This is a genomic window from Asaia prunellae JCM 25354, from assembly GCF_000613885.1.
GTDB classification, from domain to species: Bacteria; Pseudomonadota; Alphaproteobacteria; order Acetobacterales; family Acetobacteraceae; genus Asaia; species Asaia prunellae.
Genome location: NZ_BAJV01000009.1, coordinates 57,672 through 114,861, shown reverse-complemented (window position 1 = coordinate 114,861; position 57,190 = coordinate 57,672). Strand labels below are relative to the sequence as shown.

Sequence of the window (57,190 nt, the reverse complement as noted above, 5' to 3'; positions counted from 1 at the left end):
CATCGCGAGTATCTCTCGCAATGGTTGCAGGCCGGTCTGGCCATGGGACTTTGCGACGCGGACATTGAGACCGAAGGACGCGACGACACGGTGACCCATATCCTTATCTGGGTACGGGAAAATGCCGACCCAGCCTATATGATCAAGCCACGGGGCATGCGCTGGGTGCTGATCGATCATATTCGGGAACATGAGCTAGGCGTCTATGCCAGCCTTGAACGCGCCCTGCACACGGTACGTCCGGTCCTGCCACTGAAATCCATCGCAGCGGCCTGAATACTCCTGCCATCCCGATCGCCCTCCCCTTATCAGGGGCGATCAGGGCAAGAACTCCCGGGCTACCTTTTATGGTGTTGCCCGTGCCAGTCTCCGTGGGGCTGCGGAGGCCATTTTCACGCCGCCTCCGGGCAGGATTTCGAATACTGCCAGTCCACGCGCAACGCTTCCGTTGGGCTGGAGTACAAAGGTACCATCAGACCCGGCAAAGCCGTCCGGCCGGAGCAGAGATTTCTGCGAGAAACCGTCAGGCTGCTGGCTCAGCACAGCGGCCATTGTTGCCGTGTCATACGCGACATTTGCGAGCACGGAAGGCGCATAACCGTAACGGCTACGATAACGCTGAACAAAGTCCGTGCGTGCTATCGGATCCGGTGCAGCGAACCAGGCGCCCTGCAGTGCGCCCAGCTTCGCTGCGAAGGCGTTCCATAACGCCGGACCCAGGATACGCGTCTGATGCGAATCGATGGATGCCTGTTTCAGCCCATTGATTACCGTTGCAAGCTGCAAGCCTGTATCACCAAGCAGCAGGGCATCGAATGGTGGTGGCGGCAAGGCAATCGGTCCTGTCGCAGCCTGAGCCGGCGCGCCGCCCGGTGTTGCCGGGGGCGTTGCTGGCCGTGCGGATGCCGTGGGATCAGATGTCTCGGCGCCAAGGGGATTGACCGCATCAGGTTCAGAGGGCTTGGCCGCTTCGGTTTGCTGTGCCACCTGTCCCTGTCGGAATTGCAGATTGGCGAGGGTCTTGAGCCCACCGGTGATCGACTCGGGAGCCTCTGTATGAAAGACGATCTGGGGTGCTGTCAGCCCCTTGTCGGAACAGGCTTTGTTAAGCGCATCACCGAAGGCTCGGCCAAGAGCATTGTCAGGCAGGAAAGCAGCAAAGGTTTTGCGTCCCTCCTGCGTGGCGGCATCGACAAGACGTGTAATCTGCTGTTCGACCGTCACGCCCATGACCCATACGCCGGGTTGGGCCTGAGCCTGATCACTGGTGTAGGCAAATTCGGGTATATTCGCCGGTTGTGTCACAGAAGCAACCGAGGCCGTCTGGGCTGCTGTCAGCGGTCCCAGGATGACGATATCACCCTGTTCAAGAGCCGCACGGGCTGCGCCATCCGCCGATTGACCCTGAGCGTCAGTATCGCGGATATCGAGAGTAACGCCATGACCCTCGGGGACTGCAATATGGGCAGCATTCGCCATCTGCTGACCCAGCTTGCTGAAACGGCCGGTCAAGGGCAGGAGCATGCCGATTTTCTTGGTTGTATCCTGCTGGGCATTTCCTCTACCGGGCTGGCCGATTGGGGGGGGAGTTTCCGGCCCACTACAGGCATTCAGAACGAGCAGAGCGACACCGGCAAGTGCGGAAACCTTGCATGCAGAGGCCGTCCTGAGCGATGTGAAGGAAACCACGCGCTGACGGGGACCGAATGTCCGACTTACCATCTTGCACCCATACTCCTGTTGACGATTCGACCCTTGAGGGTTCGGACCATGCTTATGACACTTCCGGCGGTTCTGCGACCCTCTCCTCAGGTAGCCTGACTCTGGTCGCAACACCCATCGGCAATCTGGGAGATATCAGTGTTCGCGCCATAGAAACGCTCAAAGCTGCCGAACTCATCCTCTGCGAGGATACACGGGTAACAGCAAAATTGCTCAAGGCCTATAACATTTCCACACCGACATTAATTCTGCATGACCATAATGAAGAAGGACGCATTCCCGGTCTCCTGAACCGTTTGAAAGGCGGAGCAAGACTGGCCCTCGTTTCCGATGCCGGAACGCCTCTGGTCTCTGACCCCGGGTTTCGTCTGGCACGTGCAGCCATTGCAGAAGATGTAAGTATCGGAGCCATACCCGGACCCAATGCCGCAACGCTCGCACTTACGTTGTCGGGCCTCCCTCCGCATCCCTATCTCTTCAACGGTTTTGCCGCCCCTCGTTCAGCGGCGCGACGCAGCCAGTTTTCCATTCTGCGCGCTGCTGAACAGGCCGGGCTCAGCGCTACGCTGATCTGGTACGAGGCCCCTCATCGTTTGCTGGATATGATCGAAGATCTGATTGCCGTATTCGGCGCTGATCGTCAGGGCGCCGTCGCACGAGAGCTCACCAAGCGCTTTGAAGAGATCAGACGAGGCACACTGGCAGAATTGCAAACCCATTTTACCCAGACTGCGCCACGTGGCGAAATTACCATTCTCATTGGCCCATCAGGAGACAGTGACAAACCATCCGGGGATGATCTCGATTCCCGTCTCCTTGCCGCCCTTCAGACCCATTCAGTCAAGGACGCAGCTGCGCTTGTTGCCGGAGCGGTCAATCTGCCCAAACGCGTGGTCTATGCACGCGCTCTGGAGCTGGGCAAGGCATGATATCTGTCCGTCGATTGCCTAGTCCTGTTCCTTGGGCAGGGTGAAAAGTGTCTCTGCCAGAGCCGGATCTGGCGATACATCGAACAGATCGATCTGTGTCTCCCTTCTCTGGGCGTCTTTCACGACCCATGAACGCAGTGTCAGGGGTGAATCCGCAAAGATAAGAGTAAGACTACCTTCCGCAGGGCTTGCCGTACGTACAAGCGTGACTTGCACAAGCCCGCGGTCGTGCTGAAATCCCGTCACAGTCACATCACCAGAGAGACGCAGATCAGGGCGTAGCAACAACCCAAGAGGCGTACGATCCAGAGGCAAGGTCGTCACCTGTCCCAGCTCGCGATCCTGATAGACAATCTGTCCTTGATTGGCGACAAGCAGCAACGGGCTGGGTTTGTCATAATCGAAACGCATACGTCCAGGGCGATCAAGCCATGCCGTACCGGTCGAACGACCACCATCGGGGGCAATCTGCTGAAAGCGAGCCTTGATGGCATGGATGTTATTCAGGGCATCCTGCACCCGGGCGATCCAGCCAGCATCGGCTGGCCGCATTGCGACGGGTCTAGCCTGGGCCATAACGGGCATCGGTGCAAGAGAGAAGCCGATCAGACCGGCAAGCAGACAGACAGGGCGCAATGTCATGGCAGATCCGTCAGATAGCCGCTTCGTTGAAAATAAACGCACGTCACCCTGCCAGTCTCCATGATAGCGCTCAAGCCAGTGCTCGGCCTGCGTCTTTGCGCCGTCGGCAATGGCCATCAATGGCGCCAGATATTTTTCCTCACCAAGATCGCGCGCACGCAGCCCTTGTTCCGCCAGAGCGATCACGCGTTTTGCCAAAGCGCGTAATCCTCCCGGAAAATCTGCATTCATGCCTTTTTCAGGGACATCTCCTCGCAGGGCTCGATAACTTGCCCAATCCTGCTCACGCACGAGCGCTTCCGCCGCAACAAGGGTTGCCGGATCATATAGCAGGCCGACCCAGAGTGCGGATTGTGCCAGCATCATCGCCGGACTGCCTGCATCGGCACCACGCATTTCCAGAAACTGCTTGAGCCTGACATCAGGAAAAGCCGTCGTCAGATGGTCTTCGAAATCACCCATGGTCGGCGTGAGTCCAGCAAGGGCGGCTTGCGGCTTGCCGGCCATCCAGTCACGGAAAGATGCTCCCGCCACATCACGTATCTCACCATCACGCATGACAAAATACATAGGCACATCAAGCACCCAGTCGATGTAATGTTCGAAACCGAAATCTTCTTCAAAGCAGCATTCAGGCATTCCGGAACGTGCATTATCGGTATCGGTCCAGACATGGGCGCGATTGGACAAAAGCCCGTTGGGTCTACCCTCATAGAACGGTGAATTGGCAAAAAGAGCTGTCGCGAGCGGTTGCAGAGCCAGTGAGACACGCATCTTGCGCGCCATATCCTCTTCAGAACCGAAATCAAGATTGACCTGAACCGTACAGGTGCGGGTCATCATATCAAGGCCGAGCGCCCCGACCTTGGGCATATAGCGACGCATAATGGCGTAGCGACTTTTGGGCATGATGGGCATGGCATCACGCGGCCACAAAGGCTGAAAACCCAATGGAGCAAAACCCAGACCGAGCGACCGGGCTGGTGCACGCAGGTCTGCGAAATGCCCGTCCATCTCTGCTCTGGTTTCATGCAGATCGGCTACGGGTCGACCCGAAAGCTCGAACTGGCCCGCCGGTTCAAGCGAGACTGATTCTCCCTTGTGAGCACCCTGCCCCTTCAATCCGATCAGGTTACCCCGGTCCTCGATCGCCCCCCAGTCGCTTCCATCGCCCTTGAGTGCCTGCAACAGGGCCTCAATTCCCTCTGGCGTATAGGCGGGCGGGCTGTAGGCGATACGTCCGGATCGATCTTCAGGCAGAACGAAGCCGAATTTCTCATGCTCAGTGCCGATACGCCAGGAAGCTTGCGGCTTCGCACCATCGGCAAGAAGCGTGACGAGCTGGGCCTTGCTTTCGACTGGCGTGTCGTTCAGGTCACCTGGATTGGACATGGGCGTTACTGGAACCTCAGGAGATTTCTGGAAAACGAAACTGTATAGTTTCGTTCTATATGGACTGCGAAACGTAAAACGCCAACCGGGCAAGTCCTGCAACAACCGCAGTATCAGCACGAAGAATGCGTTTTCCGAGTGAAATCGGAATAATTGCTTTCTGTGCGCTCAAAAGACGACGCTCAGACTCTGAGAACCCTCCCTCTGGCCCAACAAGAAGCGCATGATTGCCCACAACGCGTGCAACGTCTGGGCATTCCTGTCGTTCCAGAGCGGCAAAAAGCGGGATCTGGTCATCCCACTCGTCCAGTAGCTGTGTCAGAGATCTCAGAGGATCAATGTGCGGTATATCGAGCCGTTCGCACTGTTCCGCCGCTTCAATCGCGATAGCACGAAAACGATCAGCGTTGATCCTGTGGGTATTGGTTCGTTCCGTTATGACGGGACAGAATCGCGTAACACCCATCTCTGTACCCATGCGAAGGACGAGATCTGTCGCGTCACGTTTGAGGGGTGCAAAAACAAGAACTGGCCCACTTGTTTCTTCTGGTGGCCTGACCCGGGTGCGTAACACGGCCTGCCCCCGATCCTTGCGATGGATCTCCAGCTGCGCTTCCCATTCTCCGGCTTCTTCATTGAATACATGCAGGATATCGCCATTCTGGAGGCGAAGCACTGTTGCCAGATACCGCATCTGATCAGCATTGAGCACAACACCTTCGCCCTCGGGCGAAAGCGGCAGATCGAGATAAAGCCGGGGCGCGTCCTGCATGAAACCCTCTGGATGCGTGATTGACGTTCGCTACTCATAGACGCAATGAACCGTCATGACGACACGGAGACCTTGATGATGCGCCAGACCGCAGCCCATACTGATATACGCGCTCATGGCTGGGTTGCCCGTCTGCCGGAAGGGCTGCGGCCATATGTGCTGCTCGCACGCCTGGACCGTCCGGTCGGAACCTGGCTGCTTCTCCTGCCCGGTATCTGGGGAATTGAACTGGCTCAGGGTGCCACACCGACGCATAGGGCCTGGTTGATCGCACTTTTCGCGATCGGGTCTCTGGCAATGCGCTCTGCCGGTTGCGTCGTCAATGATATCTGGGACCGCAAGATAGATGCGCAGGTAGCTCGTACTGCAGGGCGTCCCCTCGCCAGCGGCCGTCTGTCGGTAAACCAGGCCCTTGTCGTTCTCGCCGCATTACTGGCAATCGGTGCATTTGTGCTATTTCAGTTGCCCCTTGTCTGCTGGCTACTTGCCCCTCTGGCCCTGCTGCTCGTCGGCCTCTACCCGGCAGCCAAGCGCGTAACCTGGTGGCCGCAGCTCGTCATGGGTTTTACCTTCGGCTTTGGCGCGCCCATGGGTTATGCGGCGAGCGCGGGTCGCGTCGACTGGATTTGTGCCCTGCTCTATGCAGGCACCATCTGTGGCAGCTTGGCTTTGATACAATCTACGGGTTTCAGGATATGGATGACGATGCCCGTATCGGCGTGCGCTCCACGTCCCGCCTCTGGGCCTCAAAGGCACGGGGGTTCATCGCAAGCTGTTACGGTGCGGCAGTCCTGCTTTTTGCCTTCGCCATGGCGTTCGGTCATCTGCACTGGAGTGCCTGGCCCGTCGCAATTATCGCTTCTCTTCTGCTGATGACACAGATCACACGTCTGGACATTCACAATCCGGCACTTTGTCTCAGACTGTTCCGGCAGAATGTGCCTTTCGGCCTGGTCCTTGCTCTTGCGTTCATCCTTGGACGCGGCCTGTCATGAAAAATCCTGCCTGTTTCATAGCCAGTCAGACCATTATCGAAACAGCACCTCTGGTACCGGAGCTACGTCTCTATCTTGCCACCGAAATCACCCCTATCTGGCAAGCGACCGAAACGCACCTTGCTGAACTCAATATCGAACCACCGTTCTGGGCCTTCGCATGGCCTGGCAGTCAGCTTCTGGCTCGATGGATACTCGACCATCCTGAAACGGTTCGCGGCAAACGCGTACTGGATTTCGCCTGTGGTGGCGGTCTCGCCGGATTAGCCTGCGCACAGGCAGGCGCAAGCGAAGTACTCATCAATGACATTGATCAGCTCGCGCTGGAAGCCGCTCAACTCAATGCCTCTCTGAATGACCTGACCCTTGTACCAATCGAGGCGACCGGATCGGCTCGGAACCGGACGTCGATCTGCTGCTTTGTGGCGATGTCTGTTACAATCAGCAGATGGCAGACCGCATTATTCCATGGTTACGCAAATGCGCAGAGAAAATGGAAGTCTGGATGGCCGATCCCGGTCGCCCCTATGCTCCCAAAGAGGGTATTGAGATCCTTGCCTGCGCAACACTGCCGACCACCATGGAACTGGAAGGCAAGACTGCAAGAGAAACCCGTCTCTATCGGGTCCTGCCTTTGTGACGGTGAATACCTCTCACATCAGGAAGTTATATCCCAGAGGACATCACTCTGCTTCCTGAACAGTCTCCTCCATGACGCAGCCACCCGGCATTATCCATCCGGGCCCCTGTCCCGCCCTCCCTCATAATCGAGTCAACACGTGGTTGTTAAAAGTGCATGATGCATTGTGCGCGTGTCACGATGCTGGGCTTGTCTGTTCCTGGCGGATTCGAACCGCTCCAGCCGCCCCGCGGCCGACCTGAAATTCCGGCATTGCCCCACCGGAGAGGGGTGTGTTCGCTCTCGATTACCTGGTACCAGCTGCGTCACGCACTCACTTTTATGCTCCAGTTATGTTTCTGTATCCTGACCTCCAGCAACCGAAGTTGTCTGGAATAATCATCAACCCGTTTCTGTATTTCTGACACTGAAATGGTGGAGCAGAAACGGACTTCAGACCTCGTGGTCCGCGATAACGTAATCGTAGCCTCCTTGGCCAGATCGCGATAAGTAGCGATGCGCAAACGCAATATATCCCGTTCGGCAAGAGCCTGTGTCATGGTTACACCATCATCGATACAGGCTGATGCATTGGTCATATTGATACGCGTGATCAACGACTGCAGCTCAGCGGCGCTACGATCGTATTCTTCCAGCATCTGCACTGGATCTTCAGAAGGCGTATCCCCTTCCTGAACCTTGGCATTCCTGGTCAGACGCAATTTTAGTTGTTCCAGCCTTTTGGCCAGATCGGAGCGCATCGTCAGGGCTTCCGCAAGGAGCATTTTATCTTCCCTTTCCGATCGGGAGCTACAGACTGCTCGTTTCATACATGCAAACAAGTAGTTCAGCGATAAACATTTCCTTGATTAAACAGTATAATTCCATAAATCCTTGCAATTATTACATGGAATCAGTTTTGAGTCAGCATAACAAGTCATGAACGTGATTTTTCCCAAGTCTCGAGAAGCCCGATCAACTCATGCCGAATTTTTCTATCGCCCTTCTCCAGGAATGGCAGGAGCTGTTTCACCTCGCGCAGGAACACCCTGGCAAAGCCCTTGTCATGACGAATGATCGAACGTGCGTTATCCAGAAGATCTGCCAGTTTGATCGTCTGACCTTCGGCGCTGGCACGCGCCGAATGGGCGCGGTCAATCGCTTTACGGGCAGCCCGGTTTCCATCTTCATGACAACTGACATCGGTTAGCATCTCAACCAGAGATGCGACCTCGGTTCCGAATTCTGCCTCGATCTCACTCAGGGTGACGGGAGTGTCTTCCACGACATCGTGAAGCCATGCCGCTGCCACAGCCTCAGGCCTGCCTCCTGTATTCATAACGCTCGACGCAACAGCTTCAGGATGAACGATATACTCCTGACCGTCATATTTTCGTTTCTGTCCGATGGCACCATGAGCTCTTGTTGCAAATACCCTGGCGCGACAAACCAGATCGTCCATAACCCGTAAACTTCTCCTTCTACAGTCGGAATCCCCCGATCTTACCAAGGCAATAAACCTGTATCGGGAAAATCGGACGTCTCTCAGCCATGCAAACCGGATCTGTGCCTGCGGCGGAAACTTCGCCCAAGGCTCAGTCCGGCTCCAAGCCAGGCAATGATCATGGCGCAAAGCAGACAGAGCGTAGAGGCATGTGTACTGAACCGGAAAACGCTGGCCACCAAAAGCGCACCCAATGTCTGTCCACCCAGACGGGCCACCGAAACAAGACCACTTGCGCTCCCTTCCCTGCCACGGGGTGCAGCGAGCATCATGACGCGGTTATTGGGTGGCTGGAACATGCCAAAGCCGGAACCGGCAAGCCAGGTACGCCAGATGATATCAAAATTGCTTGCGTCGCTCGGCAACATCCAGAGCAAGGCAAATCCGCACCCGGTAACTGCAAGGCCAAGACTGGAAAGCAACGCTGCCGGGATCCGGTCGGTCCAGCGACCGATGAGAAAAGACATGATTGCCACACCCACAGCCCAGGGCGTGATCAGAAATCCCGTCACGGTAACCGGCCGATGAAATACCGTTTCGAGAGTGAACGGCATGGCAATGATGAAGAAGTTGGACGCGACGAAACCGGTCATCCCCACGATGAACGCGATGAGAAAAGAGGGCACACCCAGCAGATCGACCGGCACAACGGGCTCACTGCTGTCACGCTGATGACGCAGCAACGCGATCCAGCACACAACACCAATGGCTGAAAGCGCAACGGCACTTACCAGACCGCCATGCACGAAATCATCAATACCGATCACTGTGAAAGTGAAAGCAGCAACTGTCAGGCAGATTGCGGCCAGATCGACCGATCGCTCGGAACGCGGTGTAACCGGCAATGCCAGGCTTGCCATGACAAGCGCAACAGCACCAAGAGGAACATTGATCCAGAAAATCCATGGCCAGTTCGCCACTGACATAACCAGTGATCCAACCGTAGGACCAAGCGCCACGCCCATACCGATGATCAATCCGTTGAGGGCAAGCCCCTTCCCCAGAATTTCCCTGGGATAGATGAAACGTATGAGCGCGATCGCCACGCTCATGATGCTCGCCCCCCCGATACCCTGCAAGCGCGAGCCAGAGCCAGTTCAAGCAGACTGGTAGACAGGGCGCAGAGCACCGACGCTATCAGAAAGATTGCGATACCCAAGCGGCACATACGCGCAAAGCCGATGCGCGCACCGATTGAGGCAAGTGGCAACAGCATGGATAGCGAGGCAAGCTGATAGGCGTTGATGACCCAGATTGACTGGGAGGACGCAACATGCAGATCATGGGCAATGCTGGGCAAAGCCACATTGGCAACAGCGTAATCAAGTACCGAGAGCAGCACAGCCAGCGCCACCGCAAGCATTGCCTTGGCACGCTCCCAGCCATAGAGACCTTCTCCATGCTGCACGGTACTCATCTTCAGGGTTGGGCCATGAAAACGCGCTGGAAAAGCGTATTGGTCCAGTTCATGCCCTGCAGGAACAATGCGGCGTCGAAACGGGGGGCACCATCACGCAGAAAGGCATGCTGGCCGTCAACTTCGTGCCATTCAAGCGCCACCGCAGCCTCCTCGAGAGTATCCCGTATCTGACGACGCCCTTCATAAGGTACGTGTGGATCATGGCGGCCCCAGACCATCATGACCTCGCCACGTATTTCTTCAGCACGAGACAATGTACCGTCATGGCGTTCACCGCCCAGCGTTCCCGTGTGCAGATCGGTCGCATAGAAGCAGGCGGTAGCCTCGACCGCCGGATTGAGCGCGGCACGGAAGGCCAGATGTCCTCCAAGGCAGACACCAAAGGCGCCAAAACGGCCGCTACATGCCTCGTGCCCTCTCAACCAGTCGATCAGTGCTACATTGTCGCTGTCAAACTGGCCTACAGGCTTGGTATATTTGAGCTCGTTTCCCCGATCCGTACCCGGCTTGTCATAGGCCAGCACACAACCGGCTGCCTCATATTCGTGATAGACTTCAGGCACAGCGACCAGATAGCCCTGACCGGCAATCATCGCAGCAAGGCGCTCTATTGGTGCCGTCACCTGATAGATTTCCGAAAAAAGCAGAATGGCAGGAAAGCGCCCTGCTCTTGCAGGACGAAAGAGATTAACACGCATCTTTCCGGTTGGTGTGTCGATATCCGCCTTCTCATCGGTACGAATCAGCATGTCAGATCTCCCTGAGCGGCTCCGACGCTGTCAACCCGTCACCGAGGTGACAGAATCGCCTGATCGGATAGAGGATGATCGGGCGTCAGAAGCGAAATGAACCTCGTGCATAATCCGGTTCACGCCCGGACGCCATGCCTGCACGATACAGCGACTCGCATTACCCTTCATGAAGGAGCTGGATCGATCCATATTCCCGAAAGCGATAATCGAGGTCTGACGCGGCTTGTAAGAATACTGGTCAATATGTGAACATCGGAACCGTCGCAATACGTTGACAGAAATTCGTTTCCGGTTCCGAGATCACGCCATGTCCGCGCTATTTGCCATTTCCCTCGCTACCGCCGCGATCCTCGCGATCGTTATCCTTATCGCCTATTTCAGGCTTAACCCCTTTATCGTCCTCTTCACGACATCGCTTGGTCTGGCGCTCGCGGCCGGAATGCCTGCTGACAAGGTCGTCAAATCCTTCGAAGAGGGCGCCGGTCATGTTCTGGGCCATGTTGGCACTGTGATCGCGCTTGGCACCATGCTGGGCAAGATGCTGGCAGAGTCAGGAGGTGCAGACAGGATCGCCCTGACCATTTCAGGCTGGGCAGGACGTTCGCGTATCGACTGGGCCATGATGGTCATCGGTCTTCTGATTGGTCTGCCCGTCTTTTTCGAGGTCGGCTTCGTCCTGCTGATCCCGCTGGCTTTTGTTCTTGCGGCTCGCACCGAGACCCCGCTTCTGCGCGTTGCCTTGCCAATGGGAGCCGCATTATCGGTCACCCATGCAATGATCCCGCCTCATCCGGCGACGCTGCTGGCGCTCTCCGCCTATCATGCCAACACAGGTCATACGATCTTTCTGGGTATCCTGATCGGCACACCTATCGCCATCATAGCAGGCCCTCTTTATGCCCGTTTCATTGCTCCCCGCGTTCCACTGACCGAAGCCAATCCGCTCGCAGAACAATTCGTCAACCGTGAACCACCCAAAAACATGCCAGGGTTTGGCATCACCGTGTTCACCATTCTTTCGCCCGTATTCCTGATGCTGGTCGCTTCTGTTGCTGATCGCGTCTCTCCCCCCGGAACAAAACTCAATTCCGCGCTCCATTTCATTGGCAATACGGATATCGCTCTCGTTCTGGCGGTTATTCTGTCCTTCTACGTGCTGGGTCTTGCACGTGGCTTCTCACGTGACACGATCCTCAAATTCACCAATGAGTGCCTTGGACCAACCGCGCTCATCATGCTTCTTGTAGGCGCAGGCGGCGGTTTCGGACGCGAGCTGGTCGATAGCGGCGTGTCAAAGGTCATCACAGACACTGCGCTCAACTTCAACGTACCCATCCTCGTACTCGGATGGCTCCTTGCCGTGATCGTCCGTGTTGCCTGCGGCTCTGCCACGGTCGCCATGAGCACGGCCTCGAGTATTGCCGGACCAATTCTTCTCCGTAGTCATGGCGTCTCGCCGGAACTCATGGTCCTGGTGACCGGCGCCGGCTCTGTTGCTTTCGGCCCGATGAACGATGCAGGTTTCTGGCAGATCAAGGAGTATCTGGGTCTCACCGTGCCACAGACAATCAAGACCTGGTGCGTCATCGAAACACTGATCGCATTTCTAGGCCTTGGCTTCTGCCTTCTGGCATCAATATTCATCTGAACATTCTCGTATGATGGCATGCACTACACTTTGTTAGCGCATGCCAAATCCTGTATGAGTATTTATCTTACAAGCTCAAAGCTCTGGTCTATAAGTTGAAATATGTCTTCTTGTGATACCGCACCGTTAAGCAGAACTGTTATCCAATGCTCCTTGTTCATATGATAGGCGGGTTTGTATCCTGGTAACCGCAAGAGGTCATGCCGTTGGGCGGGCGGACATTTGACATCAATCACATCAATTTCCTTCCCGCCCTCAAGGCCAAGTTTCGTACCGTCAACATTCATGACGAGACAAAACCATTTTTCATTTTCACATTGACGGAGAACTGCATAATTCGGATACTTTTCGAATGGATAATCTGGATCTATGCCATATCTCTTCTTAGCATAAGAAAATATATCTGATCTCTTTGTCACTTCAGAGTCCTTATTATATTGTAATATTGTGTTTATTATAATTTTGTTTATCAGTAAATATTTTTATTAATTCAAGTCGTTGAAATTATTTTCCAATTCCTGAAAATATCTTTTCTATTCTACCAGACGACCCTCTCGAAGTACTGATTGTGCAAAATGATCAAGACAGACCGAACGCCAGGCTTCACCCGCCGGAGACAGCACACGATCTCGACGTGTTGCCAGCGCCAGCTCGAAACCAATGGTCGGGGAGAGGAGATGGAGTACATTAAGACCTTTCATCCATTCCCCACGCATAATGCTGACGGAGCAATACCCAACCCTATCCCGGCACGCACCATAGCCATTAAAAGGTAAATATCTCCCGTTCGTCCTGCAGCTTTCGGAACGGCACCATGCTCGGCATAAGCCTGCAAAACGAAGCTGTTGATCTTGAAATCTTCTTTCAGCAGCACAACACGCTCTTGAAGAATATCAGCAAGACAACAGCTCTTCTGGGCACCAAGACGATGCTGATCAGGTACAACGAGGCAGAGGTGATCGCGACCGAGGGGATAAAGCTGCAGATCTCTCTCACTTATGGGCAGGATCAGTGCAGCAATTTCTGTCTGACCTCCACGCAGTCTCGGTATCAGCCTGTCTGACGGGCATTCATCAATTTCCAGCATCACGGCGGGATACTGGCTGCAGAAACTTTCAATAATCGCAGGAAAGCAGATCGAGGAGATCGCGGGTGGCACAGTCACACGCAAAGGACCTTCCAGGGTCTTTTTCTCTGCAGACAGCATCTCACGCAGGGCAAGCTCTTCACGCAAGGTACGTTCGGCATAGCGCCGCAGAATTTCACCTTTCTCCGTCAGCATGACCGCTTTCTTGCTGCGTATGATCAGTGTTGTTCCGAGCTTGGCTTCAAGCGCCTGAATACTCTGACTGATCGAAGGCTGGCTGATATTGAGCGCCTCGCTTGCCTTGATGAACCCTCCCTGACAGATGACGGTCAGAAAATGGGTGAGTTCGCGAAAGGTAATTTGCGGTGGCATCATAATCTTTCACCTATCTTGTGCATCACAAGATCATATTATCTTATGATGCCAAACGGGAATACAAAACGGCCATCCGAACGATGGAAGGTTCCTGAAATGAGTGCGACCGTCATTGAGCATCTCCTGGATCAAATCGCTGCCCTCGGCATACGCCATATCTTTGGCGTCGCGGGCGATTATGCTTTCCCGGTTGAAGATGCGGTCTGTGCGCGCAACGATATGACGTGGGTCGGCAGCTGTAACGAACTCAACGCTGCATATAGCGCAGATGGCTATGCCCGCATAAAAGGCATAGCAGCGCTCAGTACCACTTATGGTGTTGGTGAGCTCAGTGCCATCAATGGAATTGCCGGGGCTTTCGCCGAGCATCTGCCGATTATCCATATCGTCGGTATGCCAGCCTCGACAGTTATGAAGTCGAACCGCCTCGTGCATCACTCGCTTGGCAACGGGTCATTCATGGCCTTTTATGATGCCTGTGCCGCCTTCACGTGCGCCAGAACAATTCTCACCCCTGAAAATTGTGTCGACGAAGTTCAAAAAGCTTTATCAGCGTTAAAATCGCACCGTCGCCCGATTTATTTCGGTGTGCCATCGGACCATGCAAATGCTCCCGTTCACGCGACGTCTACCGCTCCCGACCCGGCATCGGCATCCGACACCGCCGGAATTGATGATGTCGTAGCCCGGATTATAGAGAAACTGCGCATGAGCGCCCAGAGTTGTGTGCTGCCTGGCATTCTGTGCGACCGCTTTGGCGTACTCGACAAAGCGCGTGAATTCATTGCGAGATCCGGTCTGCCGCATGCAACGATGTTTGCCGACAAGGGAATGGCCCTGGAATCCTCATCGCGCTATCTGGGTCTTTACTATGGCCATTTACTGCATGAAAACGTCGCAGCCTTCGTTGAAGCCAGCGATGTAATCCTTGGCATCGGAGTCCAGTTTTCTGACTTCAATACAGGCGCTTTTACAGCTCGTATTGCAGAAGAGCGACTGATTACCATTATGCCGGATTATGTCACGATCGGGAGTGAACGGATCGATAACGTATCTATATCCGCGATCCTTAATGGTCTTGTTGGCGCTTGCACAAGTCTGCCCTTTTTTGAGGGGAAAATTCCAAAACAGACACCTGCTCACGCCTCAGAAGATGCTGCTCTTTCTTCCAAGACACTCTACCAGGATATTCAGACGATACTCCGGCCCAGCGATATCGTCGCCGCCGAGACAGGCAATGCCTCAATGGGGCTGGCAGAAATTCGCCTGCCCGATGGCTGTGCCTATCATAATCAGACGCTGTGGGGCTCGATAGGCTGGGCGACGCCTGCCGCTTTTGGCATGGCCATGGCTCAGCCGGAGAGACGCGTCGTACTTGTTACCGGTGAAGGCTCACATCAGCTGACAACGCAGGAACTGAGCCAGTTCGCCCGCTTCGAGTGCAAGCCGGTTGTCATAATCATCAATAATGGCGGCTATCTGATCGAACGCCTGCTCTGCAAGGATGGGGAAACCTATTACAACGACCTGGCACAATGGCGGTACGCCCTGCTCCCTGAGGCATTTGGTTGTGACGACTGGGCTGTCAGCTCTGTCAGGACACGCGATGAACTTCTTGCTGCTTTGTCAGCCTGCAATACAGAGACTGACAGGGCGCATTTCATCGAAGTCAAAATGGGACGCTATGATGCGGCACCGGTCGCAATGGCGCTCCACGGCGCGATAAACACACTTTATGACAGCTGACTGCTTCCCCGTCTCCTGATCGGGTTCCTGCCACGGACATTACCCCCTCGAACCCCGGCCCTGTAGTGCACCAAGCCACTTAACACTCGCCTATGCTAGCAGGGCCATGTAAGGCAGGGCCGATACCAGGACGGACCGTCATCTATCCGTTCAGCAGGCTTGTTGTATCCCCACCGAGCGTTTCATTTCGAACAATACTACCAACATCTCTCACCCGGACAGCACTCAACATGACTCCCACCTGCGCGGTATTCACAGGTTCTGGAACAGCAACAAACAGCATTTCCGCTGATCAGGAAGCAACCATCAAAACTCAAGACGCAGAAACACCTTACGCGCCGGGGCTGCGCCATAGTATCGCTGAAGACGTATATGCCTTTCTGATTGGCTGCTCGCTGATCGTCATGGGGCTGGTCTGCCTGCACAAGGCTGGTTTGGTGACGGGCGGGATGGCCGGTATTGCGCTCTTGCTGTCCTACCTTGTCCCGGTTGGCCCCGGTATACTGTTTACACTCATCAATATCCCTTTTCTGGCTTTTGCCCTGCGGGCCATGAGCCCTGCTTTTGCCATCAAGACGATGATTGCAAGTTGCGGGGTCACGTTTTTTGCCGGGCTGATGCCGCGCGTTATCACGGTATCGCAGATCGATCCGCTTTTCGCTTCACTGTTCGCCGGAACGATTATCGGACTGGGAATCCTGTGTCTGGCCCGACATCAAGCTGGAGTTGGTGGCACAGGAATTGTGACATTGTGGCTACAGAAAACACGCGGCATCAACGCTGGACATGTCCAGATCTCGATCGATATCGTGATCATGGCAGTTTCAGCCCTGTTTTTACCTGCACATAAAATCATGCTCTCGCTTCTGAGCGCTGCGGCTACCAGTGGAATCCTGATCGCCTATCATCGTCCCGGGCGTTATATCGGACATTGAATTCTGGAGAGGAGTTACCGCCCTCTCCATATCACTGCTCACAGAAGACTGTCGAGGAAAGCGCGAGACGTCACCGGATGCGAAAACATCGGGTATGTGAAAGCAATGGCCGCTTCATGCTGAGCCTGAGAGAGTGTCGCCGTGCAATCAGTGAGGGTCTGCACGATATAGCCACGCTCATAGGCGCTGCGCATAGTGGACTCCACACAGCAATCAGTCAGAAGTCCACCAAGCGCGATACGTGAAATGCCGTTTTGCCTGAGTACAAAATCCAGATTGGTGCTGGCAAAACCGCAAAGCCCCCGCTTGCCTGCAATCACGATATCACTTTCATGCGGCGCAAGGCTGTCAACGATCTGTGCACCCCAGCTTCCGATCCGGAACGCATTGGTCGCTTTCACACCGGCCAGAATACCATAGGATTCTGTGGCCAGTTCGGGATAACCCGGCGCAAATTCGATGGGCACCCAAACGATCCTGACCCCTTTCTTGCGTGCCTCGGCCACAAGATCCTTGGTATGCGCAAGCATGTTCGTGCGCGTCAGCTCGGCGCGCACACCCTCATGCAGGGCACCCCCTTCGGAGAGAAAATCGTTCTGGTACTCGATCAGGACAAGCGCCGTCTGACTCATGATTTATTCTCGGCGTAAGGATTTTTGGTACCACGCAGCTGCAAACGGATAGGCGTGCCTGGCAAATGGAACGTCTCCCGCAATCCGTTTACCAGATACCGTTTATAGGCATCCGGCAGCATTTCGGCACGCGTACCAAACAGAATGAAGGTGGGCGGGCGCGACTTGGCCTGTGTCATATATCGCAGCTTGAGACGACGACCATCAACCAGTGGCGGCTGATGACGTTCGAGAGCGCCCTCGAACCAGCGATTGAGCTCACCTGTCGTTACGCGACTGTTCCATACCTCGTGCGCACGACGTACGGCAGGAAGCAGCTTGTTAACCCCTGCCCCAGTCAGTGCCGAGAAGGTCACGACCGGAATACCGCGCATCTGAGCGAGCGATGTCTCGATGCGATCGGCAATAGCCTGACGGGTAACAGCACGGTCCTCGACCGCGTCCCATTTATTCAACGCCAGAACACAGGCGCGACCTTCACGTTCGATCAGCCGGGCGATCTGAAGATCCTGCTCGTGCACACCAAGCGTCGCATCAAGCGTCAGAACGACCACTTCGGCCATTTTCAGCGCTCGATAGAAGCCGAGACCGACATCCGTTCGAGGTCCTGCTCGATACGGGCCTTGCGTCGCAAACCCGCCGTATCGACAAGCTGAATGGGGCCAACTTCATCGTGAAGGGAGACCGAAATCGAATCACGCGTCAAGCCGGGCTCTGGCCCTGTAATCATACGCTCTTCGCCAAGCAGACAATTGAGAAGCGTGGATTTTCCTGCGTTCGGCCGGCGACAATAGCAAGACGCAGCGGCCCGGCAGGGCGCTCTTCCAGCTCTTCACTCTCTTCGTCTGCAGGTTTCGAGCGTGAGCGGGTCTTGATGCGTACGCGCTCACCCTCGGGAAGACGATCTGCAATCTCGCCCATAAGATGGGCAATGCCCTCTCCGTGTTCTGCTGAGAGCGCGAGAGGAGTACCAAGACCAAGAGAATAGGCCTCGATCACCTCATTGGTAGCCGCTGTACCTTCTGCCTTGTTGGCCAGAAGCAGCACCGGCTTGTTCTGCTTGCGCAGCCAAGCAGCAAAATGCTTGTCAGCCGGCGTCACGCCTGCACGCGCATCGATACAGAACAGCACAAGATCCGCCTGCGCTACAGCTGATTCAGATGAGGCGCGCATACGTCCGTAGAGGGTGTCTGGCGCCGCTTCTTCAAGACCCGCCGTATCGATCAGCCGGACCTTGCGCCCGCGTAGAAGCGCTTCCCCCTCCTTCCGATCGCGCGTTACGCCCGGCATGTCAGACACAATGGCCTGACGACGCCCTACCAGCCGGTTGAAGAGAGTCGATTTACCGACATTGGGACGCCCGGCAATAACGACGAGCGGAAGAGAGAGAGAGTCAGTCACAGATTAGCCATATGCGTTCAGATTGCCATCTGTGGACAGCACAAGAACCTTGCCGTCACAGATGATGGGTTCAACCAGAGTTGGTGTCTTTGTCTTTAGCGGATTTTGAGCCTTGCCGGTCACGGCATCCACCACCTGCAGGCCCGTCTCTTCAAGTGAGGAAACGCATACCAGCTTGCCATCGCCCATGACCGGACCAAGCCAGGTTACTGCATATTTCTGCTTGGTCTCGTTCTTGAAGCGACGCAGATTGTGAATCCAGCGCACATGGCCCGAGAGACGATCCAGACAGGCAAGCTGCTGGTCAGATGAAATCACGTAGAGCCAGTCACCAACAATCAGAGGCATGTTCTGCCCGCTGGCTTCACGCTCCCAGAGACGGCGACCGGAACGCATGTCTATGGCAACCAGCACCTTGGACAGAGAGACAGCATAAGCTGTGCCATCCTTGATGACAGGGGCTCCACGCACACAGGCGAGATCAAGCATCGCACCACGACCATTGGAGCCGCCCAGAGAGTCACTCCAGACCAGTTCACCCGATTCGGCACGCAATGCCACGAGGTCACCACTGCCAAACCCGGCTACAACCACACCATTGGCCACAGCAGGTGCAGCCTGGCCGAATATGACCGTATCGGCTTCTGTCGCCTGATACGTCCATATCTGTTCACCGGTCTCCGCATTGAGCGCGATAAGGCGTTCGTCGATCGTACCAAAAAACACGCGTCCATCGACGATGGTCGGTGCGGATCGTCCGGGAACAACCGTCTCGGCACGCCATTTGACCTTGCCGGTTTCACTCGCGACGGCAATCACCTGCCCGACACCATCGACAATATACAGCGTCTCTCCGGATACACCGAGACCACCGCCAATATCGCTGGACCGCGACTTGCTTCCCTTGGGAATGAATGTCCAGAGCGGCTTCATGTCCGGCCAGGTCCAGGCACGGACCGTACCGACACCGTCACGGGTGTAAATGCGTCCCGCATCGATCACGGGAGGGGACTGGATGGCACCGCGCCCATTCGGACCAAGCGCTGCAAAATGGAGAAAAGCCGGTTCGGAGATGCCATGGCCAATCGAGCGTGACCAGGCAAGATTGGGTCCGGCCCAGTTCGTGTTGACCCCGATATGATCAGGTACACGACCGACCACAGGATAGCTGGGCGTGGCCTGTGCGGGGGGAAGAACGATCGGGGTATGATCTTCTTCATCGATCACCAGACCGGCACCGGTAGAGAGGACATCATAGCGCTTGCCCGCCAGAACGGGCTTCGGATCATCCTTGAAGATTCCGCACCCCGAGAGCAGAGCCGTACCGGCCAGTGCGGAACCGAGAAAAAAGCGGCGCCCCGGCTCACGCAACACGTTCTTGTTTTCGATAGGCATCAGCCGGCTCCGCCGAAAGTTTGAAGAAGGATGGAAGCGCGCTGCCTGACACCATCAGGCGCATCGGGTGACTGGGCCAGACCCAGCAGGAGGCTATGAGCCTCATCATGCTGCTTGGGGGATGCATCGGCACGCAGATCAAGCGCCACAAGACTCTCCTGGGCAAAGGCACGCCATGGCCCGGAACTGGCCGCCAGAAGCTCCAGCTGCTTGCGGGTCTCGGTTACATCAGCGTCGTTGATATGACTGTTCAGGAGCAGAAGACGCGCCAGCGCCTTGAGAGACGGGTTCACATCCGCGGTGTCAATCACGCCCTGCCAGGCTTTTCTTGCGCCTGCCATGTCACCTTTCTGGGCCATAAGCTGCGCAAGCCTGATGGCCGAGAAACTGCGCGTTGCCCCCGGTGCCGTTGAGGCAAGATCAGCCAGCACGGCCTGATTCTCTTTTTCGGATTGTGCTCTCAGTGCTGCATCGGGCTGCGGAGCCTGAAGGGCCTCCATCGCCCTATAATAGCGCCCTGAAGCTTCGGCCTGCGCCTGATGATGACGATGGATCTGCCATTGCCATCCACCAACGCCAATCAAGGCGATCACGGCCACACCGATCGCCACACCTCCGAAACGCCGGGCAGTTGCACGCAGCTCTGCTGCACGCATTTCCGCCTGGGCCTGACTGAAAAACTCGTCTGCCACCGTGATCCTCTTGCGACACTATCCCTGCAAGCATACAGACGCTGCGACAATGCGGCAAATCGCTTTGTCATTTTGATGCCGCATCGGTCAAATTTCGGCCACAACCCGGCGTCACAGAGAACTTTTTCTGCCGGAGAAATCCATTCAATGCGACGAGACCCGATATGTTGATGGCAAGAAGACGCTTTCTCGTCAGCCTGCCCCTGATCGGGATTGCCACGTGCCCGTCATATGCGGCAGAGCTGGCAACAGCGCAGACCAGCAGTCAGGATACCCTTGCAGAGATTGCGCGTCATTACGAACAGAAATCGGGTGGACGTATCGGCGTCCATCTTTTCTGCCCGGAAACCGGCAGTGCCCTGTCATGGCGTGGCAAAGAACGGTTTCTGATGTGCAGCAGCTTCAAGGCTTCACTTGCCGCCTGCGTGCTTGCCCGCTGTGATGGAGATGATGACGATCTTACACATCGCCTGCCTTTCATCGACTCCGATTTCAGGACAGAATGGGCACCGGTCGCGCAGAAAAATCGTGATGCCGGCAGCCTGAGCCTGGCTGCGCTCTGCGCTGCCGCCGTCACCATGAGCGATAACGTCTGCACCAATATGCTGCTACGCCATATCGGCGGTCCCTCTACCCTGACCAAGTTCTGGCGTGAGAGCGGCGATGACGTGACCCGGCTGGATGCCTATGAGCCCGAGCTCAACCGCCCTTCTGCCGATCCTCAGGCGAATACCACCTCGCCCGTCGCCATGGCGCGTACGCTGCACCGTCTGATCCACGGCACGTTGCTACACCCCAACTCAGCGGCCCTCCTGCGGGGATGGATGACCAAATGCACAACCGGGACGCATCGCCTTCGCGCCGGCTTCCCTTCCGATTGGGTCGTCGGAGACAAAACAGGCAGTAACGGCAAGGATATTGCCGCTGATATCGCCTTTGCGTCGCCAGAAGCGTCAAGCAGCAAATCAGTTATTATCGCCGCCTACACTTCGGGAGGCAGACCGAATGAAACACAGTTCCGCAAGATATTCAGGGACATCGGTGCGCTTGCACCACTGCTGGTTGCCTGAACAGAAAAAGGGTGGGGTAACCCCCACCCCCTTAGTCAGAAACGGCTCCCCGGAAATCAGTCAGTGCTTGGCAAGTTTCTTGCCTGCTGCCGTCAGTTCAGCCGACATGTGACTAAAATTCGCGGCAATACGCTGCTGAACCCCGGTGCTTACCGCGTGTATCTTGGCAATACGATCGCGAGCTTCCTCACTGATTGCCTGCTCTTCTTTCTGTGCTGCCGAAGCGACACAGCTGTTATAGTTTCGGGCGGCTTTTTCATAAGCCTGAAACTTGTCGACGCTCGCATTGTAATGCGCCGTATCTGACGCGCTGACAGCAGGAGCCGAAGGCTCCTGCCCGCATTTGGCACGTGGATCGGCAAAGGCCACAGGCGCCGTCAGACAGGCACTGGCAAGCGTGGTGGAAAAGAACAGAAAGACAAAGCGTTTCATGATCGGACGAACTGCCGGTTACGGGTGAAAGACAGAGCCGGAATATGCGTCATGATTACGGCGCAAATCGGGCCAGACGCCCGATCGGTCCCGAAACGATCTCGTCATCACGCATAACGACAGTGCCCCGCACGATTGTCCCGACTGGCCAGCCTGTGACACCTTTACCGTCGAAGGGCGTCCAGCCAACCGGACTTGCAATCCAGTCATTGCGGATCTCGCGCTGCATACGCAGATCGACAAGCGTGAGATCTGCGTCAAAACCAACAGCAAGACGCCCTTTTGTCTGCAATCCGTAAATACGTGCCGGCCCTGCTGCCATCAGATCAACCAGACGGGTCAGGCTCAGGCGCCCGGCATTCACATGATCGAGCATAACAGGCAGAATCGTCTGCACCCCTGTCAGACCGGCGGGGCATAAAGGCCACGGCTTTTCCTTGGCTTCGCGTGGATGGGGCGCATGGTCTGAGGACACCACATCAACACGCCCGTCACGGATTGCAGCCCAGCAGGCATCGTAATGACGCTGGTCCCGAATGGGTGGATTCATGACCGCATAGGCGCCGAGTGTTTCGTAGCATTCGGGTCCGACCTGCGTGAGATGGTTGACGAGCACCTCAACGCTGACATGAGAGCGGTGCGCGGCCAGCCAGTCGAGTTCCTCCGCCGTGGAGGTATGCAGGATGTGAACGGGGCGGCCTGTCTTTCTGGCCAGCGCCGTGATGCGTCTCGTGCCGAGAAACGCGCATTCCTCATCACGCCAGATCATGTGATTCACATGCGGCATACCGGTTTCGAAAAGCGGCTTGCGCGCCTGAAGACGATATTCGTCCTCCGAATGGAACGCCACGCGACGATGCCCGCTACGCAGTACGGCTTCGATGCCCTCATCATCCTCGATCATCAGATCTCCGGTAGACGATCCGGCAAAGACCTTGATAGCGCAGATGCCTTCTTCCTGTTCCAGCTGTGCCAGCTCAGGCGTATTGGCGCGGGTGGCACCCACATAAAGCCCCATATCGATCAGGGCATTTTCAGCCACCGTGCGGCGCTTGTCGGCAATGGTCTGTGCCGAGGTAATGGAGGGCGAGGTGTTTGGCATATCAAACACCATCGTAATGCCTCCAAGCGCAGCCGCCCTTGTACCGGTCGCAATGGATTCGATAGCGGCATTGCCGGGATCGCGCAGATGCACATGCGAATCAATCATGCCGGGGAGGACATGCAGCCCCTGGGCGTTGATTTCCTGAATGGCACTGTCCTGCGTGGTCACGTCCAGGCTTGCAATGCGCCCGTCTTTCACACCGAGATCAGCCTTGGTTTCCCCCCAGGGAAAAACGCAGGTCCCACCTCTGATGATCAGATCATAATGCATGGTTTTCTCCTCGGTTCGAAGCTAAGGTCGTGCAGCAAGGGTTTCGAATACGTCACCTTCGAAAGACCCGGTCTCGATATGAATGCGGTACCACAAGGCATAGAACAGCAGTGCCCAGGCGGCATGTCGCTCTCGCCTTCCAGCGGCTCGGGTAAAGAGTGCAAGAATCGTCCCGGGTGCAATCACGCCCTTGAAAGCCATGCTCCGGGCGACAAGCGGGCCAAGCCGGTCGCCCTGCGCCGCGATCCACTCACCAACCGGTACGGTAAACCCCTGCTTTGGCGCGAAAGGCATCGCGTCGGGTACGTTCTTCTCAACCCAGCGGCGCAGCAGGTATTTGCCTTGCCCGCCCCGGATCTTGAGTGAATCCGGCAATGACCATGCAAGGGCGCTCAGAGCAGGGTCAAGAAGTGGAGTGCGTCCCTCGATCGCATGCGCCATGAGACAACGATCCAGCTTGATCAGAAGGTCATTGGGGAGCCATTCTGCCAGATCAAGCCTCTGCACCGCCTTCAGACGGGTCTCCCCGGTCGGGGGCACAAAGTTCTGGCGCCATTTCCGGCCATTCGGAAGCCTGCAAACCCCGTCCATCATCCCCCGGCGCCAGGGGAGCCGACCTCCACACCACCAGGGGCGCATGGCCCGGCGATAACGGCCATAGCCACCGAACAGCTCATCGCCCCCCTCACCACTCAGGATGACCGTCACATCCTTCCGGGCGTCACGCGCCAGAAACCAGCTCGGGATAACGGCATAATCGGCCACCGGATCATCCAGGCAAGCCACGATCTCGGGCAGATGCCGCCAGACCATCGCCTCTGACACGGTTAGAATCCGATGCTGCGCCCCAAGCGATCGGGCAAGCCCGGCCGCCTGTGCACTCTCATCAACGCCCCCGGTATCAAACCGCGCCGTCCAGGCCAGAGGCGCGCCATTACCCAGACGCGTCATGGCGGCCAGAACCGCGCTGCTATCAATGCCACCGGAGAGGAACATGCCGAAAGGCACGTCTGCGCGCTCATGTGCCTGAACACTATCCATGAGTGCAGCATCAAGGCGGGCGAGTGCCGTCTCCTCCGTCAGGGATTTTTCGATCGCACCATGAACAGCTGGCTGCTTTTTGGCATATTCCAGTACGCCATCGACAAAACGCAGGGTCTCCCCCGGCAGGACGCGCATGATCCCGGGATAGATCGTCTCCCGTCCGGCCACGAACTGCACCTGTAAAAGCTGATCGCGGGCTTCCGGCCTGATTGTGCGCGGCACCAGACCGGTCGCCAGAAGCGCCTGAGGCTCCGACGCAAAAAGAATACCGCTCTGAATTTGCGCGTAATAGAGTGGTTTGATTCCGAATGGGTCACGACTCAGCGCAAGAACCGTCTGCGGGCCGCTCTCATCAAGCAAGGCAATCGCATACATGCCGCGCAGCTCGAACGTGTAACCCGCATCGAGTTGTGGCCAGAGAAACAGGGGGGATTCGCAATCGCTCCCCGTTCTGAAAGGAGCGTCGGCCAGAACATGACGCAAGGCGGGGTCATTATAGATCTCGCCATTGGCCACCAGCGCTACAGCACCATGGACCAGCGGCTGGGCGCCTCCCTCGAGGTCAACGATCGAAAGCCGTCGATGCACAAGGGCAGCTGTATCAGTCCTGTGAAGTCCCCCACCATCTGGTCCACGATGGCGCAGAGCCTGTGCCATACGATCGAGGATCTCCGGATCAGGCCGATACCCGGGCAGACACGCCATGCCAGCAATGCCACACATGACCTAGCTGGCTCCGGTCTGGCGAGACGCCATGGCATGCAGGAAAGCATCCCAGCGCGCGAGCACGGTCGGAGCCGAGAATTCCCGCTCGAAACGCGCCCGGCCATTAACAGCAAGAGTGACTGCGCGTTCAGGAGAGTCCAGAACACTGCCAATCCCCGCTGCCAGAGCCTCCGGATCCTCCACGGGCACCAGAAGCCCGTCTTCTGTTCCTGACAACACCTCTTCCGGCCCCTGAATAGCGCTGGCCACGACCGGACGCGCGGCAGAGAGCGCCTCAATCACCACATTGCCCAATGGCTCGATACGTGACGGACACACCAGAAGCTCGCAGGCTTTCAGCCACGCACCGCTTTCCTGCACCCAGCCCGGCATATGCACGCGATCCGACACGCCCTCTCTACCGGCAAGAGCCGTCAGCGCTTCGCGTTCTGGCCCCTCACCGGCAATGACAAGATGCACACCGGGCAGGGCTTTCATGGCGCGTATCAGAACATCAAAAGCCTTGTTTCGATGCAGCCTTCCGAGAGCGAGAATGAATTTCTGCCCTTCTGCCAGGCAGCCAGGCCGCTCGGGCGCGACAGACGCCAGATCGGAGGCGAAATTTGGCAGGTAATGTACGTTTTCAGCGGGCCAGCCCTGTTCGACCATCCATCGGGCAAGCCCCCGCGTATTCCCGATCAGATCGGAGCAGCGTCTGTAGTTGGTGAGATCATAATACCCCCCCAGACGCCCTGCCATCGGCCATGACCCTTCCGGTAGCATACGTGCTGCACGGCTCATCCAGGCAATCACGACCTGCGGTTCGAACCGCATCAGGCTACGACGCAGCCTAGGGGGCGTCAAAAGATCCAGTCGCCCGCCAAAACGCAGGACTTCGGTTCTGACATCTCTGGCGGCGAGGCGCGCTTCGCGGGCCGGATCGCGACGCAATATGGCTTTTATGTCATGCCCGGCTGCATGTTGAGCCATACAGAGGCGTTCGTAAAATAGTTCGGCGCCGCCGCTTGGTGCCCCGGCCATGACATGGGCGATACGCAACGGAGAAAACGGAAGCAGGCGCGCCGGACTCATGATTTTTCTATCCTTCATCCGTCAGGAGCGCACAAGCTTGCTGCACCACGCGTTCGCTTGAAAGCCTGTCGATGGATGCTTTTCCTTCTGGGCCCGGTGCCGCGAGAAAATGAGCATCGGGTCCGGCCGGAGCATATTCGGACGCACGGCTCGGGCCAAACAGACCAAGCGTCGGCACACCTGTCGCCGCCGCGAGATGCATGAGCCCTGAGTCATTTCCTACAAAAACCGCGCAGCGACGAAGCAGCGCTGTAACCAGACCAAGCGCTGCATCACCACCAAGATCAATCGCGCGATCAAGGGCCACAAGGACAGGTTGTGCCCGGGCACGCTCTGCCTCACCGGGACCATAAAAAAGTACCGGAACAAGGCCGCGCTTCTGCATCTCGCGCCCAAGCACCACAAAATTTGCGGCAGGCCAGATTTTGCCATCCCAGTTGGCCGTCGGCGCCAATGCACAGTAACGCTGACCCTCCGGCAGGATTTCACGCGCCAGGGAATTCTGGTCAGGACGTGACCAGGCCTGTGGCATAAGAGCAGGCCGGTCAGCAAAGAGCCCGGAAAGATGACCTATGCGCCGGCCCGGTCTCCGCCCCCCGCGCAGAATGCGTCTCCGCAGGGTCGGGAGGAACAGCGACACACCCGAGCCGCGCAGATCGACCACCAGAGACCACCACTGCCCGACGCATTGCCACCACAAATCGGCCCAGTGCAGATCATAGCGTTTCTTGCTGACAACAATAATCCGCTCGACCGCCGGACATGCCTCGAAATAAGAGGTCGCGACCGGCCCGCAGGCAATGGTGAACCGCGCCTTTGGATAGCGTCGAACAAGCTCTGCCAGAACACCGGAAGAAATGACCGCATCGCCAAGGCGGTTCGCGGTGATGAAAAGAATCCGTTTCATTGCAGCCAGATCGGCTCCTTGAGGCTGGCTACGAATTTCTCATGTGCCGCCTTCGTCTCTTCATCTGGTGGTGCCATAGGGTGCGGAATACGGTTCGGATTGGCGCGATAGGTGGCGACGCCGCCCCCACTCCCTGAAACGGCCAGGCCCAGCCCACGCTGACGACCCCCCATGAGTTCAAGATAGACTTCGGAAAGCAGTTTGCAGTCCAGCAGGGCATTATGAGTGGTACGCGCCGAAAGATCGATGTCATGGCGTCGGCATAATGCATCAAGCGAATTGGGCAGACCCGGATAGCGCTTCTTGGCCATCTCAAGCGTATCGACCATGCGCGCACGATCAAGGGGCTGTTTGCCGCAGGCCTTCAGTTCGGCATTGATGAAACCAAAATCGAAGGGTGCGTTGTGGGCGATCATTTCATCCTCACCGATAAAGGCAAGAAACCCGTCTGCAATCTCGGCAAATTTCGGCTTGTCGAGCAGGTCATCAAGAGTGAAGCCATGCACCCGGCTCGCCTCAGGTGGCACATCACGTTCAGGGTTGATCAGGACGTGAAAACTTTCTCCTGTAGGCAGATCATCGATCAGTTCCAGCGCAGCAATTTCAATCACACGATCGCCTGTCGCCGGATCCAGACCCGTGGTCTCCGTATCAAAAAGGATTGACCGTTTCATCGGGTATTCTCCAGAGTCGAGATCAGACGTTTCAGCTGTCGGGCGGTATGACCCCGCGAGAGCCCGTTGCGCAACAGATGATCGGCCCGCCTGTTGCGATCGCGGTCATTCATCTGCCGTGCCAGAAGCTGGCGCGCCTGCGTCTCGCTCAGGGAACGGCGTCTCATCACACGACGTAAACGTACGGCGAAAGGTGCAGTGACCACGACTACCATATTGCAATCCTGGTCAGCTCCGGTTTCGAACAGAAGCGGAATATCAAGCACACAGATCCTCGCCCCGCGCCGCGTCATCGATCTCAGGAAAAGGCGACGATCTTCACGCACCAGCGGTGGATGATCGCCTCCAGCGCTGCAATTTCTTCCGGATGCCCTATGACCGCAGCCCGCAACGCCACCCGGTCCACGGCATTGTTTCTCACTGCCCCTGGCCAGCGTTGTGCAATCGCGGCGACTGCCCTTCCTCCTCTGGACTGGAGGCGATGAACATCGGCATCCGCATCAAAAACAGGCCAGCCCTGACGGCGCATGAGGCGTGCGACACTTGTCTTGCCAGCGCCCATGCCGCCTGTAAGACCCAGTACGATCATGCCTGCCCCGTCATCATGTCAGTCCAGTGTTTCGACAAGACGGTCACGCAAGGCTGAATCAGCCTCAGGACACAAACCAAACCATGCAGCAAAACCGGGCCGGGCCTGGTGGATCAGCATGCCGAGCCCATCAATCCCTTGCAGCCCTCGTGCACGCGCCGCGGCAAGAAGCGGCGTTTCGAGCGGCATATAGACGATATCCGACACCACAAGCCTCGCATCAGCCTTCGCAAGAACAGGGCTCCAGTCATATTCGTCCTCACCCTTCATCCCGAGCGAGGTCGTATTTACCAGCAGATCAGCCTGAGCAAGATAGGCTGGCCAGTCCTCCCATGCGATGACGTCACCGCCGCCAAGCGCCGTAACGATCGCATCTGCGCGGCTTCTCGTGCGATTGGCCAGAGCAAGTGTGCATCCCGCGTCAAGCAAGGCCGCACAGACTGCGCGCGAGGCACCGCCTGCGCCCAGAACAAGTGTCTTGCGTGGCAGAGCCACTCCGGCTTCACACAGAGAGTCGATGTAACCAGAGCCATCCGTGCATTCGCCCGTGATCTTCCCGTCAGCTTGAAACACCATGGTGTTGACCGCACCCGCACGCAAAGCTGACTGGCCATGCCGGTCAACCAGGGCAAAGGCAGCCTCCTTGTGTGGAATCGTGACATTCAGTCCGGCAAAACCGAGGGCCTGCAAAGCACGAACGCCACGCTCGAAATACCCGGGCGAGAGCGGCAGACGCAGATAGAGCCCGTCAATGCCATATCGCGCGCACCAGTAATTATGCAGGATGGGTGAACGCGTATAGGTCAGCGGCCAGCCTGTAACGCCAGCAAGTTTCGGCATACCTTGGGGAAATACTGCGCTGAGTGCCGTCCTGGCCTCTTCGAGGGTCATTGTCCCTGCGAGATAGCGCTCCAGTAAAGCGGCAATAGCCGTGCCAGTCTCTGTGCCCAAGATTGCTGTCCTGCTTCGTCTTCTATCAGATCCTGACGGATCTCGATTTCCAGATAGGGAAGATTTGCCCGTTCTGCGTGATAGGGCACCGTATAATCCGATGTGGCGGTCAGGACATAGGGTTCATTATCCCCCACGCAGAGATCGCCCTCCTGACGAAGCAGATCGAGCATGATGTGCGCCGAACGCGTGTCGCGATGGTGCAATATGCCGACATGCCAGGGTCGAGCCATGCCATTCATGGTGGGCGTAAAGCTGTGCAGGGCAATCAGCGCGGTCGGACCGCTTCTCTCACGCAGGATTTCCGCAATCCGGTCGTGATAGGGGTGGAGAATCTCCCGTTCACGTCGCGCACGACAGACGGAAGAAAGCGCCCTGTTACCCTCGATTTCGGTACGGTCGGAAATCGCCGGAATGGATGTTGGATGCCCCGGGGCACGATTGCTGTCGATCACAAGACGGGAATAGACCTGCTCGACCAGAACGGATCCAAGCAGGCGTGACAATTCGATCCCCACACCGTGAATGCCGATATCCCAGGCGATATGGCGGTCCCACTCTGCCTCGGATACCCCGAGACGACCGAGACATTGTGGTACGGCGCGCCCCGCATGGTCGCTCACCAGCACGAACGGCCCCTCTGCTGTCGCTTTCGTGATACGATAGGGCATCGGGTCATCGGGACCGAGAAGAGGCAGAAAACCGCTCATGAATTGCGCGCACCATGCTGACTGACTAGGTTACGTCTCTCTTGACCATAATCCCTACGCCATGGACAACCCCGTGACCGAGACCGAAACCCGACTGGCCAACCCGCAATGGGGCGGCCGCTTCGCCGCTGGCCCCGCCGCCATCATGGCCGATATCAATGCCTCGATCGATTTCGACCGGAAATTATGGCGTCAGGATATCCGCGGCTCATTGGCCCACGCCGCCATGCTGGCGCGCGTCGGCCTGCTGACTGCTGCCGAGGAACAGGAAATCCGCGACGGATTGCACGGCATTGCCCGCGATATCGAGGCAGGTGATTTCGAGTTCTCGCAGGACCTCGAGGATATTCATATGAATATCGAGGCGCGCCTTTCAGAGCGTATCGGCGAATCCGGCAAGCGCCTGCACACGGCGCGCTCGCGCAATGATCAGGTCGCAACAGATTTCCGCCTCTGGGTGCGCGATGCCATTGACGGCATCAGCGGGCAGATTACCGCGCTCATGCGTTCTCTTGCCACCCGCGCGCTGCAACACGCTGCCGATGCCATGCCTGGCTTTACCCATTTGCAGGTCGCGCAGCCTGTCACGTTCGGTCATCATCTGCTGGCCTATGTCGAAATGCTGTCGCGCGACCGCGACCGCCTGCGTGATGCACGTGCACGTCTGAATGAATGCCCTCTGGGCTCGGCGGCGCTGGCTGGTACGTCTTTCCCGATCGACCGTCGTTTCACGGCCTCGCAGCTGGGTTTTGACCGCCCCACCGCCAATTCACTCGATTCTGTCTCGGATCGCGACTTTGCGCTCGAATATCTCTCGGCACTTTCCCTTCTGGGCATGCATCTGTCACGCCTGTCTGAAGAGCTGGTGCTGTGGTGTTCGGCACCATTCAGCTTCGTGCGCCTGTCTGACGGGTTCACGACCGGCTCATCCATCATGCCGCAGAAGAAGAACCCCGACGCTGCCGAACTTGTACGCGCCAAGGTTGGTCGTATCACGGGTGATTTTATGGGACTGCTGATGGTCATGAAGGGCCTGCCGCTTGCCTATGCCAAGGACACGCAGGAAGACAAGGAACCGGTTTTCGACGCTACCGAAGCCGCAACCCTGTCACTCGCAGCCATGGATGGCATGATCCGTGACATGACCGCCAATACCGACAAGATGCGTGCACTTGCAGGTGCCGGTTTTGCCACAGCAACCGACCTTGCCGATTGGCTTGTACGTGTACCGCGCCTGCCTTTCCGCACCGCGCATCACGTCACAGGTCGTCTTGTCGGCATGGCAGAAGCCAAGGGGTGTGATCTGGCTGATCTAACACTCGAAGAGATGCAGAGTGTTGAAGCCCAGATCGACGCCAGCATTTTTGACGTACTGACCGTTGACTCCTCTCTCGCCTCCCGCACCAGCGAAGGCGGCACCGCTCCTGAAAACGTCACGCGCGCTGCTCAGACCTGGCTGACACGCCTCGAAGGGAACCCGGCATGAAGTTTCCTGCCCGACTGCTCTGCCTTACGCTGCTCGGCGCGGTCATGCTGACCGCTTGCGGCAAGAAAGGCGCACCTCATGCTCCGGGTCCGGCGAGCGCCATCACCTATCCACATACCTATCCGCCGGAATAACATTTCCGGCCTACAGAACCTGCCGCGCCAGAGCGATCAATTCTGGCGCGGAAAGGCCTTTAGCGCGCAAGGCCCGCAGACTCTCTGCACCATCACGTTTTGAGAGTTTCCGACCCGCCTCATCCATGATCAGAGGATGGTGCGCGTAACGCGGTTCGGGAAATCCGAGCAGATCCTGCAAGACACGATGCACCGAAGTCGCTTCGAACAGATCGGCGCCACGCGTCACCAGCGTGACGCCCTGACGCGCATCATCACAGGTCACGCAGAGATGGTAGGACACGCCATTATCGCGCCGCCCCAGTACAACATCACCGAACTCTGCCGCACGCCCCTTGATCCGCGCGCCCTCACTCTCCTGCCATGACGGGCTGCCTCCCAGCAGCCTGAGTGCGGCCTGCATGTCGAGACGCCAGACATGCGGTTGATCAGGCGCATGATAACGCCCCCGACAGGAGCCACCGTAAACCAGGCTGCCATCGGGGGCGCGCCCTTGCGCCGTCACCTGGACATCAGCACGCGAGCAGGTGCAGGCATAAAGCAATCCCTGACAACGCAGACGATCAAGAATGCCACGATAATAAGGCAGATGGTCGGACTGCCTGAGAATTTCTCCGTCACTGACAAAACCGAGCCAAGCCAGATCATCGCGAAGCGACTGCTCGAAACGAGGCAGACAGCGCTGCGGATCAATATCCTCAATCCGGATCAGAAACCGGCCTGTCTCGCCTGCCCTATCACGCGCGTGACACGCAGAGGCTACATGACCGAGATGCAGGAAACCGGTCGGGCTGGGCGCAAAACGTGTGCAGAATCCTGTCATCAAACCTTCGCTTGCCCTGTTCACGGAAAGCTGAAATAGTCACCTTAATGAGACAGACGGCGCGTATCTATAGGCGCTGGTTACCCGTCGCGCTTGAGATAATCCGATCGTGCCGCCCTGTAAAAGAGGATGCGATCGATGCTTGCCAGCGCCCAGCATTTCCCCGCTCTTGTCCTGAATGCGGATTTCCGTCCGCTTTCATACTTTCCGCTGTCGCTCTGGTCCTGGCAGGAAAGCGTCAAGGCGGTGTTTCTCGACCGTGTTTCGGTCCTGAGTGAATATGACGATATCGAAGTCCACTCGCCCAGCTGCGTGATGCGCGTGCCCAGCGTCATTGCGCTGAAGGAATATATCCCGACAGCCAGACGCCCTGCCTTTACGCGGTTCAACGTCTTTCTGCGCGACAATTTCTCATGCCAGTACTGCCATGACCGATTGCCAACGCATGAGCTGACCTTTGATCATGTCATTCCTCGCGCCAAAGGCGGCCGCACTACCTGGGAAAATGTCGTGACGGCATGCAGCCCCTGCAATCTGATCAAGGGGTCCAAGCTGCCTTCGGAAATCGGCATGCATCCGCGGATCAGACCGGTCCAGCCCTCGACAAGACGCCTGCAGGAAAATGGCCGCAGCTTCCCGCCAAACTACCTGCACGAAAGCTGGCGCGATTATTTGTACTGGGATAGTGAACTCGAAGGCTGAGAGTTTTGAATACGGAGAGCTTGATCTCGCTCAGGCCTTCGCAAAGACCTCTTCGTAGACAAGCGGCTTGAAACCAATCGTAATTTTCTCTCCCAGCACAAGAACAGGCCGCTTGATCACCGTGGGCTGCGCCAGCATCAATGCCACGGCCTCGGCCTCATTTGTAATCTGCTTCTCAGCATCCGGTAGTTTGCGGAAAGTCGTACCTGCCCGGTTGAGCAAAACCTCCCATCCGACAGAACCCACCCAGGCCTTCAGATCATCCACACTCAGTCCGTCTTTGCGCAGATCATGATAGTCGTAGGCAATCCCCTCGCCCTCAAGCCAACGCCGCGCCTTACGTACCGTGTCGCAAGTAGTAATTCCGTATAAATTTGGCTGGCTTGTCATGTTTCCCCTCTTCCTCACTCTGCTTTGGGTAGTCTGATCATTTCTGACACAAACCACTTAAACGGAACAAAAATGCTCAACCCCTGATGCGCATGTGTCAGCCATACACGGTGAGCGTTAGCCACCTATGCGCTTGCTTCAAATTCCGCCTAGGCAAAAGGGGGGCGTTATCAAGCAAATCGGCAGCTTCACGCGCTGATGCAATACCTCCTGCCAGTGCCGAAACTTCGTCTCTACCGCTTTAGGCCAAGCATCTATGCCCGCCTCGCCTCTATTGGTTTCCTGACCATCACCGACCAGCCACTACTCCTGCAGAACCAGCTCAAGACAACCTAAATTTTCAGGGCCTGAGCCTGGTCTTGCGGAGTCCAGGCAAGAACCACTTCCAGCCTGTATCACCTGACTCAATATTTACGCTGCATTTACGCTGCCGAATGTGCTCGGCAGCAGAGGGATTTATCCCGTTCGCTTTGGGTCAATGCGCCGAAGCTACGGTTATAAAACCTACAATCCTACTCCCACTCGATTGTGCCAGGCGGCTTGGAGGTGATGTCGTAAGTCACGCGATTGATGCCGCGCACTTCATTGACGATGCGTCCTGCCACGCGATTCAGGAAGGCGAAGTCGAAGGGATAGACTTCTGCCGTCATTCCGTCCGTGCTGGTCACGGCACGCAGGCGCATGCCTGATCGTAGGTGCGACCATCGCCCATCACACCTACGGTGCGCACAGGCAGGAGAACCGCAAAGGCCTGCCAGATGGCATCGTAGAGTCCGGCATTGCGGATTTCCTCAAGGTAGATTGCATCCACCTTGCGCAGCAGATCCAGCTTCTCACGATCGATCGCACCGGGAATGCGGATCGCAAGCCCAGGCCCCGGGAAAGGATGACGACCGACAATTGCTTCAGGAATACCGAGCTCGCGGCCAAGGGCACGCACCTCATCCTTGAAGAGTTCACGCAGCGGCTCGACAAGCTGCATGTTCATGCGCTCGGGCAGACCACCGACATTGTGGTGCGACTTGATCGTTACCGACGGGCCGCCTGTAAAACTGACCGATTCGATGACGTCAGGATAAAGCGTGCCCTGTGCAAGGAACTGGGCGCCCCCAAGCTTGGTCGCTTCCTCCTCGAAAACCTCGATAAACAAGCGACCGATTGTCTTGCGCTTGACTTCCGGATCGGTCACGCCCGCCAGCGCGTTCAGGAAGAGATCCGAAGCATCACGATGGACAAGACGGATGTTGAAGCGGCCACGGAAAGTCTTGACGACCTCATCAGCCTCACCCGAGCGCAGAATGCCCGGATCAACAAAAATACATGTCAGCTGATCGCCAATGGCGTCATGGATCAGCTTGGCCGCAACAGAGGAGTCCACACCACCGGAAAGACCACAGATAACCCGGCCAGAACCGACCTGTTCGCGGATACGGGCAATCTCGAGATCGCGAAATCCGGCCATGGTCCAGGTGCCCTTGCAGCCTGCAACATCATGCGTGAAATTCTTGATCAATGCTGCCCCATGCGGCGTATGGACCACCTCGGGGTGGAACTGCACACCATAAAGGCGACGGCCTTCATCAGCGATGATCGCGAAAGGCGCTCCTTCAGACCAGGCGACAGCGCGAAAGCCGGGCGGCAGTGCAGTCACACGGTCGCCATGGCTCATCCAGACCTGTTCACGATGACCGCGTGACCAGGCACCACGGAAGAGCGCGCAATCTTCGGCAATCTCGATATGGGCGCGACCGAATTCGCGATGCTCATGCGTCTCGACCTTGCCGCCAAGCGCGCGCACATGGCCTGCTGACCATAGCAGATGCCCAGCACGGGGACGTTGAGGTCAAATACGACCTCAGGAATCTGGGGAGCATTGTCATCATGCACACTGGCCGGGCTACCGGACAGGATAATGCCGCGCGGGTGAAAACCGCGGATCTTCTCTTCCGTCACCGTGAAAGGCCAGATTTCGCAATAGACGCCGCTTTCACGTACACGGCGCGCGATGAGCTGTGTGACCTGGCTACCGAAATCAAGGATCAGAATGCGATCCTCATGAAGCTGAAGATCGAGATTATCGGCGTTCTTCGGGGCTGTTTCGGTCATGGCGCTCTTTCAACACGTCGTGCATGGGCAAATTCTGTGGGCATCGTATAGAATGTTCGCAGGGCAACGTCATCCCAAACGACGCGTTCGAGCCCCGCTAAATGTCATGATTCCTTCATCCGGACGAGATCGTTATGTCGCATTCCCGTATTCGCCACCTGACTTGTGGGGTTTTCCTTGGCATGGTGTCTCTGCTTTCGGCCTGCTCCAGCCCTCAGCCTCCGAGCAAGGACGATCGGGCTCTGGACCGGTGCCCTGGTCGCCGATCAGGGCACCTGCCCCACTGATTCCAATTCCACACTGCAGATCGGCACACACACCATCACTTTCACCCCGGGTGACAATGCTCTGGTTCTGAAAGGCATGCGTGGGGCGGACAAACAGCATTTTCATGCTCAGCTGGATATGAGGGACGCTCAGCACAAACCCTACAGCCTGGTGTTCAATGGTTATCCCGTTGGCAATGCAATCGGCGGAATCTATGGAGCTCCGACCTGTCGCGCCCATATCGTCATGACCCGTGCAAAGCATTGATTGAAAAAAATTCTTTTTCCCTCTTGCGGGGTCGGGAAACACGCAGTAGAACCCGCCCCACGACGCACCCGTAGCTCAATTGGATAGAGCACCAGACTACGAATCTGGGGGTTAGAGGTTCGAGTCCTTTCGGGTGCGCCAGTACAATATCGTAATCACGCTGCTGATTACCACGCACCCGTAGCTCAATTGGATAGAGCACCAGACTACGAATCTGGGGGTTAGAGGTTCGAGTCCTTTCGGGTGCGCCATTCTCCACAAGAAAAACAGAACGCTCGCCACAGATTGCAGATCAGCGCAGTCAGCGTTTCATTGCGTCCTGCTTCTGCGGGAATCATCAACAAGCCCGCTATGGCATTCAGCGTTATCTCAGGTCTAATGTACCAGCTGGGCGAGCGCTGAGCAGACGTCACTCTCCAGAAAGGGCTTTGCAACAAACAGGCCGCGCGGGGGTAAAGCGAAATTCTCTTTCATTTTCGCACCCGATGTCAGCACAAACGCCACATCAGGCCTTGTCCTGAACAGATGATGGCCAAGATCCAGCCGTTCATGGTGCTTGGCATTTCAAAATCAGAAAAGACGAGACGTATGTCGGGGTTTCCGGTTATGATAGAGAGTGCCTCATCAGCGTTTTCGGCAGAAAGAACCGTATAGCCTGCTTCTGCAATCATGTCAGAGACATAGGCCCGCAGGAGGAACTGATCCTCGACAACAAGTACTGTTGGCGCTTTGGGCACTACCCCTGATATGCCGGCATCGTGAAAAGACTCTACAGACATTACCGCCACGCCCTTCGTGAACTATTCGTTCTGCTTTAACGATACAGATACGTTTTAGTTCGAAGACAGAATCTTACTTCGTTCTAACAGTTTCGTCAGAAACGGACTCGCTCGCAAAGCCGACTGCGGTTCCTCCCAGCCCTTCCCTGGCTGTCACATCTATACCGGCGATGCCCCATTTTCCGTCCTTTTGTACAAGAAGCGGCGCACCGCTGACCCCGCGCGTCGCAGCGCAGTCATGATCTACCAACTGCCCTCGTACACGAATTACATGACAGGCAAGATCACCCATGGCGAGTTCCTTGCGATCCTGCTGATAGCCCGCAAGCATAGCCGAATCTCCCGGAACTGCTGTGACAATCGGGAGCAGTTCCCGGGTTGTAACAAGAGGATGATCAAGAATGACAGTGGCACGATCTGCCTGACTCGTTCGCAACGGATGAAATGGATCATAGGCAGAAGCAATGACAAAGCGCACTGCCCGTGCTGTAGCGCGCCATGATCCCGTATCGTAACCCAGCATGAAATGAACACTGGAAGGTTGGATGAAATTGGCCACCTCGGCACGCCACAGGCAATGGGCTGCCGTCATAATGACAGAGGGCGCCACCATGAATCCGGTGCAACGCGCGCCGAGCTCGGTCTGGACCCGCCCAAGGAGGCGCCATGGTTCATGACTAACATCAATAACATGACGTGCCCCCTGCCCAACGCCCGGTAGGACAACGGGGGCTGCCTGCGCCATCCAGACAGCGCCACTATTCAGGATCAGCAAGACCAAAGAGACCCGGCGCAGCACACGCAATGGCAGCATGATATGGCTCACGCGAGATTCTCCGGGCCGAAAGACCAGGGAAGAAGCGCCTCCAGCGTCGTTTCCAGAAGAATGACTCCCTTGGTATCGACCATTATCACGCGCATATCTGATGCAGAAAATTCACGCAGGCGCTGCCGGCAGCCACCACATGGGGTACAGGCTGCTTCACCACTTCCGACAATGACAATCTCGTCAATCTGCCGCCCTCCCGCCAGAACCATGGCTGAAATTGCTCCGGCTTCGGCGCAGCTTCCTTGCGGATAGGCAGCATTTTCGACATTGCATCCGCTATAGATCGCATCATCACAACGCAAAGCGGCTCCGACATGGAAGCGCGAATAAGGCGCATAGGCCTTCTCACGAGCAGCCAGCGCAGCGCGGATCAGCATATCAGTCATCACTATTCCCATCTCCTTGCATATTCCCAGCTTGGAAGCTGATCATTGCAAATGTAATCTGTCAGGCATGACACGCCACGACCCTGATATCATGAACCTTCTCGCTTCGCGTCCATCCCTGCATATGGATGCGCAGGATGGCCTTCTGTTTGAAGGGGTGCCCTTGCAGACGATTGCAAGTCAGGTTGGTACCCCGTGCTGGGTAACCGGTGCCGGTACGTTGCGCCGGCGCACGCGCAACCTCCGAAAGGCCTTTGCGGAGCGTGGTCTTAATATTGCCCTGCATTATGCCCTCAAGGCGAATGACCATCTCGCGACCCTCAACGTCCTGCGCCAGGAAGGCTGCGGTGCCGATGTCGTCAGCGGCGGCGAACTCCTGCGGGCCCGTCAGGCGGGTATTGCTCCCGCAGACATGGTGTTTTCCGGTGTGGGCAAGACCGATCAGGAACTTGCACTGGCATTGCGAGAGGGTATTGGCCAGATCAATGTCGAAAGCGCCGAGGAAATCAACCGCCTGTCGCACATAGCTCACCAGATGGGTCTTGCTGCTCCTGTCGCGCTGCGTGTCAATCCTCATATCGATGCTGAAACCCATGACAAAATCAGCACAGGCAGACTGGGAGACAAGTTTGGCATCGACTGGGCCGATGCTGCCTTGCTTTACCAGGAAGCCAGCGCTCTGCCGGGTATTGATATGCGTGGTCTTGCAACGCATATCGGCAGCCAGATTCTCTCGCCTGCACCGTTCAAGGCCGCCTATGCCCGCATTGCAGAGCTTGTCACCGGCCTGCGTGCGCAGGGGCTGACCGTCAGCGTGGTCGATTGCGGTGGTGGTCTGGGCGTACGATATCGCGACGAACTGGCACCTCCACCCGCCGCCCTTGCCGGCGCCATCGCCGAGACACTCGGCGGGCTTGATCTGAAACTGGCCCTTGAACCGGGCCGCTGGATCGCCGCCCCTGCCGGGGTACTTCTTGCCTCTGTCATCGATCTCAAAGCCCAGCGCGAAGGTGTATCGGACTTTGTAATCGTCGATGCTGCGATGAACGATCTTGCCCGTCCAAGCCTCTACGGTGCCTGGCATGGAATCATCCCTCTGGCGCCGGATATTGCGTATGCAGAGACAGCACCCCAGACCGTGGTCGGTCCTGTCTGTGAATCGAGCGATGTTTTCGGCAAGGACCGTCTTCTTCCGGCCATGCGTCCCGGAGATACACTCGCCTTGCTCGATACAGGCGCCTATGGTGCAGTAATGAGCTCGACCTATAACAGCCGACCGCTTGCCGCTCAGGTCATGATTGAAAACGGGCAATGGGCGCTGGTGCGCCCAAGGCAGCGTGTGGAATCACTCTGGGCTGACGAAACACTACCGGAGTGGCTGGGCTCTGAATGAGCATGACCCGGTCCGCGCTGCACTCGCTCCCGATGCTTGAAAAACGCATAGAGCGCGTACGCCACCGCGCAAGACGCGTATTATGGATCGAAGCTGCCTGGTCAGTCCTTCAATGGCCGCTCGGTATCATGGGCGGCTATACGTTGAGCGGTCTGTTCAGGCTGCCCCAGTCCCTGCCTGATACCTTGCACGCCTTTCTCCTGGCCGGGGTTGCCGGAGGCGCAATGGCGCTGGCAGCGCGCAATCTTGCTCGTCTGCCTCCCCCGAAGCGCAATGCCATAGACAGACGCATCGAAAACCGGTCCGGCCTTCGTCACCAGCCTCTCGCCGCCCTTGAGGACTACCCGGCTGACGGTGAGGAAACGGCGCTTTGGCAGGTTCATATGGAACGCCTGCGCAACAGTATCGGCTCTCTGCGTTCGGGACTGCCGCATCTGGACTGGACCGCTTCCCGCAAGCTTGGCTGGACTGTCTTTGCCGCAGCCCTTGTCGGCGCCTCCATATTTGCGGGCCCTGCTGCGCCCTCGCGACTTGAAGCTGCTTTCCTGCCAGGTGTCGATGATATCGACGTACCCCTGCCCCAGCTTGAGGCATGGATCGATCTGCCCGCTTATGCACCTGGTGCGCCGGTTTTTCTTTCCAACCGGAATGACCCTCCCCGTATTCCACAGGATTCGACACTTACTCTTCACATAACCGGAGCGCGTTCGGGTCCGCACCTGCTCGGCGTCGAGACAAGTGACATCAATGCCAGGCAACTTGACCCAGCAAGCTGGAGCTTCGTCACACGCCTCTCCCATAGTGGCCGCGTATCGATCCGCTCACGCGGCCGGACTGTTGGCGAATGGCATTTCCAGATCGAGCCGGATCTCGCACCGGAGATCGCCTGGAAATCTGCTCCTTCTGTCGTCAAGGACGGCACCGATATCACTCTTCCCTGGAAAGTGGCTCAGGCCCACGGCGTCGCCAATCTTGAAGCCAGATCACCCTCGCAGCAAAACCGGACCTTCCGAAAATTATCCTGCCCATTCCCCTCAAGGATAAGCCCAAAAAAGCTGAAGGTGATTTTCATGCTGATCTGACCGAATCTCTCTGGGCAGGCGAAAGCGTGATCATACGTCTTCACGCAACAAGCCGGAGCGGGCGCGAGGCCACAAGTCCTGATGAAAAACTTACCCTGCCCAGCAGGGTTTTCCACGACCCGACGGCACGGGCTCTTGTGAGCCTGAGACATCGCTTCGGCCTTGACCGTGAGAGCCCTGCTGAGGCTTCCGATGAACTGAAAGCTCTGGCCTGGACCCTGCCTCAGAACGAAAAAGGCAGTATCCTCGCTCTGCTCTATGCTGCGGCACAGCTCGATGACCCCGATTCAGAGAATGCAAGGACCAACGTCATTGGTCTGTGCTGGGCTGTAGCACTCTATCTGGAAGATTTGCGCTTAACCGACCGCGAAACGGCACAGGCCAATCTTGAAATCCGGGCTGCGCAAAAAGCTGTTCAGGATCAGATCGCTCATATGCGCGCGCTTGGTGCTGCTGGTCATAGCGAAGAGCAGCAACAGGAACTGGCTACGCGTATGAAACGCCTGCGTGAAGCCCTCGATCAGCGCATGCAGGCACTGATGCAACGCAGCATGCAGCTCGGAACCGTGATCCCTGATATTGGTGAAGCTCCGGACAGCGGCTCGGATCCGGTCTCTCGCCTCATGCGCAGATTGCAGTCGGACGCAGCAGGCGGACATTCCGATGATGCGATGAAGCGCCTGGAAGACCTTTCAAAGATGGTAGAGCGCATGCGAAGCGCAACACCGCAGGATCTCGCCCAGATTGCCCAGCAGCTCCAGGCGCGCGCACGAGCCCAGGCCCAGAAGGCCACATTGCACGATCTGATAAGACGCGAAACGACATTGCTTGACCATGTTCAGGCAAGACTGGGTCTGGGACAACGCAATGCAAAGGAGGCACAGCAGAGCGAGACAGGCTCAGGCCAGGACCTCAGCACGATGTCGACTGCAGAACTGCTGAAGAGACTGGGTATGACCCCTCCTCCGAATATGGAGGAAGCACAGAACTCTCCTGTCGTTCCCCCGGTATTGTCTGACGCTGAGACCACGGCCCAACATGAGCAGCGACGGGACGATCATGCTGTGCAACGCGCGCTACAGATGGTCGCAAAACTGCTCAATGAGGATGTCAAATCCCTGACTGGCAAAAGTATGGAAGGGCTGACCAAGGCCGACAAGGACATGCATGACGCCAGTCATGCTCTGGCAAAGGTTCAAGATGGCCCGGCGGAAAATGCCATTCGCAAGGTCCTCAAGGATCTCGCCGAGACGGGCCAGCAGATGAGCGAGGCCCAGAAAGGGAAAAACCATGGTGGTGGCCCTCTTGCGTTGCTTCCAACAATGGGCACCTCGGGTCATACACAGGGTGGCAAAGGCAAAGGCGACCAGAACCAGGCTGACAGCGATGATGAGGATTCAGAAGGTCAGGGCGGCGGCAAAACCGATCGTGACCCTCTGGGGCGCAAGCAGGGCAAAGGTCATTCTGGTGCCGATACTGATGGCACGGTACCGGAAAGCGACAGCCGAGAAAAAGCCCGTGAAATTGAACGCGAATTGCGTCGCAGGGACGCTGACAGAACACGCCCCCAGAGCGAACTCGATTATCTGGACCGGCTGCTCAAATCCTACTGACAGCATCAAAGCCTGCGCTGCGATCCTCTTTATGAAAAGGGCACCCACCGCCTCACCCGCACGGGAAATCAATCCGCTTGTGTTGATGAGGATATCTTTGGAAAGGTCGCACTTGCCTCAAGCTTTTATGTGCCTTGACTGGCTTAACCCGGCACTTCCGGAAAGGCGCTCCCGTTTCTGCGGGACTGTATGAGAAAGGTCGCGATACGAAATGATGCAAATTTGCAACATACTTCGTCTCGAAATCGCAATACAACGTCACAGAACGATAACACTCTTGCAATGATATGACAGAAACCGCAGCCTCGTGACATAAAGTCACTCCGAGGGTCAGTTATTAATGAAAACCGTTAAATTGCGGGGACGAGCGCGCCTCCTTCTTGGCGCGGTTATTGTTCTGTCGCCCGTGGCAGCCGCAGCAGGCAGCCAGGCGCAGACAGCATCAGCCAGCACACATCACCGCAAGGCCGTCAAATCCGCTGTAAAACACAGGAATACCGTAGCTCGCAGCACGGCTAACGGTCCGGCCCTGAGCGCCCAGACGGCACCGGCGGCGACCATGGTTCCCAGCCGCTCACAAAACGCGCTGCAGAACGTTACGAGCACGGACGCGCTTTCCTTTCACTCCCGCGGCAAGGCGGAAGAAGTGATTGTTGTGGGATCGGCGCTCAATACAGCCAACAACACCAGCGCCAACCCGGTACAGATCGTTACATCAAAGCAGATCCAGCAGACCGGCGCGACAACACTCAACGACTTCCTGTCCCGTCTGCCCTCCGTCGGTGCCAGCGGCACGTCAAACAGCAACACCAATAGCGGTGCCGGTGCATCCTGCGTCGATCTCCGCAATCTCGGGCAGAACCGCGTTCTGGTTCTCGTGGACGGCAAGCGCACAACGCCCAACGGCAACAGCAACTGTATCGACCTCAACACCATTCCGGTGCAGATGGTCCAGTCTGTCGAGATCCTGAAAGATGGCGGCTCGGAACTCTACGGTGCCGATGCCGTCTCAGGCGTTATCAATATCAAGCTGCGTCATGACCTGAATACGGGCAGCATCTCGATACGTGGCGGCATCACCGGCCATGGCGATAACCGTACAGGCATGATCTCGGCCATGAAGGGCTGGAATTTCGATCATGACAAGGGCAATCTGACCCTTGGCGGCAGCTACATGACACAGGGCGGCGTCACACAACGCGACCGTTCATGGTCTCGCTACCCTCTGGGGGCAATCGGCGCATACCCGACCAATTCAAATCTGCAGGTGGGGTCGATCACCACACCGGGTGGTACCTATTTCGGCAGTGAGAATACCTATGTCGGTAATCTCGACAATGGTTCGCTGAGCCCTTACAGCAAAAGCAAGCGCTACAACTACGCCCAGAACCAGTGGCTGGTAAATGCGCTGCAGGATTCAACGCTGACCGGTGATCTGCATTACGAATTCAACCGTCATTTCGACGTATATTCGAATGTTCTTTACGCCCACCGCACATCGAAGACGCAGCTCGCGCCCGAGCCTGCAACCGGCAGCGTTCCTCCCTCACCGTTGCCGAACAGCATCATTCTGCCTTCCGGTTATCCGGGCAACACGGCGGGTGAAGACCTTCAGCTCTATCGCCGCCTGAACGAGTTCGGCCCCCGCACAAACAACAATGCCAGCGACACCGTCACCGGTATGGTCGGTATGCGTGGCGATATCGTGCACGACTGGAAATATGACCTGTCCTACACCTATGGTGCCAGCCAGGTGACCAATGAGTTCCAGGGCGTGGGCGATTATTCCAAGCTGCTTCAGGAATGGGGTCTCGAGCCCTATGCTGATCCGAATGATCCGAACGGGGCACTTGTCTATAACCCGAATTCCTGCGCTGGCTCTGCAGGCTGCGTGCAGTCAAACGCGTTTACGCGTCTGTCACCGGGTGCTGTGCAATACGCCAATTACACCACGTACCAGCACACCATGTACCAGCTGCGCGATCTGAACCTGCGCATCCATAACAACCATGTCTTCCATATGCCCTGGAAGGGCGGCGGCGATTTCGGCGTGGCGCTGGGCATGGAGCATCGTGGCGAACAGCTTTCGAACAATCCCGATCCATTGGTCGTCAGCGGGTACTCGCTCACCAATACGGTCGAGCCGACCTCGGGTGGCTTCAACGTAACGGAAGGCTATCTCCAGGGTCACGCCCAGCTGCTCAAGGATGTGGATTTCGCGAAAGATCTCTCGATCGACGCGCAGGGCCGTATCTCCGAATACAACACCTTCGGCGCAGCAAAGAACTGGAAAGCCGGCATCGACTGGGCACCCACGCGCGACATCCGTTTCCGTGGTACGATCGGCACCTCTTTCCGTCAGCCGAACGTCTATGAACTCTATGGCGGCGTCGGCCTGAGCTATGTTTCGGCATCCGATCCCTGCGCCAACGCCACCAGCCCGACCCTGATCGCCAACTGCATCAAGGGCGGCGTTGCCAATCCACAGAATTTCAATTCTGCAAATTCCGGCCAGGTGCCAACGCTGCAGGGCGGCAACAAGGCGCTGCGCCCCGAAACAGGCCGCACCTACACGTTCGGCACAGTCCTGACGCCGCGCTGGATCCCCGGACTGGCCGCCTCGGTGACCTACTGGCACTATACGATCGGAGGGCTCATCAATTCGCTTCCGACCCAGTACATCCTGAACCAGTGCTATGAAGGGGGCGTGCAATCCTACTGCAATGCGATCAACCGCCTCCCGAACGGGCAGATCAACACCGTTTCCGCACTTGACCAGAATCTGGGTAACCTGCTGACCAGCGGCATTGATTTCGATCTGAACTATCGCTGGAAGATCACCCGTCACGATGCCTTCATTGTCGATAACAACTTCCAGCAGCTGGTAAAATACAAGCAGCAGCAGCAGCCGGGTGGTGTATATCTCAACCAGACAGGCGCGCTTTTCTATCAGAGCGGCATCGGCCAGCCACGCGTGCGTGACTACGCAACGCTCACATGGCAGCATGATGCGTTCCGTATTTCCTACATGTTCCAGTATATTGGCGGCATGAACTGGAATGACGGCTCCGCCTTCCTGAGCGAAGAGAATCCTGCCGCCAATGCGCGTATCAAGACACCGGCAATGATCCAGCAGGATATCTCCGTCGCTTACGCATGGAAGCGCTGGAACTTTGAAGGCGGCGTGCAGAACATTGCAGGCAAGAACCCGCCTTTCGTTCTCAACGCAGCGTCAAACTCGGCTGACAATACCTATAACGGCTTCTATCTCGGCCGTTACATCTTCCTTCAGGCAGGTCTGAGCTTCTGATCTGACAAAGTGCGGGGGCTCTTCCCCCGCAACACGGTAAAAAAAGGGGGAAGAAGGAGCGCATCCTTCTTCCCCCTTTTTTATCCTGGCCTTCCGAACAGCAAAGCCACGCCTTGTGCCTGCGAGTCAGCTCCCGCGATACGTCGAATAACCAAAAGGCGAGACCAGAAGAGGCACATGGTAATGTCCGGCATCGCTCATACCGAAATCAATCCGGACCTCATCGAGAAAGGGTGGTTCCGGCAATACATGCCCATATGACCTGAAATAATCAGCCACTGAGAAACATAACTTATAGACGCCAGCCATGACGCCGATTTTTCCCAGATCCGGACAACGGCCATCACCATCAGTCTTGCCCTCGAAGAGGATACGCTCGTCATGCATAAGCGCGACGCGCATGCCAGCTGCAGGACATCCGTTTGCCGTATCGAGCACATGAGTTGAGAGTGTGGTCATGCGATTTTATCCTCCAATCGCAACAAGGCGATCTGATCGATCTGATCGAGGCTTCCGCCAGCTCTGCTTCCGGCGTCTGTAAAAGCCGACGCGCGAGCTCCTGACGCATACGCTCCTTGCTTGCGCGACGCACGCAGATCACAAAAGGCATATCGAAACGCGCCTGATACGCGTCATTAAGCGCACGGAACGATACGAACTCTTCCTCCGTCAGACGGTCCAGCCCCGCCCCTTCCTGTTCGGCAGCGGAAAGCATCCCCAGATCAGGATCAACTCCGAATTTCCGGGCAAGTTCAGGGTGGGCCTTCACCAGGGCCTTCTGCTTTTCTGGCGGAGATTCTCGTATAATACGCGACGTCGCTGCAATCATGACCTGCGCGTTGGCAAAAGGTGCCTGAGGCCAGGCCGCCTCGACGATCCAGGGACTGTGCTCATAGAGATCGCCATAGACAGCAACGAAATTCTCGCAGGTTTCGGCGCCTATCATGCAGGGTGCGTCTCCAGCCAATGGCGGGCAATATCAAGACGTGTCGCAACCCAGACATCCTGATGTGCCTGCACATGATCAAGAAAACGCTTCAATGCCAGGGCACGAGCAGGACGTCCGGCCAAACGACAATGCAGACCGACAGACATCATACGTCCTCCCTCCTGATAGAGCATGTCGAAGCTGTCACGCAGATAACGGAAAAACTGCTCGCCATCGGTAAAACCATTGAGCGCGACCAGCTTCATGTCATTCACGTCAAGCGTATAGGGTACGACAAGCTGTGGCTTGCCATAGCGACGATCATAATAGGGAAGATCGTCAGCATAGGAATCCGCATCATAGAGAAAACACCCCTCCTGTGCGACAAGCCTGGCCGTATTCGGGCTGGTTCGTCCCTGATACCAGCCAGAGGGGCCTCGCCGGTTACCTCCTGATGCAGTCTGATCGCCTCACGTATATGCCTGCGCTCTTCATCTTCGGGGATGTCCTGATAATCGATCCAGCGCAGGCCGTGAGAGGCAATTTCCCACCCTGCATCTTTCATGGCGGCGACGGCATCGGGATTGCGTGAAAGGGCCATGGCAACGCCAAAAACGGTCAAGGGCAGACCCGCTCCGGTAAACAGACGATGGAGACGCCAGAAACCGGCTCGCGAACCATATTCATAAAGGCTTTCCATCTGCATGCAGCGTGCGCCCTGAATGGACCGTGTACCTACCATTTCCGAAAGGAAGGCTTCAGATCCCGCATCGCCATGAAGGATGGTGTTTTCGGCACCTTCCTCGTAGTTCAGCACAAACTGCACGGCGATACGGGCTTGACCGGGCCATGCGGCCTCGGGGGGATGGGCGCCATAGCCCAGCAGATCGCGCGGGTAATCATGTACCATACCGTCGTCCCTCATTCGGCCTAGAGCGCAGCAACCCCGCCATCGCTACGCGGGTCGGTCGCCCCTTCCATTGTACCATCTTCATAGCGCCGAATGGCACCTGCATGACCCATCGCATTGGCAAAAGGCGTCAGGCTCTCGACGTCGTGACCCAATCTGCGCAGCCCTTCGAGAAGCTCTGGCGCAAAACGTGTCTCCATTTTCAGTGTGGTTGTGGTCTCGCCCCAGGTCCGCCCCAGGAGCCAGCGTGGTGCGGTGATGGCTTCCTGGAGGCCAAGACCCGCCATGACATTTCTTGCCACAATAGCCGCCTGGGTCTGGGGCTGCCCCTCTCCTCCCATGGTACCGTAGGATAACAGACTGCCATCATTAAGCATGGCCATGGCCGGATTGAGTGTGTGAAAGGGTTTGCGACCGGGGACAAGGCTACGCAGACGTCCTGGTGCCAGATCGAAACTTGCTCCGCGGTTCTGCCAGACGAGACCGGTTTCGGGTAGCACGACACCTGAACCGAATTCAAAATAGAGGCTTTGTATCATGCTGACGGCCCAGCCTGAGCATCCATCACACCAAGCCAGGTCGTATCACCCTGTTGTGCAGGATAAGGCCAGGGTGCTGCGCGCCCGAGCTCGATACCAGCCGCCATGGCATCGAGCAGAACTGTCAGATAACAGATCCTGCGGCGCCAGACGCATGATTGCCGGATCCGCGATTTCGCGATCACGCCATATGAAGGCTGCCTTGGTTGCTTCAACCCAGCGATGGATATTCTCGACCGTATCAGCACCGGTCACGCCAAGCCTTTCCGCAAGCGCAAGAATAAGCAGGGATGCCGCCCCCTGTGTCGGCGGATTGACGTTGAAAAACCGGCCATGATGAAGCTGCGTTTCGAGTGGCGTCGAAAGCAGAGCTTCGTGATGATTCAGGTCGTCCAGACCGACAGGCGATCCGCAGGAGGAAAGCTCTGCTGCAATCTGCTCTGCAAGCTTGCCATGATAAAAATCACCGAGCCCGACCGTGGCGAGGCGTCTGAGAGTTCGAGCCAGAGCCGGATTATGATGGATTTGCCCGGCAATCGGCATTTCACCTTGAGGCAGGAAAAGAGCGCTGAAATTGGGCATATAGCTCAAGACGTCGAGATGCGCCGCCATAAGACCGGCCAAACTCTCTGTCACCACCATGCCCTGTTCGGCATGATCTATCGCATCTGCCAGAAGCGTTGTGAGGGGCAGCGTCCCGCCTGCATAGGCCAGAGCCCGGCTCCACCCCGCAACAGTGCCGGCCACTGTATTGGCTGCGAGGCCACCGCGCCACGGTACAGCATCAAGCCCATGATACAGCTCTGGTGTGGCTTTCTGCGCCAGTCTACCGCAGGCATCGATTGCCATCATGACGCCATCCGGCCTGCGGACAAGCCAGAACCCGTCTCCACCAAGTCCCGTCATGTGAGGATAGACTACCGACAGCGTTGCCGCGACTGCAACAGCGGCCTCGACGGCATTGCCCCCCGCCTTGAGGATGTCCCTGCCCGCCTGGGCAGCCAGATGATGAGGGGCTGTCACCATTCCTTTGCGAGAACGTGCACTGAACAGCATCAATCCTCCAGAATAGACGCACGGGCAAGCCCCGCCCGCTCCATAGCCTCACCAAAAGCGACCAGCCTGTCTTCACGGCCAGGGGGAGCGATGATCTGTACACCAAGGGGCAGGCCATTGACGGCAAGAGGCACGGAGAGAACCGGAAAACCGGCCAAGGTGAGAGGCTGCGTGTAGAGACCAAGATGCGCTCTTGCTGGCACGGATTGCCCTCCGATCACAAGCGTAGGGGCGTCGCTGCGAGGCGCTTCACCAATTACGGCAGGAGCAACCAGCAGATCCGCAGTCTCGAAAGCAGCGTGCATCTGCGCCCGGAACCAGCGACGCACTCTGTGAGCCCTGAAAACGCTCGGTGCCGGAATAAGTGCACCGGCAATGAGGCGATCGCGCACAGCAGGGTCATAGAAGGCTGCCTGATAACGCAGCCGATCGAGATGAAGACATCCCCCTTCCGAGGCGCTGATCACGAAAGCTGCCGCCCGCACCGCCCCCACATCCGGCAACAGGATTTCCCGCCGAATGTCGAGAGCCGTAGAGAAGCGATCGAGAGCCATCGCCATTTCCGGAGACAGATCCGTCGCGAACCACCCTCCAAGACGAGCAAGCCTCAGATCGGCAGTATCGACAGGCGCCAGTGCCTCGCCGGTCAACACTTCCATGACGATACGCATGTCGGTCGCACAGGAGGCAAACGGGCCAACCGTGTCGAGACTGGCGACAAACGGAAAGCTCCCCCCGGTCGCGAGGCGGTTCTGGGTTGCTCTCAAACCCCACACGCCACAGAGTGAGGCCGGAACACGGATGGAGCCATTCGTATCCGACCCAAGCGCAAGCGGGAAATACCCTGCTGCTACCCCGGCAGCCGATCCGCCAGAAGAACCGCCAGCGAGACGACTCGTGTCATGCGGGTTTCGAGTAAGGCCGTAATGCGCGTTATCGGTTGCAAACCCATAGGCGAACTCGTCCATATTGGTCGTGGCAAGCGGTACTGCCCCCGCTTCGACCAGACGCCTCACCAGAACGGCATCATCTGTCGCCGGGGAATCGCCAGCCAGAACACGCGATCCCGCTGTAGTGACAACCCCCTCGACATCGAACAGATCCTTGATACCGAATGGGACGCCGGCCAGAGGACCTGGGTCACCACCATTGGCGAGAATCGTATCGACACGACGTGCCTGATCAAGCGCCCTCTCTTGCAACAGACGCGTCACAGCCCGGAAGGCGTCATCGCGTGAAGCCACTCTTTCGAGACATGCCTCGGTAACAGAAACGGCAGATTGTTCACCCGACCGAACCTTACGGGCCAGCTCGAACGCCTTCAAGGATGATACTCGAAGGCCGGATCAAGCCGTTCAGGCAGATCTACCGAATGTAGCAGCGCTTTATAATGCTCTATAAGCGCCAGATTACGCATGACTTCGGAACGATATTCTTCCGGAATATCAAGGTCCAGCGCAGCCGCTCTGGCCACCATCTGCTCTTTGGTCGTCATGCCTGTTCCTCACCCTGCCTGCCAAGGCTCACCAGTTCGACTGCATCGTAGGATAACAGGCTTTCCAGATGCTTTTCGCCATCCTGCACAAAAAGGTCGCAGGCAATGGCGCGGGCCAGCCTGTCCACACCGTAACGCATACCGCTGATCGAGGCGCCGGAAAGCCCCATGCTGGGTGTTGCCGCGAAGGTGAAATTATAGATGGCACCCAGCATCGCCGCATCAGGATGGTCTGGGTCACGTGGCTGGAACTGGCTGGACGAGCTGAGATAGGGATAAGAGTCCAGCACGGCGCTTTCCTCCCCTTCTGGAGCCTCAAACCGATCCCGCCAGAGTGCAATATTGGACGAGAAAGACGCTGTCTCCGGCCGCTTGCCGAAATCAATCACAAATCCCGTCCCTATGATCAGAAAATCAAACTCCATGTCACCATGAGGTGTTCTGACACTGACGGTTTTGCCATTACTGCGGGCATCAAGCATGGCGTATCACCATGAAAGCTGAAAGTGTCATGACGACTGCATCGCCAGAACGTGTCCTGTGGCGGCGGTTGGTTGAGATCGAAAATACGACGCATGAAGCGCCAGCGGGTCAGATCCGGCAATGACGGAAAATGACCAAGAAATCCGGCATTTTCCATCCAGCGATACGGATTGACACGCGGGAGCGTCCTGCGCCGGATGCAGACTGAAACCGATCCCGCTCCGGCCTCAAGGGCGGTTGCCGCATTATCAAAGGCTGAAGCGCCCCCACCAAGCACACCGACCCGCTTGCCACGCAAAGCCTCGAAATCGATTTCCTGGTGCGTATGCGCGTAGAGATGCCCGGGAACAGATTCACGGATAAATTCGGGAACGTGCCATGAGCCACTCCCCTCGATACCGGTCGCCAGCACGATACGACGCGCCCAGACATGGGATTTTTCACCGTTCCGGTCACGAAAACCAAGATGCAGCAGCCCGTCCTGCCAGACAATCTCGACCAGCTCCCGATCATACGTCACAGGCAGAGTCAGGGTATCGCGATACCAGTCCAGATAAGCCTGCCAGTCACGTCGATCAATCTTGTCAAGCGAGACCCAGGCCTCTTTGCCATACCGTGCTTCGTACCATGAGCGCGGTGTAAGAGAAGGAATCCCCATATCGGGACCGGTCACATGCTTGGGTGTACGCAAGGTTATCATGCGGGCAAACGTTACCCAGGGGCCTGCCTTTCCCTGCTCTGTGCGCTCGAAAACACGGACGTTATGCACCCCTATCCGACGCAGTGCGAAACAGGTGGCCAACCCTCCCTGCCCGCTGCCGATTACAGCGACATCCAAAACCGGTTCGCCATGATGGGTGACAACAGAAGAGATCCACGGGCCGGAAGCATAGGCGATCTTCTCAAGATCGTCATGAACCTGGCAGGCAAGGCTTCGAAGCGCGTCAGTCTGCATCGTCACGGTATCCGGTAGAAAGGGTTGGGGAGAAGAAAGCCGCGTTCCGCATGTCCACCAGCCAGATCGGAAAGCTGATCTCCGATATTGGCAATGATGTGATACCCTTTCTGCTCGATCGCGCGACGCGCTGCGCTCTTGTACTCCGAAGCGGAAGGGGTGTGACTGCCGTCCTCACGCAGAACAAGTCCGGCCCAGTTATGATATCCTGCTTCTTCCAGATTACGCGCCGTTTCCTCACGCTCGCGCTCACGGCGCCCGGTTATGAAAAACACGGCCACATCATGCTCTTGGGCCTGGGTATAGAGCGCCAGGGTAGCCGGGAAGGCTTTGGCCCTGGCACTCTGCTCCCACGCTTCAACACCGCATGGACCTTCCGGCAAGCTGTCACAACGACCATCCCGGAAATAGGCGAAATGATTGGCAGCCATCTCAGGCCAGTTCGACAGCGAGGTCTCGTCAATATCGAGAACAAGAGCCGGCTTGCTCACATGAGCAGCACGCAATCTCACCCAGGCAGAAGCTTCCTGAATAACCGAGGTGAAATCGCGCTCATACTCGCCATGGTCGTGATAGGCGGTCGCTGCCGTCATGGCATCGCCAACATTCACTGGCATTGCATGAACCACTGTCGGAAAGGCACCTGCGAACAGCAATCCTGCTGACAGGAGTAATCCTGCACGAGCAACTGGTCGCGTGATGTTCCGGTAACGGTATGATCTAACTGTCTTGCCACTCACGTGATGACCAACTCCTGCCTGACAATCTTTTCAGAATCATCTTCACAGCTGTACGATTACAGGACAAGAGCAAGATAACCTTTCCAGGCACAAGAAAAACAATAATAAAATCAGAGCAATACGCAGCTGCATCCACAAAATATTTTTTTAATGAAGCGAAATATTATTTTATCAAAATGAATTTCAAATCAAATTATCGCAAATAAGTGTAGTACGTCAACCGAGAATACCAGACCGAATATCATTGCAACTAGTTGAACTGATATGAATAACAGACTATTTTAAATAACTGAATTATCATGGACAGGAGTTGGTTTTGGGAGTCCCCCGGGAAATAGCCGTTGTCACCATTCTGGAAGCCGCACAGAGAATTTTCTCCGAACACGGCTTTAGCGGTGCAAGCATTGCCGCTGTTGCACGCGAGGCTGGCATACCGAAAGCCAACATCCATTACTACTTCTCGAACAAGGAAATCCTGTATCAGGAAGTGCTGCGCCAGACTGTGCAGGAATGGCTCAATGACTGCCAGACATGGCTGCGGACAGATTCGTCGGCCTCCACCGCATTACGCGGCTATGTGGTCTCGAAACTGGCTTTTTCGCGAGCCAATCCTCATGCCTCCCGCCTGTTCGCTCATGAGATCCTGGGGGGAGCGCGCTATCTTGGCAATTATCTCGCCACCACCCTGCGCGAGGCAATAATGCCTCTTCACAAGACATTCGAGATCTGGATGGACCGGGGCGAGATTCCGAAAAGTGAACCAGGCCACTTCCTGTTCTGCCTCTGGGCAATGACACAATGGTACGCCGACATGCAGCCTCAGATCACGGCAATTCTGGGCAAGGAGGCTCTTGAAGAAGAGGATTTCGACGCAGCAGCCGAAACCATCCTGTCACTCACCTTGCGCTCTGTCGGCTCCTGATCCTGGCCTGACAGGCCTTCAGCATACCCAGACGGGATCAGGATTTCTCTCACATACCCGTCATCAATGAACTCTCCTCGCCCAATAGTGACGATGTATCTGTCCAAACCAGAGAGACAAGGGGTTTCCTGTCACGCATGGTCCGATCAGGCGGAATCAACATCGCACAACGTTTGGTCTCTGCAGGTTTCGTTACATTGAGACCGCAACAGGCAATTGGACGAAGGATCATGACATGACAGATCAGGCTCATCCCCTTATCGGCAACAACACTATCGATCCGGAAGCACTGTGGCAGGATGTCATGGAAACAGCGCGATTTGGCGCAACCGGGAAAGGTGGTATCTGCCGACTGGCCCTGAGTGCCGAGGATCATCAGGTACGGGAGTGGTTTCGCAGCTCCTGCAGCTCCCTCGGCGCAACACTGACGACAGATACGATGGGCAACCAGTTCGCCCGTATCGAAGGTGAAGAAGCAGGTCTTGCTCCAATTGCCATAGGCAGCCATCTCGATACCCAGCCGACCGGCGGCAAATTTGACGGTATCATCGGGGTACTCGCCGGGATTTCCGTTCTGCGTCTGCTGAAAGAAACCGGAACTCGCCTGAGACACCCCGTTGAGGTGGTCAACTGGACCAACGAGGAAGGGACACGTTTTGCGCCTGCAATGCTGAGTTCAGGGGTGTTTGCTGGTATCTTCACCCCGGATTACGCACTGAGCCGGACTGATAACAACGGCGTCCGTTTTGAGACGGCCCTCGCTGCGATCGATGCCGCAGGAACCCAACCCTGTGGCGTGCATCCCCTCGCTGCCTATCTGGAACTTCATATCGAACAGGGACCAGTGCTCGAAGCCGAGAATTGCACAATCGGTGTCGTGACCGGAGTTCAGGGAATGCGCTGGTATGAGGTAACCGTCACAGGGCGTGAGTCCCATGCAGGCACCACCCCCATGTCAATGCGTTCTGACGCGTTGCAGGCGGCGGCTCGACTTATGGCAAGCATACAGGAGATCGCACTCAATCGTCCGCCTCATGCTGTTGGTACAGTCGGAATGGTGTCCGTCAGGCCGAACAGCCGCAACACCGTCCCGGGCGAGGTCAGTTTCAGTGTCGATCTGCGCGACCCGAGTGATGATGTTGTTATCGCGATGGAAAACAGTTTCCGCGAACGCGCCGGTGTCCTGTCACGTGAATACGGCGTCAGCATTGGCATCCGGGAAATCTGGGATTCTCCTGCAGTCCATTTCGATCAGCGCCTGATTGATGCGGTTTCTTTCGCTGCCCGCAGCCTGCACCTGCCATCACGTGAAATCACCTCCGGTGCGGGACATGATGCCGCCTATCTGGCGCGCATCGTACCCGCCACCATGATCTTTGTTCCCTGCGCAGATGGCATCAGTCATAACGAGAGCGAATCTGCAACCCGGGAGGACATTGCAGCAGGGGCCAATGTCCTGCTGCAGACCCTGCTGATTGCTGACAGGCAGCTTGATGCATTACCCGCTTCAGGCGGCTGAGGATCGCCTGTGGAACAGGACAATCAGAAAGGCAATCAGGGCCAGCGCCGTACCACTCATGGAAACGGCATCATAGCCAAAACCATGGGACAGTACCGCGCCCCCAAGCCAGGCTCCCAGCGCATTGCCAAGATTGAATGCCCCGATATTGACCGATGAGGCCAGGGCGGGTGCCCGACGTGCTGCCTGCATGGTACGCATCTGCAGGGCGGGCATAATTGCAAAAGAGGCTGCACTCCAGACCAGAATTCCCCCTATGGCGCCATAGGCTGATTGTGCCAGTACGGGATAGACAAGCATCATCCCGCCCAGAACAGGCAATACCAGAAGCAGCGCAAAGCGGGTCGATCGATCCGCAAGACGTCCTCCCAGCGCTGCACCGATACTGAATCCGACCCCGATCGTCATGAGTGCCAGTGTCACAAGCGCGTCACTCGCCTGCGTAATGCTATGCAGAAAAGGGGCTATATAGGTGTACAGCACAAACATGATGCCAGCACCGAGTGTTGTGACTGTCAGGGCGAGCAACACTTCTCCCCCCAGAAGCACCTGTAGTTCACCAATAAGATCCGGCCTTGCACTTCTGCCTCTTGAGGCAATGCCAGGCTCAATGCAAGAACGGCAACCGCACCGAGCAACGCGGTAACCAGAAAGGCAGCACGCCATCCTATCGTCACACCTAGCCAGGTCGCCGCGGGGACACCGAAGATATTGGCTATGGTAAGTCCCAGAAACATTGACGCCACGGCAGAAGCCCGTTTCTCAGGCGAAACAACACTTGATGCCTCGACAGCACCAAGGCCGAAAAATGCTCCATGCGACAGACTTGTCACCACACGCCAGAACATGAGCAATGCATAGCTGTGACTGAACCCGGCGCCGAGGTTGCCAATAATATATAGTACCATGAGGCCGATCAGGGCTACCTTGCGCGAGAGAATCCCAAGCAACAATGTCATGACCGGCGCACCAATCATGACGCCAAAGGCATAGGCGCTGACCAGGCCGCCTGCCTTGGGCACAGTCACATGAAGATCTTGAGCGATGACCGGCAGCAAGCCCATGGGTGTAAATTCGGTCGTGCCGATGGCAAATGCACCGACAGCCAATGAGAGTAAAGCGGTACGTGGCGATGCCATCATGCCTCCAGAATAATTAAAGCCTGCGCAATTTCTTCTTACTTTGCAGATCGTGCCCTTCATGCCACGAGTTCACTCAGAGATATCTGAGCAGGAGCCAGGGAAAAGGTCATGACCCTCCATAATACCGATAGCAATCACGACGCCCTCTGGCTTCCTTTTACAGCCAATCGCCAGTTTCGCGATTCTCCTCGCCTGCTCGTTTCCGCCAAAGGCATGTATTATCGCGATGATAAAGGTCGTGAAGTGCTTGATGGTTGCGCCGGGCTGTGGTGCGTCAATGCAGGGCACGGCCAGCCTCGCATTGTAGAGGCCGTTCAGAAGACCGTGGCAACTCTCGATTTTGCACCAGCCTTCCAGATGGCGCACCCCCTCGCTTTCGAGGCGGCAGATCGCATCGCCCGTCTGGCGCCGAATCCGCTGAACCACGTCTTTTTCTGCAATTCCGGTTCAGAAGCCGGCGACACCGCACTCAAGATCGCCCTCGCCTATCACCGGCTGCGTGGTGAAGGGACGCGTACACGTCTTATCGGACGTGAGCGCGCCTATCACGGCGTCGGGTTTGGCGGCATTTCCGTCGGGGGCATTTCAGGAAACCGCAAACTTTATGGCTCCCTTCTGACAGGTGTCGACCATCTTCCGCACACGCTCGATCTGCGTCGCAATGCCTTCTCGCGCGGCCTTCCCGAACATGGTGCAGAACTGGCAGACGATCTGGAACGCATCGTGG

51 protein-coding genes, 2 tRNA genes and 9 pseudogenes (2 of these 62 only partly in view) are annotated in these 57,190 nt (G+C 56.9%); 22 read left to right on the top strand and 40 right to left on the bottom strand.

Annotated elements, in window-relative coordinates:
• A protein-coding gene (locus tag JCM25354_RS09165; RefSeq protein ID WP_025885789.1) for a hypothetical protein crosses the window boundary here: on the top strand, positions 1–276 show its 3' portion. Its footprint begins 87 nt before the window's first position; the window shows 276 of its 363 coding nt (coding positions 88–363); its start codon lies beyond the left edge, outside the window; its stop codon occupies positions 274–276.
• 69 nt (positions 277–345) lie between these two features.
• Here JCM25354_RS09165 and JCM25354_RS09160 read toward each other — a convergent pair whose 3' ends face one another.
• Positions 346–1,722, bottom strand: a complete 1,377-nt coding sequence (locus JCM25354_RS09160) for a penicillin-binding protein activator (protein ID WP_084294702.1) — start codon at positions 1,720–1,722, stop codon at positions 346–348.
• On the opposite strand from JCM25354_RS09160, the gene rsmI reads away from it, so the two are divergent.
• Positions 1,707–2,651, top strand: a complete 945-nt coding sequence (rsmI, locus tag JCM25354_RS09155; protein WP_199899936.1) for a 16S rRNA (cytidine(1402)-2'-O)-methyltransferase — start codon at positions 1,707–1,709, stop codon at positions 2,649–2,651. The genes JCM25354_RS09160 and rsmI overlap by 16 nt on opposite strands.
• A gap of 18 nt (positions 2,652–2,669) precedes the next feature.
• Here rsmI and JCM25354_RS21685 read toward each other — a convergent pair whose 3' ends face one another.
• The 3 genes and pseudogenes from JCM25354_RS21685 to JCM25354_RS09145 all read right to left on the bottom strand — a co-directional run bounded on the left by JCM25354_RS21685 (position 2,670) and on the right by JCM25354_RS09145 (position 5,457).
• Positions 2,670–3,293, bottom strand: coding sequence for a LolA family protein (locus JCM25354_RS21685; protein ID WP_199899937.1), 624 nt, complete (start codon positions 3,291–3,293; stop codon positions 2,670–2,672).
• A 10-nt stretch (positions 3,294–3,303) separates the two neighbouring features.
• Positions 3,304–4,685, bottom strand: a pseudogene (locus JCM25354_RS17900) (glutamate--cysteine ligase).
• A 55-nt stretch (positions 4,686–4,740) separates the two neighbouring features.
• Complete coding sequence (locus JCM25354_RS09145; RefSeq protein ID WP_025885785.1) at positions 4,741–5,457, bottom strand: 16S rRNA (uracil(1498)-N(3))-methyltransferase; 717 nt, start codon at positions 5,455–5,457, stop codon at positions 4,741–4,743.
• Positions 5,458–5,502: 45 nt separating this feature from the next.
• Here JCM25354_RS09145 and ubiA point away from each other — a divergent pair.
• Positions 5,503–6,452 (top strand): annotated as a pseudogene (gene ubiA, locus JCM25354_RS17895) (4-hydroxybenzoate octaprenyltransferase).
• Complete coding sequence (locus tag JCM25354_RS17890; protein ID WP_408734986.1) at positions 6,449–7,219, top strand: class I SAM-dependent methyltransferase; 771 nt, start codon at positions 6,449–6,451, stop codon at positions 7,217–7,219. Before ubiA ends, JCM25354_RS17890 begins: the two are co-directional and overlap by 4 nt.
• A gap of 178 nt (positions 7,220–7,397) precedes the next feature.
• Here the strand turns inward: JCM25354_RS17890 and JCM25354_RS09130 are convergent, their stop codons facing one another.
• The 4 genes and pseudogenes from JCM25354_RS09130 to JCM25354_RS09115 all read right to left on the bottom strand — a co-directional run bounded on the left by JCM25354_RS09130 (position 7,398) and on the right by JCM25354_RS09115 (position 10,744).
• Positions 7,398–7,856, bottom strand: coding sequence for a DIP1984 family protein (locus JCM25354_RS09130; RefSeq protein WP_025885784.1), 459 nt, complete (start codon positions 7,854–7,856; stop codon positions 7,398–7,400).
• Between the two features lie 152 nt (positions 7,857–8,008).
• Complete coding sequence (locus JCM25354_RS09125) at positions 8,009–8,533, bottom strand: HD domain-containing protein (RefSeq protein ID WP_025885783.1); 525 nt, start codon at positions 8,531–8,533, stop codon at positions 8,009–8,011.
• 83 nt (positions 8,534–8,616) lie between these two features.
• Positions 8,617–9,992 (bottom strand): annotated as a pseudogene (locus tag JCM25354_RS17885) (MFS transporter).
• 2 nt (positions 9,993–9,994) lie between these two features.
• A complete protein-coding gene (locus JCM25354_RS09115; protein ID WP_025885782.1) occupies positions 9,995–10,744 on the bottom strand; it encodes a dienelactone hydrolase family protein in 750 nt (249 codons plus the stop codon).
• A gap of 96 nt (positions 10,745–10,840) precedes the next feature.
• Between JCM25354_RS09115 and JCM25354_RS21375 the strand changes: the two genes are divergently transcribed.
• Positions 10,841–10,996 (top strand): hypothetical protein, encoded by a 156-nt coding sequence (locus tag JCM25354_RS21375; RefSeq protein ID WP_159103474.1) that lies wholly within the window; start codon positions 10,841–10,843, stop codon positions 10,994–10,996.
• Positions 10,997–11,054: 58 nt separating this feature from the next.
• Positions 11,055–12,395 carry a GntT/GntP/DsdX family permease gene (locus JCM25354_RS09110; protein WP_025885781.1) on the top strand — a complete coding sequence of 447 codons (1,341 nt, stop codon included), beginning with the start codon at positions 11,055–11,057 and terminating at the stop codon, positions 12,393–12,395.
• Between the two features lie 62 nt (positions 12,396–12,457).
• On the opposite strand, the gene JCM25354_RS17880 is transcribed toward JCM25354_RS09110, so the two are convergent.
• From JCM25354_RS17880 to JCM25354_RS09095, 3 genes are all read right to left on the bottom strand, one after another.
• On the bottom strand, positions 12,458–12,814 hold the full coding sequence (locus tag JCM25354_RS17880) for an MmcQ/YjbR family DNA-binding protein (RefSeq protein ID WP_035447190.1): 357 nt from the start codon (positions 12,812–12,814) through the stop codon (positions 12,458–12,460).
• A 114-nt stretch (positions 12,815–12,928) separates the two neighbouring features.
• On the bottom strand, positions 12,929–13,096 hold the full coding sequence (locus JCM25354_RS21370; RefSeq protein ID WP_159103473.1) for a hypothetical protein: 168 nt from the start codon (positions 13,094–13,096) through the stop codon (positions 12,929–12,931).
• Positions 13,093–13,857, bottom strand: a complete 765-nt coding sequence (locus tag JCM25354_RS09095) for a LysR family transcriptional regulator (RefSeq protein WP_025885778.1) — start codon at positions 13,855–13,857, stop codon at positions 13,093–13,095. Before JCM25354_RS09095 ends, JCM25354_RS21370 begins: the two co-directional genes overlap by 4 nt.
• Before the next feature lie 96 nt (positions 13,858–13,953).
• Between JCM25354_RS09095 and JCM25354_RS09090 the strand changes: the two genes are divergently transcribed.
• Both JCM25354_RS09090 and JCM25354_RS09085 read left to right on the top strand, forming a co-directional pair.
• Positions 13,954–15,603, top strand: coding sequence for an alpha-keto acid decarboxylase family protein (locus tag JCM25354_RS09090; RefSeq protein ID WP_025885777.1), 1,650 nt, complete (start codon positions 13,954–13,956; stop codon positions 15,601–15,603).
• 230 nt (positions 15,604–15,833) lie between these two features.
• Positions 15,834–16,538: a YitT family protein gene (locus tag JCM25354_RS09085; protein ID WP_025885776.1), complete on the top strand. Its 705-nt coding sequence runs from the start codon at positions 15,834–15,836 to the stop codon at positions 16,536–16,538.
• Between the two features lie 38 nt (positions 16,539–16,576).
• On the opposite strand, the gene JCM25354_RS09080 is transcribed toward JCM25354_RS09085, so the two are convergent.
• The 4 genes and pseudogenes from JCM25354_RS09080 to JCM25354_RS09065 all read right to left on the bottom strand — a co-directional run bounded on the left by JCM25354_RS09080 (position 16,577) and on the right by JCM25354_RS09065 (position 20,658).
• Complete coding sequence (locus JCM25354_RS09080) at positions 16,577–17,170, bottom strand: cysteine hydrolase family protein (RefSeq protein WP_025885775.1); 594 nt, start codon at positions 17,168–17,170, stop codon at positions 16,577–16,579.
• Positions 17,167–18,571: pseudogene (der, locus tag JCM25354_RS17875) on the bottom strand (ribosome biogenesis GTPase Der). Before der ends, JCM25354_RS09080 begins: the two are co-directional and overlap by 4 nt.
• A gap of 3 nt (positions 18,572–18,574) precedes the next feature.
• On the bottom strand, positions 18,575–19,966 hold the full coding sequence (locus JCM25354_RS09070) for a PQQ-binding-like beta-propeller repeat protein (protein ID WP_051537326.1): 1,392 nt from the start codon (positions 19,964–19,966) through the stop codon (positions 18,575–18,577).
• Complete coding sequence (locus tag JCM25354_RS09065; RefSeq protein ID WP_025885773.1) at positions 19,966–20,658, bottom strand: tetratricopeptide repeat protein; 693 nt, start codon at positions 20,656–20,658, stop codon at positions 19,966–19,968. Before JCM25354_RS09065 ends, JCM25354_RS09070 begins: the two co-directional genes overlap by 1 nt.
• 170 nt (positions 20,659–20,828) lie before the next feature.
• On the opposite strand from JCM25354_RS09065, the gene bla reads away from it, so the two are divergent.
• Positions 20,829–21,728: a class A beta-lactamase gene (bla, locus tag JCM25354_RS09060; RefSeq protein WP_148301459.1), complete on the top strand. Its 900-nt coding sequence runs from the start codon at positions 20,829–20,831 to the stop codon at positions 21,726–21,728.
• 60 nt (positions 21,729–21,788) lie between these two features.
• Here bla and JCM25354_RS09055 read toward each other — a convergent pair whose 3' ends face one another.
• The 9 genes and pseudogenes from JCM25354_RS09055 to JCM25354_RS09015 all read right to left on the bottom strand — a co-directional run bounded on the left by JCM25354_RS09055 (position 21,789) and on the right by JCM25354_RS09015 (position 30,207).
• The gene (locus JCM25354_RS09055) at positions 21,789–22,160 is read right to left on the bottom strand and encodes a hypothetical protein (RefSeq protein WP_025885771.1); all 372 of its coding nucleotides are present in this window, start codon (positions 22,158–22,160) and stop codon (positions 21,789–21,791) included.
• 55 nt (positions 22,161–22,215) lie between these two features.
• Positions 22,216–23,535, bottom strand: a complete 1,320-nt coding sequence (locus JCM25354_RS09050; RefSeq protein WP_025885770.1) for a dihydroorotase — start codon at positions 23,533–23,535, stop codon at positions 22,216–22,218.
• Positions 23,536–23,556: 21 nt separating this feature from the next.
• Entirely contained in the window at positions 23,557–25,302 is a 1,746-nt protein-coding gene (gene asnB / locus JCM25354_RS09045; protein WP_025885769.1) for an asparagine synthase (glutamine-hydrolyzing), read from the bottom strand.
• A 3-nt stretch (positions 25,303–25,305) separates the two neighbouring features.
• Positions 25,306–26,376, bottom strand: coding sequence for a glycosyltransferase (locus tag JCM25354_RS09040; protein ID WP_035447186.1), 1,071 nt, complete (start codon positions 26,374–26,376; stop codon positions 25,306–25,308).
• Positions 26,377–26,383: 7 nt separating this feature from the next.
• Positions 26,384–27,283: a glycosyltransferase family 9 protein gene (locus tag JCM25354_RS09035; RefSeq protein WP_025885767.1), complete on the bottom strand. Its 900-nt coding sequence runs from the start codon at positions 27,281–27,283 to the stop codon at positions 26,384–26,386.
• Complete coding sequence (gene dnaQ / locus JCM25354_RS09030; protein ID WP_025885766.1) at positions 27,280–27,957, bottom strand: DNA polymerase III subunit epsilon; 678 nt, start codon at positions 27,955–27,957, stop codon at positions 27,280–27,282. The genes JCM25354_RS09035 and dnaQ overlap by 4 nt, the downstream gene beginning before the upstream one ends.
• A pseudogene (gene coaE, locus JCM25354_RS17870) lies at positions 27,954–28,486 on the bottom strand (dephospho-CoA kinase). The gene dnaQ and the pseudogene coaE overlap by 4 nt, the downstream one beginning before the upstream one ends.
• Before the next feature lie 78 nt (positions 28,487–28,564).
• Positions 28,565–29,437, bottom strand: coding sequence for a shikimate dehydrogenase (locus JCM25354_RS09020; protein ID WP_025885765.1), 873 nt, complete (start codon positions 29,435–29,437; stop codon positions 28,565–28,567).
• Entirely contained in the window at positions 29,434–30,207 is a 774-nt protein-coding gene (locus tag JCM25354_RS09015) for an N-formylglutamate amidohydrolase (protein WP_025885764.1), read from the bottom strand. Before JCM25354_RS09015 ends, JCM25354_RS09020 begins: the two co-directional genes overlap by 4 nt.
• A gap of 73 nt (positions 30,208–30,280) precedes the next feature.
• Between JCM25354_RS09015 and argH the strand changes: the two genes are divergently transcribed.
• Positions 30,281–31,693, top strand: coding sequence for an argininosuccinate lyase (argH, locus tag JCM25354_RS09010; protein WP_243443994.1), 1,413 nt, complete (start codon positions 30,281–30,283; stop codon positions 31,691–31,693).
• A complete protein-coding gene (locus tag JCM25354_RS21680) occupies positions 31,690–31,827 on the top strand; it encodes a hypothetical protein (RefSeq protein ID WP_199899935.1) in 138 nt (45 codons plus the stop codon). Before argH ends, JCM25354_RS21680 begins: the two co-directional genes overlap by 4 nt.
• A gap of 10 nt (positions 31,828–31,837) precedes the next feature.
• Here JCM25354_RS21680 and gluQRS read toward each other — a convergent pair whose 3' ends face one another.
• Positions 31,838–32,650, bottom strand: a complete 813-nt coding sequence (gene gluQRS / locus JCM25354_RS17865) for a tRNA glutamyl-Q(34) synthetase GluQRS (protein WP_035447184.1) — start codon at positions 32,648–32,650, stop codon at positions 31,838–31,840.
• A 138-nt stretch (positions 32,651–32,788) separates the two neighbouring features.
• Here gluQRS and JCM25354_RS08995 point away from each other — a divergent pair, with 138 nt between their 5' ends.
• On the top strand, positions 32,789–33,352 hold the full coding sequence (locus tag JCM25354_RS08995) for an HNH endonuclease (protein ID WP_025885762.1): 564 nt from the start codon (positions 32,789–32,791) through the stop codon (positions 33,350–33,352).
• A gap of 30 nt (positions 33,353–33,382) precedes the next feature.
• On the opposite strand, the gene JCM25354_RS08990 is transcribed toward JCM25354_RS08995, so the two are convergent.
• Both JCM25354_RS08990 and guaA read right to left on the bottom strand, forming a co-directional pair.
• Positions 33,383–33,742: an ArsC family reductase gene (locus tag JCM25354_RS08990; protein ID WP_025885761.1), complete on the bottom strand. Its 360-nt coding sequence runs from the start codon at positions 33,740–33,742 to the stop codon at positions 33,383–33,385.
• Between the two features lie 512 nt (positions 33,743–34,254).
• Positions 34,255–35,848 (bottom strand): annotated as a pseudogene (guaA, locus tag JCM25354_RS17860) (glutamine-hydrolyzing GMP synthase).
• Positions 35,849–36,025: 177 nt separating this feature from the next.
• On the opposite strand from guaA, the gene JCM25354_RS08980 reads away from it, so the two are divergent.
• The 3 genes from JCM25354_RS08980 (at position 36,026) to JCM25354_RS08970 (ending at position 36,633) form a co-directional block, all read left to right on the top strand.
• Entirely contained in the window at positions 36,026–36,382 is a 357-nt protein-coding gene (locus JCM25354_RS08980) for a hypothetical protein (protein WP_025885760.1), read from the top strand.
• A 64-nt stretch (positions 36,383–36,446) separates the two neighbouring features.
• Positions 36,447–36,523 (top strand) — tRNA-Arg (locus JCM25354_RS08975).
• A gap of 33 nt (positions 36,524–36,556) precedes the next feature.
• Positions 36,557–36,633, top strand: a tRNA-Arg gene (locus tag JCM25354_RS08970).
• Positions 36,634–36,870: 237 nt separating this feature from the next.
• Here the strand turns inward: JCM25354_RS08970 and JCM25354_RS17855 are convergent.
• The 3 genes from JCM25354_RS17855 to JCM25354_RS08955 form a co-directional block, all read right to left on the bottom strand.
• Positions 36,871–37,161, bottom strand: coding sequence for a response regulator (locus JCM25354_RS17855; protein WP_051537324.1), 291 nt, complete (start codon positions 37,159–37,161; stop codon positions 36,871–36,873).
• 73 nt (positions 37,162–37,234) lie between these two features.
• The gene (locus JCM25354_RS08960; RefSeq protein WP_243443993.1) at positions 37,235–37,987 is read right to left on the bottom strand and encodes a trypsin-like serine peptidase; all 753 of its coding nucleotides are present in this window, start codon (positions 37,985–37,987) and stop codon (positions 37,235–37,237) included.
• A complete protein-coding gene (locus JCM25354_RS08955) occupies positions 37,984–38,376 on the bottom strand; it encodes a cytidine deaminase (RefSeq protein WP_025885758.1) in 393 nt (130 codons plus the stop codon). Before JCM25354_RS08955 ends, JCM25354_RS08960 begins: the two co-directional genes overlap by 4 nt.
• Before the next feature lie 67 nt (positions 38,377–38,443).
• Between JCM25354_RS08955 and lysA the strand changes: the two genes are divergently transcribed.
• From lysA to JCM25354_RS08940, 4 genes are all read left to right on the top strand, one after another.
• Positions 38,444–39,769: a diaminopimelate decarboxylase gene (gene lysA / locus JCM25354_RS08950; RefSeq protein WP_035447231.1), complete on the top strand. Its 1,326-nt coding sequence runs from the start codon at positions 38,444–38,446 to the stop codon at positions 39,767–39,769.
• 2 nt (positions 39,770–39,771) lie between these two features.
• Positions 39,772–40,851 (top strand): DUF4175 family protein, encoded by a 1,080-nt coding sequence (locus JCM25354_RS23050; RefSeq protein ID WP_159103472.1) that lies wholly within the window; start codon positions 39,772–39,774, stop codon positions 40,849–40,851.
• The gene (locus tag JCM25354_RS23045) at positions 40,752–42,464 is read left to right on the top strand and encodes a DUF4175 family protein (RefSeq protein WP_084294701.1); all 1,713 of its coding nucleotides are present in this window, start codon (positions 40,752–40,754) and stop codon (positions 42,462–42,464) included. The genes JCM25354_RS23050 and JCM25354_RS23045 overlap by 100 nt, the downstream gene beginning before the upstream one ends.
• 340 nt (positions 42,465–42,804) lie before the next feature.
• Positions 42,805–45,774 (top strand): TonB-dependent receptor plug domain-containing protein, encoded by a 2,970-nt coding sequence (locus JCM25354_RS08940; protein ID WP_025885756.1) that lies wholly within the window; start codon positions 42,805–42,807, stop codon positions 45,772–45,774.
• A gap of 126 nt (positions 45,775–45,900) precedes the next feature.
• Here the strand turns inward: JCM25354_RS08940 and uraH are convergent, their stop codons facing one another.
• The 8 genes and pseudogenes from uraH to JCM25354_RS08900 form a co-directional block, all read right to left on the bottom strand.
• Positions 45,901–46,233: a hydroxyisourate hydrolase gene (gene uraH, locus JCM25354_RS08935; protein WP_025885755.1), complete on the bottom strand. Its 333-nt coding sequence runs from the start codon at positions 46,231–46,233 to the stop codon at positions 45,901–45,903.
• On the bottom strand, positions 46,154–46,720 hold the full coding sequence (gene uraD, locus JCM25354_RS17845; protein WP_369345756.1) for a 2-oxo-4-hydroxy-4-carboxy-5-ureidoimidazoline decarboxylase: 567 nt from the start codon (positions 46,718–46,720) through the stop codon (positions 46,154–46,156). Before uraD ends, uraH begins: the two co-directional genes overlap by 80 nt.
• Positions 46,717–47,612, bottom strand: a pseudogene (gene puuE, locus JCM25354_RS17840) (allantoinase PuuE). The gene uraD and the pseudogene puuE overlap by 4 nt, the downstream one beginning before the upstream one ends.
• Before the next feature lie 20 nt (positions 47,613–47,632).
• Positions 47,633–49,177: pseudogene (locus tag JCM25354_RS17835) on the bottom strand (gamma-glutamyltransferase family protein).
• A gap of 29 nt (positions 49,178–49,206) precedes the next feature.
• The gene (locus JCM25354_RS08915) at positions 49,207–50,532 is read right to left on the bottom strand and encodes an AtzE family amidohydrolase (RefSeq protein ID WP_025885754.1); all 1,326 of its coding nucleotides are present in this window, start codon (positions 50,530–50,532) and stop codon (positions 49,207–49,209) included.
• Complete coding sequence (locus JCM25354_RS20705) at positions 50,529–50,702, bottom strand: DUF4089 domain-containing protein (RefSeq protein ID WP_084294700.1); 174 nt, start codon at positions 50,700–50,702, stop codon at positions 50,529–50,531. The genes JCM25354_RS08915 and JCM25354_RS20705 overlap by 4 nt, the downstream gene beginning before the upstream one ends.
• Positions 50,699–52,140 (bottom strand): annotated as a pseudogene (locus JCM25354_RS17830) (NAD(P)-binding domain-containing protein). Before JCM25354_RS17830 ends, JCM25354_RS20705 begins: the two are co-directional and overlap by 4 nt.
• Before the next feature lie 2 nt (positions 52,141–52,142).
• On the bottom strand, positions 52,143–52,880 hold the full coding sequence (locus JCM25354_RS08900) for an HAD family acid phosphatase (protein WP_243443992.1): 738 nt from the start codon (positions 52,878–52,880) through the stop codon (positions 52,143–52,145).
• A gap of 316 nt (positions 52,881–53,196) precedes the next feature.
• Between JCM25354_RS08900 and JCM25354_RS08895 the strand changes: the two genes are divergently transcribed.
• Together JCM25354_RS08895 and JCM25354_RS08890 are read left to right on the top strand one after the other, a co-directional pair.
• A complete protein-coding gene (locus JCM25354_RS08895; RefSeq protein ID WP_025885752.1) occupies positions 53,197–53,802 on the top strand; it encodes a TetR/AcrR family transcriptional regulator in 606 nt (201 codons plus the stop codon).
• Between the two features lie 235 nt (positions 53,803–54,037).
• Positions 54,038–55,321 (top strand): Zn-dependent hydrolase, encoded by a 1,284-nt coding sequence (locus JCM25354_RS08890; protein WP_025885751.1) that lies wholly within the window; start codon positions 54,038–54,040, stop codon positions 55,319–55,321.
• On the opposite strand, the gene JCM25354_RS23830 is transcribed toward JCM25354_RS08890, so the two are convergent.
• Together JCM25354_RS23830 and JCM25354_RS23825 are read right to left on the bottom strand one after the other, a co-directional pair.
• On the bottom strand, positions 55,310–55,849 hold the full coding sequence (locus JCM25354_RS23830) for an MFS transporter (protein ID WP_243443991.1): 540 nt from the start codon (positions 55,847–55,849) through the stop codon (positions 55,310–55,312). The two genes, JCM25354_RS08890 and JCM25354_RS23830, sit on opposite strands and share 12 nt — an antisense overlap.
• A complete protein-coding gene (locus JCM25354_RS23825; RefSeq protein WP_243443990.1) occupies positions 55,837–56,463 on the bottom strand; it encodes an MFS transporter in 627 nt (208 codons plus the stop codon). Before JCM25354_RS23825 ends, JCM25354_RS23830 begins: the two co-directional genes overlap by 13 nt.
• A gap of 108 nt (positions 56,464–56,571) precedes the next feature.
• Between JCM25354_RS23825 and JCM25354_RS08880 the strand changes: the two genes are divergently transcribed.
• Positions 56,572–57,190, top strand: the 5' end (the start) of a protein-coding gene (locus JCM25354_RS08880; protein WP_025885750.1) for an aspartate aminotransferase family protein. Its footprint extends 701 nt past the window's final position; the window shows 619 of its 1,320 coding nt (coding positions 1–619); the start codon lies at positions 56,572–56,574; its stop codon lies beyond the right edge, outside the window.

Bases quoted from the DNA above. Each gene is read 5' to 3' on its own strand.
- rsmI (WP_199899936.1), top strand. From the start codon at position 1,707: ATGTCCGACTTACCATCTTGCACCCATACTCCTGTTGACGATTCGACC.
- JCM25354_RS09160 (WP_084294702.1), bottom strand. From the start codon at position 1,722: ATGGTAAGTCGGACATTCGGTCCCCGTCAGCGCGTGGTTTCCTTCACA.
- JCM25354_RS21685 (WP_199899937.1), bottom strand. From the start codon at position 3,293: ATGACATTGCGCCCTGTCTGTCTGCTTGCCGGTCTGATCGGCTTCTCT.
- JCM25354_RS09145 (WP_025885785.1), bottom strand. From the start codon at position 5,457: ATGCAGGACGCGCCCCGGCTTTATCTCGATCTGCCGCTTTCGCCCGAG.
- JCM25354_RS17890 (WP_408734986.1), top strand. From the start codon at position 6,449: ATGAAAAATCCTGCCTGTTTCATAGCCAGTCAGACCATTATCGAAACA.
- JCM25354_RS09130 (WP_025885784.1), bottom strand. From the start codon at position 7,856: ATGCTCCTTGCGGAAGCCCTGACGATGCGCTCCGATCTGGCCAAAAGG.
- JCM25354_RS09125 (WP_025885783.1), bottom strand. From the start codon at position 8,533: ATGGACGATCTGGTTTGTCGCGCCAGGGTATTTGCAACAAGAGCTCAT.
- JCM25354_RS09115 (WP_025885782.1), bottom strand. From the start codon at position 10,744: ATGCTGATTCGTACCGATGAGAAGGCGGATATCGACACACCAACCGGA.
- JCM25354_RS21375 (WP_159103474.1), top strand. From the start codon at position 10,841: ATGAACCTCGTGCATAATCCGGTTCACGCCCGGACGCCATGCCTGCAC.
- JCM25354_RS09110 (WP_025885781.1), top strand. From the start codon at position 11,055: ATGTCCGCGCTATTTGCCATTTCCCTCGCTACCGCCGCGATCCTCGCG.
- JCM25354_RS21370 (WP_159103473.1), bottom strand. From the start codon at position 13,096: ATGAAAGGTCTTAATGTACTCCATCTCCTCTCCCCGACCATTGGTTTC.
- JCM25354_RS09095 (WP_025885778.1), bottom strand. From the start codon at position 13,857: ATGATGCCACCGCAAATTACCTTTCGCGAACTCACCCATTTTCTGACC.
- JCM25354_RS09090 (WP_025885777.1), top strand. From the start codon at position 13,954: ATGAGTGCGACCGTCATTGAGCATCTCCTGGATCAAATCGCTGCCCTC.
- JCM25354_RS09085 (WP_025885776.1), top strand. From the start codon at position 15,834: ATGACTCCCACCTGCGCGGTATTCACAGGTTCTGGAACAGCAACAAAC.
- JCM25354_RS09080 (WP_025885775.1), bottom strand. From the start codon at position 17,170: ATGAGTCAGACGGCGCTTGTCCTGATCGAGTACCAGAACGATTTTCTC.
- JCM25354_RS09070 (WP_051537326.1), bottom strand. From the start codon at position 19,966: ATGCCTATCGAAAACAAGAACGTGTTGCGTGAGCCGGGGCGCCGCTTT.
- bla (WP_148301459.1), top strand. From the start codon at position 20,829: ATGGCAAGAAGACGCTTTCTCGTCAGCCTGCCCCTGATCGGGATTGCC.
- JCM25354_RS09055 (WP_025885771.1), bottom strand. From the start codon at position 22,160: ATGAAACGCTTTGTCTTTCTGTTCTTTTCCACCACGCTTGCCAGTGCC.
- JCM25354_RS09050 (WP_025885770.1), bottom strand. From the start codon at position 23,535: ATGCATTATGATCTGATCATCAGAGGTGGGACCTGCGTTTTTCCCTGG.
- asnB (WP_025885769.1), bottom strand. From the start codon at position 25,302: ATGTGTGGCATTGCTGGCATGGCGTGTCTGCCCGGGTATCGGCCTGAT.
- JCM25354_RS09040 (WP_035447186.1), bottom strand. From the start codon at position 26,376: ATGAGTCCGGCGCGCCTGCTTCCGTTTTCTCCGTTGCGTATCGCCCAT.
- JCM25354_RS09035 (WP_025885767.1), bottom strand. From the start codon at position 27,283: ATGAAACGGATTCTTTTCATCACCGCGAACCGCCTTGGCGATGCGGTC.
- dnaQ (WP_025885766.1), bottom strand. From the start codon at position 27,957: ATGAAACGGTCAATCCTTTTTGATACGGAGACCACGGGTCTGGATCCG.
- JCM25354_RS09020 (WP_025885765.1), bottom strand. From the start codon at position 29,437: ATGACCCTCGAAGAGGCCAGGACGGCACTCAGCGCAGTATTTCCCCAA.
- JCM25354_RS09015 (WP_025885764.1), bottom strand. From the start codon at position 30,207: ATGAGCGGTTTTCTGCCTCTTCTCGGTCCCGATGACCCGATGCCCTAT.
- JCM25354_RS21680 (WP_199899935.1), top strand. From the start codon at position 31,690: ATGAAGTTTCCTGCCCGACTGCTCTGCCTTACGCTGCTCGGCGCGGTC.
- gluQRS (WP_035447184.1), bottom strand. From the start codon at position 32,650: ATGACAGGATTCTGCACACGTTTTGCGCCCAGCCCGACCGGTTTCCTG.
- JCM25354_RS08995 (WP_025885762.1), top strand. From the start codon at position 32,789: ATGCTTGCCAGCGCCCAGCATTTCCCCGCTCTTGTCCTGAATGCGGAT.
- JCM25354_RS08990 (WP_025885761.1), bottom strand. From the start codon at position 33,742: ATGACAAGCCAGCCAAATTTATACGGAATTACTACTTGCGACACGGTA.
- JCM25354_RS17855 (WP_051537324.1), bottom strand. From the start codon at position 37,161: ATGTCTGTAGAGTCTTTTCACGATGCCGGCATATCAGGGGTAGTGCCC.
- JCM25354_RS08955 (WP_025885758.1), bottom strand. From the start codon at position 38,376: ATGACTGATATGCTGATCCGCGCTGCGCTGGCTGCTCGTGAGAAGGCC.
- lysA (WP_035447231.1), top strand. From the start codon at position 38,444: ATGACACGCCACGACCCTGATATCATGAACCTTCTCGCTTCGCGTCCA.
- JCM25354_RS23050 (WP_159103472.1), top strand. From the start codon at position 39,772: ATGACCCGGTCCGCGCTGCACTCGCTCCCGATGCTTGAAAAACGCATA.
- JCM25354_RS08940 (WP_025885756.1), top strand. From the start codon at position 42,805: ATGAAAACCGTTAAATTGCGGGGACGAGCGCGCCTCCTTCTTGGCGCG.
- uraH (WP_025885755.1), bottom strand. From the start codon at position 46,233: ATGACCACACTCTCAACTCATGTGCTCGATACGGCAAACGGATGTCCT.
- uraD (WP_369345756.1), bottom strand. From the start codon at position 46,720: ATGATAGGCGCCGAAACCTGCGAGAATTTCGTTGCTGTCTATGGCGAT.
- JCM25354_RS20705 (WP_084294700.1), bottom strand. From the start codon at position 50,702: ATGACGACCAAAGAGCAGATGGTGGCCAGAGCGGCTGCGCTGGACCTT.
- JCM25354_RS08890 (WP_025885751.1), top strand. From the start codon at position 54,038: ATGACAGATCAGGCTCATCCCCTTATCGGCAACAACACTATCGATCCG.
- JCM25354_RS23825 (WP_243443990.1), bottom strand. From the start codon at position 56,463: ATGATGGCATCGCCACGTACCGCTTTACTCTCATTGGCTGTCGGTGCA.